This is a genomic window from Actinomadura sp. KC345 (genome assembly GCF_004348515.1).
Classification (GTDB): Bacteria; Actinomycetota; Actinomycetes; order Streptosporangiales; family Streptosporangiaceae; genus Spirillospora.
The window spans coordinates 1-47,888 of the sequence record NZ_SMKH01000020.1 but is presented as its reverse complement, the minus strand read 5'-3'; the positions used below and the strand labels follow the sequence as shown (position 1 = coordinate 47,888).

Here is a 47,888-nt window from a genome sequence, read left to right as displayed (position 1 = left end):
ACCCTCACGGCCTTGGTAGTGATCACACTGCGTCCTCAACAGCGCACATGATCACGCCAAGGCCGTCCCTCTGTCAGGCGAACCACCGATCCCACCAGCCAAGAACCCAACCAGGTTAAAGAACAAGCTTAGCCGTGCCTCTGTGCTCCACTGTCGGAGAACGTCGATGGACGGCAATCCTCGGTGGCCCAGTCGAGACCGACATCACAGCACGATCGAGGCCCCGGACAAAGATCCGGAACAAGTGCGGCGGGCCCCCGCCCTGGGGACACTTTCGTGGCCGATGCGGTTACAGCCGGTCGGGGCGGGCTTGGCGTATGGCGGCCGCCTCTTTTCCAGGAGCACTAGCCTCTCGGTATGAGAGTTTCGCGAGTCCAGTCGTTCATCGCCGGGGTGCTGGTCGCCAATGTCGCACCGCATCTCGCCACCGCGGTCACCGGGCGGCGGCATCTGACGCCGCTGGCCGGGCGGGATTCCGGGCCGGCCGTCAACGCGGTGTGGGCGGGGGTGAACCTGGTGGCGGGCGTGGCGCTGCTGCGCCGGGCGAAGGGCTCCGGGGACGTCCCTGCGGACTCCCGGTGGAACGCCGATCTCGTCGCGTTCGAAACGGGGGCGCTTGTGCTCGCCGCCTGGATGGCGGGGACGGAGCGCTTCTTCCCCATGAACAGTGACCCGAATCGATCCTCCCGCCATGCGTCGGCAATGGCGTGAACGGGCGGTCGCGGCTGGGTCATGGGGCAGGGAAACGGGTTCGGCGGATCGACTGTGGCGGGGCTATGCCGTGGACGGTTATCGCCGGGTTGATCAGGTAAAGGCGGTACACGAGGTCGCGGAAATCGTCGCTGACGATTCCGGAGGAGCGGCTCCTGCGGCGTTTCCGGCGTGAGTCGGGGATGTAGGTCATCGACTGCCAGATGCGGAAGCCCTCATTGCCCCAGCGCACTTGAGCGAGGCCGAAGCCGGCGTGGGCGACCATGGAGGCGCGGATCTCGGTGAGGTGGCGCATGTCGATGTCGATGCGCTGGCCGAGGCCGGTGACCTTCAGGCGGCCGTCGCCGGAGAGGACCATGTCCCGTACCAGGAAGACGTTCGCGACCAGGATGCTGGTGACGATCACGGCCAGGTTGGCCACCGAGGTCGGTACGCCCAGGTCGCGTACGGCGAGCAGATGCAGCGGGATCAACGCGATCGCCATGAGGACCGCGATCGACACGGCGATCCCCGTCGGCAGGTGCGCCCGGTAGTGGAGGGAAGCCGTCGACACCTCGTCGCTCTGGGGCATCAGCCATCACTCCGCATGGTCCGGCCTCGCCCTCACCCTGACACCCGGCGACGAGGTCGGCAAGGGGCGCCTGGGCCGGGGTCAGCGGGAGCGCCGGAGGGCGATCAGGGCCACGTCGTCTTCCCGGTGGCCGAACTCGGCGATCAGGCGGTCGCTGTACCGTTCCAGGTCGTCGTCGACGGGAATGGCGATGGTGCGCAGGCGTTCGAGGTTCTCCGACAGGGGAATGCCGCGGTCCTCGATCAGTCCGTCGGTGATCAGGACGACCGTGCCGCCGGGCGGGACCTCGGCCTCCTCGATCGCCACGCGGTCCGTCGGGAAGCCGAGCAGGACGCCGCCGCCCGTGCCGTAGTGGGCCTCGCCGCCGGCGACGTACAGCGGGGCGAGGTGGCCGGCGTTGGCGACCTGGAGGGACCCGGTGCGAGGGTCCAGGGTCATCAGGCACATCGTGACGGTCTGGTCGTCGTGGTAGCGGAGCATGACGCCGTTCAGGAGCCGGAGGATCATGACGGCGTCGTGGCCCTCTTCGGCGAATGCGCGCAGCGCGTGCCGGATCTCCGCCATCACCGTGGCGGCGTGCAGGGAGTGGCCCTGCACGTCGCCGATCGCGACCAGCACGTGGTCGCCGCGGTCGATGACCTCGTAGAAGTCGCCGCCCACCTCCGCCTGCTCGCTGGCGGGCTCGTAGCGGACCGAGAACGTCCAGCCGGGGACGGACGGGTGCTCCGAGGGAAGCAGGCTGCGCTGCAGGGTCAGCGAGATCAGGCGCTGCTCGGTGAAGGACCGCAGGGCTCCCATCGCCAGGGCGAGCGCCTGCCCGAGCTGGCGGAGGACGTTGAGGTCCACGTCGTCCGGCTCTCCGACGGCCTCGATGCCGATGCAGACCGGCGGGCCCTCCCGTTTGGATCGTGACATCACCACGGCCACGTCGCCGTGGGCGACCGCGTCGGGCAGCACCGACCTCCACCGGTCCGCCGCCACGAAGGCGGTGTCCGTCCCGGCCTCGTCGCCGAGTCTCAGCAGGGCTGGGAGCCGGTCGAACACCCCGGCAGGGCTCGTGCGCTGCTCGGGGGTGCCGTCCAGTGTGACCGCGCGCCGGGGACGCCCGTCCGGAGGCAGGACGAGAACGGAGGCGGGCTCGCCGAAGATCTCGAAGGCGCCGCGCGCCGCGACCATCGTCAACTCCTCGAAGGTCTCGGCCGCGTTGATGGCGAGGGACGTGCGGGTGAACGCGGCCATCCGCTCGGCCATCCGCTCGGCCCGTACCCGGGCCCGGGAGTAGCGCAGGACCGACTCGACCGTCGCGAGGAACTCGTCCGGGTCGATCGGGTCGGTGAGGTAGGCGTCGGCGCCTTGCCGGAGCCCGCGCGTGCGGTCGGTGGACTCCACGGCCCAGGCCGAGATCTGGATGACGGGCACGGAGGCGGTCTCCGGGTCGGCCTTGAGCTGCGCGCTCACCTCGATGCCGCTCACGTCGGGCAGCTTGACGTCCAGAACGATCAGGTTCACGTCGTGTTCGGCGAGCCGCTGCCAGGCTTCGGTGGCGTTCGTGGCGTCCACGACGGTGTGGCCGGCCCGCTGCAGCCAGTTGGCGATGATGTACCGCTTGGTGTCGTTGTCGTCGACTACCAGCGCGGTGCAATGCTCGCGATCCGTCATCGCTCCTCCCGGGTCTGCGGTCCTCCGGTGGCGCCCCGATTCTCGGGCGGCCGGGTCTTGCGGTGTTCGTCGGGCGTGGCGGCGTGTTCGTCGGGCGGGGGCGGCCGCTTCGGCAGCCACAGCGTGGCCGTCGTGCCCTCGCCGACGGCGCTGTCCAGGGTGAGGTCGCCGCCGAGCAGCCGCGCGAGGTGCCGGGCGTAGGGGAGGCCGAGCCCGGTCCCCTCCGTCTTGACGTCGGGCACCTGGTAGAACTCCTCGAAGACCCGTTCCAGGTCGTCGGGCGGGATGCCGCGGCCGGTGTCGCGGACGGTGAACTCCACGCGATCCCCTACGGATCGGGCGGTCAGCCGCACCTCGCCGTCATCGGTGAACTTCAGCCCGTTGACCAGAAGGTTGCGCAGCACCCGTGTCAGCATCACCTCGTCGGTGACCAGGACGGGCGGCGTGCCGGCGGCGTCCACCACCAGTTCCGGGCCGCTCCGTTTCGCCATGGGCGCCAGGAGCGCCGACAGTTGCCTCATCAGCGCACCCGTGTCCGCCGCGGCCGGCTGCGGTTCCAGGTGGCCCCGTTCGGCCTTGGCCATGTCCAGCAGCTCGTTCACCAGGGACAGCAAGGTCATGCCGGTGTCGTTGATCAGCGAGATCTGCCGCCGCTGCTCGTCGTGGAGTGGGTCCGCGCCGGGATCGAGCAGCAGCCGGGCCAGGCCGATGATCGAGTTGACGGGGGTGCGCAGTTCGTGGCTGATGGAGGCCCAGAAGCGGTTCTTGGCCTCGCCGGCCTCACGGAGCTGGTCGGTCTTCTCATCCAGTTCCGCGTACAGCGCCACGACGCCCCGGTTGGTCTTCTCCAGCTCGTCGGAAAGCTCCGTGTAAAGCGCCATCACGCCGTGGTTGGTCTCTTCCAGCTCGGCGTTGAGGAGCCGGAGTTCCTCGCGCTTGCGCCGCGCCTCCTCCAGTGCGTCGATCAGCTCGGCGTTCTGCGTGCGCAGCTCCTCCAGCGCCGAGACGGGATACAGGCCCCGCAGCCTCGTGCGCAGTCGGGCCAGTTCGACGGCCGTGACCTGGGCCGCGGCGGCCGGGAGGTTCTTGCGGACCCGGATGAGAGGGCGGTCCCCGGTTCCGTCCTCCTCGACGTGGTCCACCAGCCGTGTGGCGGCTTGGATGCCCTCCCGGGGGACCTCCGCCCCGGGACGTTTCTTGCTGTCGAACTCGATCACCAGCGCGGGCTCCCCGTCCCGGTCCAGCATGAAGGCGGCCGTGGCCCCACCGGAATGGGAGAACAACTCCCGCCCGATCTCGCTGAGCGCGGTGGCCACCCTGACCTGGTCGTGGACGGTGAGGTGCAGCGCGGCGGCGGCCTGCCGCCCGGTCTGCCGGACGGCGAACACGCCCGCCGCCTCACTGATCTCGATCCTCACCAGATCGTCGCGCATGCCCGTCACAGCCCTCCGGGAGCGGTCACCACGAGCACGGAACGGTCATCGTGCCGTAGTCCGGCGTCGCGCAGCAGGATCGCCGCGATCAGCAGCGGGTCGCCGCCGGACGGTGGCGGCCGGCGGGCGGGGTCCCAGCGGTCGGTCAGGCCGTCGGAGTGCATCACCACGGCCCCTCCGGGCGGCAGGTCGTAGTCGTGTTCACGCAGGCGCGCCCGCGTGCCGGCGATGCCGGGGACCGAGATCATCCCGGTCCGGCCGCCCGGGTGGAGGATCCAGCCGGCGATGTTGCCGAGCCCGGCGTAGCGCACCCGTCCGGCGTCCGGGTCGATCGCCGCGACGGCGACCGCGCCGCCCCGGGTGGGGCGCAGCCGCAGGTGGATCCGCTCCAGGATCTCGGCGGGCCGCGCCGGCAGCGGGGTGTTCCGCGTCGCCCGGACGGCCTCCTGCGAGGCGGTCGCCGCCAGCGCGCCGTGCCCGAGACCGTCGCAGAGCATCGCGTACACCGTGCCGTCCGCGGCGATCGCCGTGTAGGCGTCGCCGGACTCCCGCTCGCCGTCGATCGGCCGGGTCAGCCCGGCGAACGGTGGTTCGGGCGCGGCCTGCCCGGGCTCCTCGCCCGGCTGCCGGAAACGGGCGAACAGGGTCGTGCCGGCCCGGGGGAGGGAATGCAGCCCGCTCTGGTCGGCGAGCCGCTCGATCGCGCCGAGCCCGAGGCCCAGCGTGCCGCTGGTCGAGTACCCGCCCAGGCGCGAGCGGGGCACGTCGGCGATGCCGGGACCGCGGTCGAGGCAGACGATCTCCAGGGAGGCGGTGCGGCCGTTGCGGACGATCCGCACCAGCATCTCGCCACGCTCGGCGTGCTTGACGAGGTTGGTGGCGGCCTCCGTGGCCACGAGCTGGACCTGGCCGAGCCGTTGCCCGGCGAATCCGAGCCGTTCGGCGAGCGCGGTGGCCTCGCGCCGCGCACCGGCGGCGGAGCTGGGCTCCTCGGCCCGCAACCATCTCGACTCGTCCGCGAGCGGGCTGGCCGTCCACTCGGGTGCGGTCAGTGGATCCACTTGACCACCGCCACCCGGGTGCCCTTGCCGGGGCCGCTCTCCAGCTCGAACTCGTCGGTGAGGCGGCGGGCGCCGGACAGGCCGAGGCCGAGGCCGTCGCCGGTGGTCCATCCGTCGGCCATGGCCTGCTCGATGTCGGGGATGCCGGGCCCGTCGTCGGTGAAGACGATGCGGAGACCCGTCCGGCCGCGGGCGTCCACGGTCCGCTCGACCTGGACGGAGCCGCCCCCGCCGTGCACCAGCGTGTTGCGGGCCAGCTCGCTGGCCGCGGTGATGACCTTGGTCTGGTCGACGAGCGACAGCCCGGCCTCGGACGCGGCGTTCCGCACGAGCTGCCGCGCGCGGACGACGTCCTCGTTGGAGGCGATGCGGACCTCGCCGGCGGCCGGCGTGGTCATCGGCCGTCCAGCGTCGCCTCTAGCAGGCTCATCCCCTGCTCCAGGTCCAGTGCCGTGCGGACGCCGTCCAGTGACAGCCCGAGTTCGACCAGCGTGATCGCGACGGCGGGGCGCATCCCGACGACCACGGTCGCCGCGTCCATCAGCCGCGACATCGAGGCGATGGTGGAGAACGTCCGGCCGATGAACGAGTCGACGATGTCGATCGCCGAGATGTCGATGATCACACCGCGGGCACCGCTTCTGACGATCTCCTCGGCCAGCTCCTCCTGGAGCCTGAGGACGGTCTGATCCTCAAGGTCGATCTGTATCGACACCAGGAGGAACCGCCCGATTCTGAGGATCGGCACCCGTTCGTTCACGCGTCCGTCCCCCTCACGACCCGCAGGTCGAGGCCCCGCATCGCGTGGGCCAGCGCGTCGGCCAGCGACGCCTTGGTGACGATGTCGCCGAACTCGATGCCGAGGGCCGCGATCGTGTGCGCGATCTGCGGCCGGATGCCCGAGATTATGCATTCGGCGCCCATCAGCCGTGCCGCCATCGCCGTCTTCAGCAGGTGCTGCGCGACCTGGGTGTCGACCGCCGCCACCCCGGTGATGTCGATCACGGCGAACCGCGAACCCGTGTCGGCGAGCATCTGCAGCATCGTCTCCATCACGACCTGGGTGCGGGCCGAGTCCAGGGTGCCGACGAGGGGGACGCCGAGGATGCCCTCCCACATCTTCACGACCGGCGTGGAGAGCTCCAGCAGTTGCGCGGCCTGGTCGGAGATGACCTGCTCGCGGGTGGCCACGTACGCCTCGAAGGTCGTAAGCCCGAGGTCGTCGATGTAGGCGGAGAACTCGCTGAACCCGGCGTTCGCCCCGTCCCCGCCGGAGGCCCGAAGCCGTTCGTGTACGGCCCGCTTGAGCGAGAACACGCCGATCGCGGTCTCGCTGGGGCTGAAGCCCTGGCGGGCGCGGCTCCGGGAGACCTCCGCCAGCGCCGCCCGCAGTTCGCCGGACGCGGTGCCGTCGCCGGTGATGGCGCGCTCGACAAGGCCGTACAGCTCGGTCAGCTCCGTTCGCACCTCGCGCTCGGTGATGCGGCCGCGGACTCCTTCGGTGACCAGTTCCACCCAGCGGTCGAGCACGGCGTCGCGCCGCGAGCGCAGCAGGTCGGCGACCCGTTCCTCCCCTGTGTCACCGCTCATCGTCAATGCTCCCGTCTATGCCTTGTCCGCCCGGAAAGCAGCCGCGAGTGCGTCTTTCCGGCGAGGGGTGAATATTTGCCATGGTGCAACATTAGACCGGCCGTCTCGTCAGAGACGTCGCATTCCGCACCCAAGCCGGGCATGTCGGACCCTGCCGTGGCCCGTGCGGCGCCTCACTCTTCCTTCCCCCGCCGCGCGTTCCGATGTGGACCGAAGGTGAGGTTTTGTTCTACCGGTCACCGGCGGGGCGGTTCAGGGGGTAGACCTGCCTCCGTGCAGGTGAGTTATGTGAGTGAGGCGACTCCCGGCCGGGAGAACGAGGACTTCGTGGCGGCGGGCCCCGGATGGGTCGTGCTGCTGGACGGCGCCACGGCCCCGGCGGGGGTGGACAGCGGGTGCCGGCACGATCCGGCGTGGCTGGTGCGCAGGCTCGGCGGCCGGATCGCGGCGCTGCTGGCGCTGGAGGACGGCCAGCCGCTCCCCGACCTGGTGGCGGAGGCGATCAAGGTGACCGGGGAGGGGCACACGGGGACGTGCGATCTGGAGAACCCGGACAGCCCGTCGGCGACGGTCTCGCTGCTCCGGCGGCGCGGCGCGGCGGTGGAGTGGTTCGTCCTGGCCGATTCACCGATCGTGATGGACGTCGGCGAGGTCAGGGTCTTCCGCGACGACCGTGTCGACCACCTGCCGAGCTACACGCTGGAGGGCGTGCGGAGTTCGCGCAACGCCCCGGGCGGCTTCTGGGTGGCGAGCACGAAACCGGAGGCCGCCTACGAAGGGCTGACCGGTGAGGTGCCGGTCGAGGGGCTGAGGCGGGCGGCGGTGCTGAGCGACGGCGCGTCCAGGCTGGTGGAGCGGTTCGGGCGGATGGGCTGGGACGACCTGCTCCGGCTGCTGGACGAGGAGGGGCCGCGGGAACTCGTGAGGCGCACCCGGCAGGCGGAGGCGTCCGCGACCGCGGCGCGGGGGAAGCGGTACGACGACGCCACCGCCGTCCTCGTCCGGTTCTAGCGCCGGTTTCACTCCCTTCATCCTGGAATCTGATTCTAGAATGAGGCCATGGAGCCTCAGGATTTCGCCGACGTGCTCAAGGCCGTCCGCAGCTTCGTCCGCGACCAGGTGATCCCCCGCGAGGAGGAGATCGAGGAGACCGACGCGATCCCGGAGCCGCTGCGGCGCACGTCCCGGGACATGGGCCTGTTCGGGTACGCGCTGCCCGAACAGTACGGCGGCCTCGGGCTCTCGCTCAGCGAGGAGGTGCGGCTGGTCTTCGAGATCGGCTACGCCAGCCCCGCGTTCCGCTCCATGTTCGGGACCAGCAACGGCATCGCCGGGCAGGTCCTCGTCAACGCCGGGACCGGCGCGCAGAAGGACGCGTGGCTGCCCAAGCTCGCGTCCGGCGAGGCCGTCGGGGCGTTCGCGCTCACCGAGGCCGAGGCGGGCTCCGACCCGAGCACGCTCACCACGTCCGCCGTCCGCGACGGCGGCGACTACGTGATCAGCGGCTCGAAGCGGTTCATCACCAACGCCCCCGAGGCCGACGTCTTCATGGTCTTCGCCAGGACGGGCGGCGAAGGCTCCCGCGGAATCTCCACGTTCCTCGTCGAGAAGGGCGCCGCCGGCCTGGAGATCGGCCCGTCCGACGAGAAGATGGGCCAGCGCGGAGCCCACACCGCCGAGGTCTTCTTCGACGGCGTGCGCGTCCCCGCGGGGAACCTGGTCGGGACAGAGGGGACGGGCTTCCGCACCGCCATGGCGTCCCTCGCCCACGGACGGGTCAGCATCTCCGCCGTCTGCGTGGGTCTCGCCCAGAGAATCCTGGACGAGACCGTCGCCTACGCGAAGGAGCGCCACCAGGGCGGCAGCGTGATCGGGGAATACCAGCTCGTCCAAGGGCTCATCGCCGACTCGCAGGCGGAGTTGTACGCGGGGCGCTCGATGGTCATCGAAGCGGCACGGGCCTACGACGCGGGCGAGGACACCAAGATCGGACCGTCCTCCGCCAAGTACTTCTGCTCCGAGATGGTCGGACGCGTCGCCGACCGCGCCGTGCAGGTCTTCGGCGGCATGGGCTACATGCGCGGCGTCAGCGTCGAGCGCTTCTACCGCGACGCCAGGCTGTTCCGCATCTACGAGGGGACGAGCCAGATCCAGCAACTCGTCATCGCCCGGACGCTATTGCGCTGACCAGCGAAAACGTCGGCCGCCCGGCCGGGGTCGCGGCCTGCCGGGGGGCCGCCTCCTCCGGCCTCGCGCACGACCGTTCAACCAGTTCGCACGTGGTCCCGAGTCCGTGTATGGTTTCACTGCGCGAACGACGCAGGCCCCTTTAGCTCAGTCGGCAGAGCGTCTCCATGGTAAGGAGAAGGTCTACGGTTCGATTCCGTAAAGGGGCTCATCAGCGCAGAGGCCGTCCCGTCATCGGGGCGGCCTTCGGCGTCTCCGACGCCGGTCCGGTGGCGGGCGCCCTCGGCGGCCACCGGATTCGCTCCATACATGGCGCTGTGGTAGCGTCCCACCGGTTCCAGTAGGACGTTTCGCAGGTCGTCGGCGCACCCGTTGACCTGGGGGAGCCGTCCGGGAACCCTCGAAGCCGATTCCCCGATCACGGTCCGGGATTTCGTGTTTCCAGGGTTCGGTGAGCATCCGGTATCCTTGCATTCCGGTCCACACCAGACCATCACGGCGGGGTAGCTCAGTCAGGCAGAGCAAGCGGCTCATAATCGCTGTGTCGCCGGTTCAAGTCCGGCCCTCGCTACTACCCATGTCTCTCATCCCCGTCCCGGGGGTGAGCAGGCTGGGTCGAACCACCGGTCACCCTCCGCGGGCGGCCGGGGTTCGCAGTCCCATGTCACCAGCTCAGAAAGGCACTCCATCGTGGCTGCCACCGACGTCCGGCCGAAGATCACGCTGGCCTGCCAGGAGTGCAAGCACCGCAACTACATCACGCGGAAGAACCGGCGCAACGACCCGGACCGCCTGGAGATGAAGAAGTACTGCCCCAACTGCCGTACGCACCGCCTCCACCGCGAGCACCGCTGACCCGGCGCTGCGGGCGGAACCTGTCGTCCGCCGTGGAAGAACCGGTAGTTGAGCGCGCAGGCGCGCCCCGTGCAGCGGCTGCTTCTTCGCACGCTTGCCCCAACGTCATCAGCCCGTCCTCGCCATCGAGACCCGCGAGGACGGGCTGAACGTCGTTCTGTTACCGTCCGTTCGAAACGGCACCGACGCGTGCCCTGGGCGGGCACCGAGGCCCTGTCGGACCTGGAGGGACGGGATTGCATGGCACTCAACCGTGATTTCATCGGGCGGAGCTTCCCGCCCAGCGAGCCGTACGAGGTCAGCCGGGTGAAGATCCGCGAGTTCGCCGACGCGATCGGCGACCGCAACCCGGTCTACCGGGACCAGGAGGCCGCCAAGGCGGCCGGGCATCCCGACGTCATCGCACCACCGACCTTCCCGATCGTCGTCTCGCTCGGCAACCCGGGCCTCGCCGACCCCGACCTCGGGCTGAACTACGCGATGGTCGTGCACGGTGAGCAGCGGTTCGAGTACACCCGCCCGGTCCGCGCCGGGGACGTCGTGACCTGCACCTCGACGATCACCGAGATCAAGTCGATCGGCAACAACGAGAAGATGGTCGTCGAGACCGACGTCACGACCGTCGAGGGCGAGCTGATCTGCAAGACCTACAACACGATCGTGGAGCGGGGGGCCTGATGACCGCCAAGGTGAACTACGCCGACGTCGAGGTCGGCACGGAGATCCCCGCGCAGACGTACGCGGTCGACCGCGCGAACCTCGTCATGTACGCGGGCGCGTCCGGCGACTTCAACCCCATCCACTGGCGCGAGTCCACCGCGAAGGCCGTGGGCCTGCCGGACGTCATCGCCCACGGCATGTACACGATGGCGCAGGGCGGCCGCTTCGTCACCGACTGGGCAGGCGACCCGGGTGCCGTGGTGGACTACGGGGTACGGTTCTCCTCACCGGTCGTCGTGCCCGACGAGGGCGGCGCGACGCTGGAGATCAGCGGCCAGGTGGAGGAGAAGCTCGACGGCAACAAGGTCGTCGTCGCGCTCACCGCCAAGTCGAACGACCAGAAGGTCCTCACGCGCGCGAAGGCGGTCGTCAAGCTCGCCTGAACCGCACCAAGGCGGCGCACCGGCCGGGACGCTCCGGCCGGTGCGGGCGCGGGCGGAGGCCGCGCGGCGGGTGACCGGGCACGTACGGGAGGGGAACACGACGTGGCGGTGTTCGCTGAAGAGGTGAACCTGGCCGGATACACCACGCTGCGGCTCGGCGGCCCCGCCCGGCGCTTCGTCGAGGCGACGACCGAGGCGGAACTGGTCGCCGCGATCCGCAAGGCCGACGAGCAGGGCGAACCCGTCCTCGTGCTCGGCGGCGGCAGCAACCTGGTGGTCTCCGACGACGGGTTCCCCGGCACCGTCGTCCACGTCTCCACCCGGGGCACCGAACGCGTCGCCTCCGGAGGCGACGCCGTCCACGTCCGGGTCCAGGCCGGCGAGGACTGGGACCCGTTCGTCGCGCGCTGCGTGGCCGAGAACCTCGCCGGCGTCGAGTGCCTGTCGGGCATCCCCGGACGGGTCGGCGCGACCCCGATCCAGAACGTCGGAGCCTACGGCCAGGACGTCAGCGAGACGATCGTCGAGGTCCGCGCCTACGACCGCCGCACCCGCGCCGTCGTCACGCTCGACCGGGACGCCTGCCGCTTCACCTACCGGCACAGCGTGTTCAAGGGCGACGACCGGTACGTCGTCCTGGACGTGACGTACGCGCTGCACGAGGCCGAGGAGTCGCAGCCCGTCGCCTACGCCGAACTGGCGAAGAGGCTCGGCGTCCGGCCGGGGGACAGGGTGACGCTGAAGGAGGCGCGCGACGCCGTCCTCGAACTGCGGCGCGGCAAGGGCATGGTCCTGGACGCCGCCGACCCCGACACCCGCAGCGCCGGATCGTTCTTCACCAACCCGATCCTCGGACCGGACCAGCTCACCGAGCTCGAGCGCCGCGTCGCCGACCGGCTCGGCCCGGACGCGGCGTTCCCGCGCTACCCGGAGATCGGCGACCGGGTGAAGACGTCCGCCGCGTGGCTGATCGACCGCGCCGGCTTCACCAAGGGCCACACCGTCGGCCCGGCACGCATCTCCACCAAGCACACCCTGGCGCTGACCAACCCCGGCGGAGCCAGCACCGCCGACCTGCTGGCGCTCGCCCGCGAGGTTCGCGGCGGCGTCCGCGACGCGTTCGGCGTGGAGCTGGTCAACGAGCCCGTCCTCGTCGGCGTGACCCTCTGACGCTCGCCGAACCGGGCGTCACCGTCTGAACGGCTGAAACGGGCATCGAGCGGGAAGCATGAAGTCAGGGCTCTGTGCGACCGCCGCCCCCGCTGCGGAAGGGCCCCGGATGGGAGCACGACATTGGCCCTACCCGCACCCGCCACCCGGCAGACGCTCGGCGTGCGCCTCCAGTTGAGCGACGAGGCCGCCGCCCGCATCCGAGAGCTGATCATGGACGGACGCGTCCGTCCCGGCGACTACCTGCGGCTCGAACGGCTGGCCATGGACTTCGGCATCAGCGTCACCCCGGTCCGGGAGGCGCTCAAGTCGCTGCGCAGCGAGGGGTTCGTCGTCCTGGAACCGAGACGCGGGTTCGTCGTCGCGCCGCTGTCCAAACGCGACATCCAGGACCTCTTCTGGGTGCAGGCGGGCATCGCCGCCGAACTGGCCACGCGGGCCACCCCGCGGATCGGCCCCGAGACCCTCCGCGCCATGAACGCGCTCCAGCACGATTTGGAACGTGCCGACGCCGCCGGGAGACCCGACCTGGTGGAGGAGCACAACCACCACTTCCACCGGGAGATCAACCTCGCCGCCGACTCCGCGAAACTGGCCTGGTCGCTCGCGACCGCCGCGCGTTACGTCCCGCGCGGACTGTACGCGAGGCTCCCCGACTGGCCCGGCCTCGCCGTCCGCGACCACGAGCGCATCCTGACCGCCCTGCGGGACGGGGACGCACCGGCCGCGGGCGCCGAGATGCGCGACCACATCGTCCGGGCCGGTGAGCTCCTCGTGGCCCACCTGGAACGCCGCGGGCTCTGGCCGTCCGCCGCCGGCGGGGCGTCAGCCTGACAGCCAGGCGTCGATGCCCGCCAGCAGCCGTGCGCGCACGTCGTCCGGCGCCGCGGACGCCCCGATCGACTGGCGCGCCAGTTCGGCGAGTTCGGCGTCGGAGAAGCCGTGCTCGGTCCGGGCGAGCTCGTACTGGACGGCAAGCCGCGAACCGAAAAGCAGCGGGTCGTCGGCGCCCAGGGCGATGGACGCGCCCGCCTCGTACAGGCGCCGTACGGGGACGTCCGCCGCGGTCGCCGCCACGCCGAGCCCCACGTTCGACGCCGGGCAGACCTCCAGCGTCACGCCCCGGTCGATGATCTGCGCCAGGAGCCGCGGATCCTCCACGGCGCGGACCCCGTGCCCGATCCGGTCGGCGTCCAGCGTCTCCAGGCACTCCCGGACGCTCGCCGGCCCGAGCAGCTCACCGCCGTGCGGGCTCGACAGCAGCCCGCCGCGCTTGGCGATGCGGAACGCGCCCTCGAAGTCGTAGGCCCGGCCCCGCCGCTCGTCGTTGGACAGCCCGAACCCGACGACGCCGTCGCCGTTGTACCGGACGGCGAGCCGCGCGAGGGTCTTGGCGTCCAGCGGGTGGCGCGTCCGGTTCGCCGCGATCACCACGCCGATGCCGATGCCGGCCGCCCGCGCCGCCTCCTTCGCCGCGTCCAGGATCAGCTCGACCGTCGGGGTCAGCCCGCCGAACGTGGACGCGTACCCGCTCGGGTCGACCTGGATCTCCAGCCAGCCCGACCCCTCCGCGGCCTCGTCCTCGGCCGTCTCGCGCAGCAGGCGGCGCAGGTCGTCCGGGGTTCGCAGCACCGAGCGGGCGATGTCGTAGAGCCGCTGGAACCGGAACCATCCCCGCTCGTCGGTCGCGTGCAGCTTGGGCGGCCAATCCTCGGCGAGGGCGTCGGGCAGGTGCACGCCGTGCTCGCCGGCCAGCTCGACGAGCGTGGAATGCCGCATCGACCCGGTGAAGTGCAGGTGCAGATGCGCCTTGGGGAGCAGGGCCACGTCCGGGCGGGCGGGGCCGCGCGCGACGGCGGGCCTCGGGTGGTCCGGCACCGAAGGATCTCGTATGGAACGTTCCTGGGGCGGACGGGGTGAAACGGTACGGGCCTCCATGAGCCAATGCTGCCGGATCATCGTCCTCGTCGTACCCCTTGCGGCGAGGATCACCACACCGGACTACCTCCTATGACACGGCACGGCCATCCCCGCTCATGGGCATCCGAAAAAACTTTGGGATCGCGTGCAACCCCGGCCCTGCACCGTGCGTATACGAGGGGCGCCAGAGAGAGACCAGGCATACCCCGCAGAAGGATGACGGGCAGAAGGGATACATGATGATCACGCTGAAGGCCGCCTTGATCGCGGCGTCCGCCATCGGCACCGTCGCCGTGGGCGGCGGAGCGACGTGGGCGATGACCGGCACCCATGAGGAGGCGGGCCTCCAGTCCCACGGCGCGAAGGCTCCCGCGGCGGAGCGCAAGGTCCAGGACGCCGTGCCCAGCAGCGCCCCGACCTGCCTTCCGGCCAAGCCCGGCCTGCCCGACGCCAAGGTCCCGGAGACCGGCGCGAAGAAGCAGGTCGAGAAGCAGCTGGAGCAGAACGGGGTCAAGAAGGACCTGCCGGACGTGGACGTCCCCTCCAAGGACCTCCCGAAGCCCGACCTGCCCGACACGGGCCTGCCCGACACGGAAGTCCCGGGCGTGAAGGCGCCGGACGCCGGGAAGCAGCTCCCGACGTGCGCGCCGTCCACCGGGGACCTGCCGAAGGGCGGCCCCGTGGACAAGCCGGCCCCCCGCGTCCCCGCCAGGCCCGGCCTGCCGTCCGTCCCCAAGCTCGACTGCAGCAAGCTGGCCCCCGCGGTGAAGGTCGGCGGCCCCGTCGAGAAGACCCTCATGCTGACCAAGGGCCTGCGGCACGTCTCGACCGCCCCCGGCTCGACCGACCTGCGCAAGAAGAACGTCTGCGCCGTCACGCAGAAGTGGGCCGCCAAGGCCGGGGCGGTCGGCGGCAACGCCCGGTGGATCACCGTCGAAACGCTGAAGACGCCCGCCGGCATGACGCAGAATCAGCTGCGCCAGGCGATGGACCTCCCTGAGGGCGGCACCCCGATCACCGTGCACGGGGCGGCCGGCTGGATGGGGCCGGGCGGCGACGGAGTACTGGTGTTCGAGCCGAACGGCCACTCGCTCTACATCAACGGCAGCCCTGTGCTGGCGGGCGGCGGCCTGAAGGAGATCGCGGCCACCCTGCACCAGGCCCGGTAGGCCGGAGCCCGGCACGCCGGTCCCAGCAAGAACGGGTGGGCGGCTCGGCGCGGAGCCGCCCACCCCCCGACAAAGACGAGCCGGATTTGCTCTAGCCCGGGATGGAGCACAGTGGGGCGTCGAGACGACGAGTCGTTCGTGGAGTTCGTGGCGGCACGCGGCGATGCCCTGCTGCGTACCGCCGCGCTGATGTGCGGTGCCCGGCAGGACGCGGAGGACATCCTGCAGACCGCGCTGGAGAAGGCCTACAGGCACTGGGGACGGCTGGAGGCCGGAACCGACCCGGAGCCCTACGTCCGCCGGATCCTGGTCAACCTCGTGATCAGCCGGTCCCGGCGGTGGAAGGTGCTGCGGGAGATCCAGATGGCGCGGCTGCCGGAGAAACCGGCGGTCTCGTCCGACCACGCCGTCGAGCTCAGGGGGACGCTCATGGACGAGTTGCGCAAGCTCGGCCCGCGCCAGCGGGCGGTACTGGTCCTGCGCTTCTGGGAGGACCTCTCGGAGGCGGAGACGGCGCAGGCGCTCGGCTGTTCGGTCGGAACCGTCAAGAGCCAGGCGTCCCGGGGGCTCGCCAGGCTCCGGGAGCGCCTCGACAAGAACCTGGCGCCACTGGGGAGATGAACGATGGATCTGGAGAGTGAGCTGCGCAGGGCGATGGCCGAGCGGGCCGCGGGGACGGCCGCGCCGCCGTCGCTTGCCGTGGACGTCAAGCGCCGCCACCGGCGCAGGAAGGCCCGGATCCACGCCGCCATGGGAGTCGCCGCGGCCTCGGTCGTGGCGCTCGCCCTCGTCCCCGCCTACCAGTCGTTCCGGGCCGCACCCGCCGGTGACGAGACCGTCGGCCCCGCAGACGGCGGCTCGACGCTCCGGCGGCCGGAACGGCCTCCCGCCCCGGGCCCCTCCGTGTCCCCGTCAGGCATGGAGGCGCCCGGGGCGGGAACCTCACGGAAGCCGGAGGCCCGCCCGTCCTCGGGCGGGCCCGGGAGCGAGCCGCGCGAGCCCGGCACAGGCGGGGCCCCCGATGACCTGCCTCGCTGGATCGGCTACATCCCGGACGGTCTCACCGCCACCGGACCGTGCGCCGTGACAGGCGATGCGAAGCGCAAGACGACGACGTGCAAATGGCGTGGGAGCGCCGGGTGGGTCGAGATCGGCATGGTGAAGGGAAGCGGCCTTACCGGTCCGCAGGACCTGATGAAGACGCCCGGCCTCTCCAGTCGCACCACGTCCGTGCGGGGCATGCCGGCGCTCATCGGCGACCGTCCCGGCTCCGGACGCCAGATCTCGTGGCTGGCCCGGCCGGGCGTCGGAGCGACGGTGTCGGCCGGTGGCCAGGCCGAGGAGCAGCTCATGCGCATGGCCGAGGGCGTACGCCCGTGAACCCCGCTCCAGGCGGAACGTGACCTGTTCCGGTCGGGTGTCCCGCGGCGGAGAGGGGCCGCGGCGGGACACCCGGCCGGGACCTCCTGGGGACGGGCAGGCGTGGGGCGGCTGTCCACCCGTGAAAGAACCGGCCCCGGGCACGTATGCGCCCGGGGCCGGTTCGTCGCGGCGGGAGAGTGTCAGCTCGCCTCGGAGAGCAACTTCGCGACGCGCGAGACGCCCTCGACGAGGTCGTCGTCGCCCAGCGCGTACGACAGCCGGAAGTAACCCGGCGTGCCGAACGCCTCCCCCGGCACCAGCGCGACCTCCGCCTCCTCCAGGATCAGCGACGCCAGCTCCACCGACGTCTCCGGGCGCTTGCCGCGGATCTCCTTGCCCAGCAGTTCCTTGACCGACGGGTAGGCGTAGAACGCGCCCTCCGGCTCGGGGCACACCACGCCCGGGATCTCGTTCAGCATCCGCACGATCGTCTTGCGGCGCCGGTCGAACGACGCGCGCATCTCCGCCACCGCGGACAGGTCACCGGTCACCGCGGCGAGCGCGGCCGCCTGCGACACGTTCGCCACGTTGGACGTCGCGTGCGACTGGAGGTTGGCCGCGGCCTTCACCACGTCCGCCGGGCCGACCAGCCAGCCCACCCGCCAGCCCGTCATCGCGTACGTCTTGGCGACGCCGTTCAGGACGAGCGTCCGGCCGGCGAGCTCCGGCACCACGACCGGCATCGAGTGGAACTCGGCGCCGCCGTACACGAGGTGCTCGTAGATCTCGTCCGTGACGACCCACAGCCCGTGCTCGTCGGCCCAGCGGCCGATCGCCTCGATCTCGGCGCGGGAGTACACGGCGCCGGTCGGGTTGGACGGCGAGACGAACAGCAGCACCTTCGTCCGGTCGGTGCGGGCCGCCTCCAGCTGCTCGACGCTCACCTTGTAGCCGGTGGTCTCGTCGGCGACCACGTCCACGGGCACGCCGCCGGCCAGCTTGATCGACTCGGGGTAGGTCGTCCAGTACGGCGTGGGCACGAGCACCTCGTCGCCCGGGTCGAGCAGCGCGGCGAACGCCTCGTACACCGCCTGCTTGCCGCCGTTGGTCACCAGGACCTGGGACGCCTCCACCTTGTAGCCGGAGTCGCGCTCGGTCTTCTCGGCGATGGCGGTGCGCAGCTCGGGCAGCCCGCCCGCGGGCGTGTACTTGTGGAAGCGCGGCACCCTGCACGCGGTCACCGCGGCCTCGACGATGTAGTCGGGCGTGGGAAAGTCGGGCTCGCCCGCGCCGAACCCGATGACCGGGCGGCCCGCCGCCTTCAGCGCCTTGGCCTTGGCGTCGACGGCCAGCGTGGCGGATTCGGATATCGCGGCGATGCGCTTGGAGATGCGAGGACGATCGATGCTCATCTCCCCATCGTTACAGATGACAGGTGGTAGGGCGGGGGCTGGAGGACGGTGTGGCCATCCGGTTCGACGCGGGGGGCTCCGCGACGTAGACTCCATTGCCTAGTGGCGTGATCCCGGTATACGAGCCTGTCCGCACGCGGACGTCATCAGAGGCCGTAAGCTGGGATCCGGCACCATCCCGGTCCCACGACCGGGGGTTCTCCGCGACCCGGGGAATGAAGGGCAGTGGCTCAATTGGCAGAGCACCGGTCTCCAAAACCGGCGGTTGGGGGTTCGAGTCCCTCCTGCCCTGCGAGGTGCGGTGCGCACACCCGTCACGACGGTGCGATCGCACCGCGCGGCACGGGACCGTGCGGCAACCACGCGGTGGTTGGATCACGACCTATGAGGTGAACGGCGGCAAATGGCGACTGAGACCGACGAGCGCGACGAGCCTGAGGCCAAGGGCGAAGGCAAGCGCAAGAAGGAGAAGTCCCCCAAGCGGACGACTCCGCCTCTCTTCGTGCGCCAGATCGCCGCTGAGCTGCGCAAGGTCATCTGGCCCACACGGCGGGAACTGATCACCTACACGGTGGCCGCGCTCGTCTTCGTGATCATCATGGTCGGCATCGTGTCCGGCGTCGACTACGGGCTGCAGCAGGGCGTCTACGCCGTCTTCGGCTGACGTCGCCGCCGCGGTGCCGCGGCGCCCGGACGAGCCGCCGCCGTACCATCGCAAGTTCATCACCGCTGACCGAGAGAAAGAGACACCGTGTCCGAGTCCTCACAGCCCTACGACGAGGCCGTTGAAGAGGCCCAGTCCGCTGCGGCTGCTGCGGCAGATCAGGCGGCCGAGCCCGTCGACGAGGCGGCCGAGGCGGCCGTCAGCGCCGGTGAGGGCGAGCCTGCGGACACCAAGCTCGAGGGCGAGGCCCCCGAGCAGGACCCCGCCGCGGACGCCGGCGACCTCGCCGAAGCGGTCGAAGGCGAGCCGGAGGACGAGGCGCCCGCCGGGCCGCCGGTCGACCCGTACGCCGAGTTCAAGATGCAGCTCCGGCTCCAGCCGGGCGACTGGTACGTCGTGCACTCCTACGCGGGATACGAGAACCGGGTCAAGACCAACATCGAGACCCGGACGCAGACCCTCAACATGGAGGACTACATCTTCCAGATCGAGGTCCCGCAGCACGAGGTGACCGAGATCAAGCAGGGCAAGCGGCAGAAGGTCAACGAGAAGGTCCTGCCGGGCTACATCCTCGTCCGCATGGAGCTGACCGACGAGTCGTGGGCCGCGGTCCGCAACACGCCGGGCGTGACCGGGTTCGTCGGCCTGCTGAACAAGCCGTCCCCGCTCAGCCTGGACGAGGTCGCCAACCTGCTGGCCCCCGAGCCGGAGGAGGGCGCCGTCAAGGCCAAGGAGCAGGCGAAGGCACCCGCCACCGTCGACTACGAGGTCGGCGAGTCGGTCACCGTCATGGACGGCCCGTTCGCCACCCTCCCCGCGACCGTCAACGAGATCAACGCCGAACAGCAGAAGCTCAAGGTGCTGGTCTCCATCTTCGGCCGCGAGACGCCGGTCGAGTTGTCTTTCAACCAGGTCTCCAAGATCTGACCGACCCACCTCGACCAGGCCGTATCCTGGACGGGTTGTCTCCCCGCGCATGCGGGGATGACCCCCCAAGGTCGCTGCGCTTGTCAATGTGCAGCATTGCTCCCCGCGCACGCGGGGCTGGGGTTGATAGGGGTCCCAACACAGCGGTTACGTTCCGCCCGCCGTGTTGCCCGGTATCCGGGAGTCGGGACCACAGCAAACGGAACACTGAGGGAGAGGCATGCCTCCCAAAAAGAAGATCGCCGCCTTGGTGAAGGTCCAGCTGCAGGCTGGGGCCGCCACGCCCGCGCCGCCGGTCGGTACCGCGCTCGGTCCGCACGGCGTCAACATCATGGACTTCTGCAAGCAGTACAACGCCGCGACGGAGTCCCAGCGCGGCAACGTCATCCCCGTAGAGATCACCATCTACGAGGACCGGTCGTTCAGCTTCGTCACCAAGACCCCGCCGGCCGCGCAGCTCATCCTGAAGGCCGCGGGCGTCGAGAAGGGCAGCGGCGAGCCGCACAAGACCAAGGTCGGCTCGGTCACCGCCGACCAGGTCCGCGAGATCGCCACGACCAAGATGCCCGACCTCAACGCCAAGGACATCGAGGCCGCCGAGAAGATCGTCGCCGGCACCGCGCGGTCCATGGGCATCGAGGTCAAGTAAGCACCACCCAGTGGAAGGGCCTGCGCCGGCCCGTACCACGAGTTCCAGTGGAGGAACCAGAATGCAGCGCAGCAAGAGCTACCGCTCCGCCTCGGAGAAGATCGACCGCGACCGGCTGTACAGCCCGGCCGAGGCCGTGAAGCTCGCCAAGGACACCACGGTCGTCAAGTTCGACCCGACGGTGGAGGTCGCCCTGCGGCTGGGCGTCGACCCCCGCAAGGCCGACCAGATGGTCCGCGGCACCGTCAACCTGCCGCACGGCACCGGTAAGACGGCCCGGGTGCTGGTCTTCGCCGTCGGCGCCAAGGCGCAGGAGGCCGAGGCGGCGGGTGCCGACCTGGTCGGCTCCGACGACATGATCGAGCGGATCCAGGGCGGCTTCCTGGACTTCGACGCGGTCGTGGCGACGCCGGACCAGATGGGCAAGGTCGGGCGGCTGGGCCGGGTGCTCGGCCCGCGCGGACTCATGCCGAACCCGAAGACCGGCACGGTCACGATGGACGTGGACAAGGCCGTCTCCGACATCAAGGGCGGAAAGATCGAGTTCCGGGTCGACCGGCACGCGAACCTGCACTTCATCATCGGCAAGGCGTCCTTCGACCAGCGCCAGCTGGTGGAGAACTACGCCGCGGCCGTCGAGGAGATCCAGCGGCTCAAGCCGTCCGCCGCGAAGGGCCGCTACGTCAAGAAGGCGTCGATGACGACCTCGATGGGCCCGAGCATCCCGGTGGACCCGAACGCGGTCCGCAACCTGACCGCGGAGCTCGAAGACGCCTGACCGAGCACGATCGCGTCACCCGAACAGGGCGCCCCCGGCACACCGGGGGCGCCCTGTTCGCTTCCCACCGGGCCCTTGCCCGCGTCCTCTAGCACCGAACGCGGTGGATACATAGATCGTCGTCCGGAAACGGACAAATCGGTGACCGGATTGCTTTGTTACCGGTGGGGAATCTGGTGTTGAATCTTGCCCGTGAAGCGTCGAACCGACCGGGCCATCGCCATCTCCGCCGTCACCGCCGTCGCCGTCGTGCCCACGGCGGTCCTGATGGTGGTCAAGGTGGGAGGCGGCTCCACCGAGGACGGATCGGTCCCGGCGTCCGCGGCCATGGCGCAGCAGGATCCGGCCAACCCGAACGGCACCGCGACCGGCATCGTCACGCCGGGCGCGACCACGGCGCCGGGTGCGGGCGGCGGCGGCACCGGCGGGACGGCCGACGGCTCCGGTGCCCCGGGCAACCGGGCGGCGGGAGGAAGCGGGCTGGAAAGCCTGCCCACCGCGCCGCCCCGGCCAGGCCCGAGCCTGCACGCCTTCACCCGCAAGACGGACGTGAAGGTGACGCTCGGATCGGACGGCGACTACCGGCACGCCACCGAGACGGCCACGTTCACGCTGTGGCCGGAGTTCTCACTGAACGCGACCGGCGTCACGAGCACCATGCAGGACGGCGAACTCAGCAAGGTCACGGAGAAGGTGATCATCAGCGGCGGTACGCTCAAGGGCTTCGACGGCGAGAAGTGGACCCGGTCCAAGCTCTCCGCGAAGCAGCTCGCCACGCTGCAGAACGGCTCCGACCCCCGGCAGTTCACGTTCCTGATCGGGACCCTGCCCGGCGTGACCGCGAGCGAGCCGGACGCGAACGGCAGGACGCGGTTCACCGCGCGGGCGAGCATGGGAAACCTGTTCCCGCTGCTGCCCCAGGATGTCGCCGCGGCGATCCGCACGTGGATCCCCGCCGAAACCGGCTGCGGTCTCGACCTGTGGGCCGACAGCAAGGCCCGTCCGACCTGGATCGGCCTGAACGCGCAGGCCGCGGGTACGGTCGTCAAGGGCTCGATGACCTTCGACGCCTACCGCTGACCCGTGTAACCCCTAAGTCGTACTGCTTTCCGGGCCGTTCGTACCACCGGGGGATGTGGCGTCGCCGGCGTCCCGGGACACTGGAAACCACCAGCAGGCGACAAGGGAGGCTCGACCCTGATGAACCGACGACTCGTGGTGGCGGCCGGCGGCACCGCCGTGAGCGCCGCGCTTCTCCTGACGGGATGCGGCGGTGGTGGCACCGAGAGCACGGAGAACATGAAGCTCAGCGCCAGTGAGGCGCTGCTGAAGACGTCGAAGAAGACCGATCAGGCCGACACGTTCAAGGCCGACCTCACGGTGACCGGCACCGACGCGGGCGGCAACGGCGAGCTTCGCGCCGACGGGCAGTTCCAGCTGAGCCCGGAGCTGAAGTTCAGCGCGAAGCTGGACGAGATCAGCCGCGGCGGGAAGACCGTCCCCGGCGCCAAGGGGCAGGCGCTCTTCACCGGCAACACGCTGTACGCGAAGGTCCCGCAGCTCGCCCAGTTCGTCAGCGGCGGCAAGCCGTGGGTGAAGGTCGATGTCAACGAGGCGTCGCAGCGCACCGGGTTCGACGTCCAGGGCCTCATCGACCAGGTGCAGAAGGTCGACCCGGCCGAGCAGACGAAGATGTTCACCGGTTCCAAGGACGCGCGCCGGGTCGGCACCGAGTCGATCGACGGGGTCCAGACGACGCACTACACCGGGACGGTGACGGTCCAGGACGCGCTGAACCGCCTCGACGCGGAGGCGCGCGAGGACGTCGGCAAGTGGCTGCCGAAGGACAAGGCCAACAGCAAGATCAACTTCGACCTGTGGACGGACGGGGAGAACCTGCCCCGCAAGCTCGTGTCGAAGACGAGCGGCTCGCAGGGCGAGTCCGGCACGGTGACCGTCCTGTACAGCGACTACGGCGAGTCCTTCACCGTGAACCCGCCGCCGTCCGACCAGGTCGGAACGCTGTCCCTCGGCTCGTTCCTCGGCGGGAACTGACCGTCCGCGACGGACGCACCCGCTCCGTCGTCAGCGGATGCCGCGCTGGCCACCGGCCTCGCCGTCCCGCTCACCGGCTGCCTCGGGGGAGGCCGGGGGCGAGATGGGCGAGGCCGGTGCGGGTCCTGGGCCCGCGGCCGCGCGTTCCCGCTGATTTGTTAAGTCGGGGAGCATTCACATACTCTGGTCGGTGCCGAAGACCGCCGGTCGTCGCCTCATACCGAGGTGACCGAAGGACCCGATTCGCTCGGGCGGCCTGCGCAGGTGAGACGAGAGCTTCCGCATGGCCTCCGCGCCTTGCCTGGAACGCCCCGTGCGCCTGCGCCGGGGCGTTTTTTGGTACCCACCCAGGTAATCGGAAGGAGGCCGGATGGCCAGGGCCGACAAGGACGCGGCGATCGCCGAGCTCAAGAACGAGTTCGAGAGCTCCAACGGCGCCGTGCTGACCGAGTACCGCGGGCTGTCGGTCGCGCAGGTGCAGGAGCTGCGCGGCAACCTCGGCGAGACCGCACGGTTTCGCGTGGTGAAGAACACGCTGACCAAGCGCGCCGCGAACGAGGCCGGTGTCGACGAGCAGTTCCACGACCTGCTCGTGGGCCCGTCCGCCATCACGTTCGTCCGGGGCGACGTGGTCGAGGCCGCCAAGGGCCTGCGTGATTTCGCCAAGGCCAACCCGCCGCTGGTGATCAAGGGCGGGTTCATCGACGGCCGGGCGATGACCGCGGCCGAGGTCACCAAGCTCGCGGACCTGGAGTCGCGCGAGGTGCTGCTCGCGAAGCTCGCGGGTGCGATGAAGGGCTCGCTGTCCAACGCGGCCGCGCTCTTCAACGCGCTGCCGACGCAGGCGGCGCAGCTCGCCGAGGCGCTGCGCGCCAAGCGCGAGGCGGGCGGCGAGACGGCCGAGGCACCTGCCGCCGAGGCCGAGGCCGCAGCAGAGGCGTCCGCCGAGTAGGCACCGCGGTTCCGTAATCCCCAGTTTTTCAAGCCATAGCGGAGGAAAGATCATGGCGAAGCTCAGCACCGACGACCTGCTCGACGCCTTCAAGGAGATGACCCTCCTCGAGCTCTCGGACTTCGTGAAGCAGTTCGAGGAGGTCTTCGACGTCAAGGCCGCCGCGCCCGTCGCGGCCGTGGCCGCGCCCACGGGCGGGGGCGCCCCCGTCGAGGAGGAGGCCGCCGCGCAGGACGAGTTCGACGTCGTCCTGGAGAGCGCCGGCGACAAGAAGATCCAGGTCATCAAGGAGGTGCGCGCCCTGACGAGCCTCGGCCTCAAGGAGGCCAAGGACCTGGTCGACGGCGCGCCGAAGCCGCTGCTGGAGAAGGTCAACAAGGAAGCGGCCGACAAGGCCAAGGAGGCCCTGGAGAAGGCCGGCGCGACGGTCACCGTCAAGTAGGGCTCTTCAGAGCCGGGGAGCCGGTACGGCTCCGCAGGCTTCTCAGGAGGCGGTCGTCCCACCATCGGGTGGGGCGGCCGCCTTCTGCGTTTCCAGGGGCTCGCAGTGGGCCGCTCCAGGGGTGTGCACATCGGGTCTGCCGCCCGCCTGCGGGCGGTTGTCGCCAAGGGTGAAGGGTCCGGTATGAGGCCGCCGATTTCCTGTGCGGGAGTGATAAACGTCTGCGGGAAACCGTGTGCCCGTGCGGGTTGTGCGGTTCTCGGGACGCCGCGTAGCGTCCCGTCCCGACGCTGTGGCCACAGGAGGCCGCCTTGTCACGGTGGCCGCGACGATGCCGTCCGGTCTCCGTTGAACAGCCTGACTCCGCTTGAGGCGCTGGTTCTTGGACCACTAGTCTCATAGGCGCCGTAAGTAACGATTGTCTTACGACGTCGCATTTAGCCGCTGATCTGGGGCGGAACCCCTTCCATTCGGACGGGAGGCCGCTACGGTGGTGGCACCCGTCACGGCTACCGGACGGTAGTAAGAGGGCGGACACGCGGTGTGACGAGAGAAAGTGCCTGAGCTAACTCGCTCATTGGTTCGGGATTTCCCCCCGGCCTGGACGAAAGGTGACGAGTGGGCGTCGAGATCAGAGTCGAGGGCCTGACCAAGTCCTTCGGCCGTCAGACCATCTGGCAGGACGTGTCGCTGACGGTCCCCGCAGGAGAGATCTCCGTTCTCCTCGGCCCGTCCGGAACCGGCAAGTCGGTGTTCCTCAAGTCCCTGGTCGGCCTCCTCAAGCCGGACCGCGGCCACATCTGGATCGGAGACCGGGACCTCCCGCGCCTGCCGGAGTCGCAGCTCTACGAGACCCGCAAGCTGTTCGGCGTCCTGTTCCAGGACGGCGCCCTCTTCGGGTCGATGAACGTCTACGACAACGTCGCCTTCCCGCTGCGCGAGCACACCAAGAAGTCCGAGTCCGAAGTCCGGCAGATCGTGATGAAGAACCTCGACCTGGTCGGGCTTCTCGGTGCGGAGAAGAAGCTCCCGGGCGAGATCTCCGGAGGCATGAAGAAGCGCGCCGGCCTGGCCCGCGCGCTCGTGCTGGACCCCGAGATCCTTCTGGTGGACGAGCCGGACTCCGGTCTCGACCCGGTCCGCACGTCCTACCTGAACCAGACGTTCGTCGACCTGATCTCCGAGATCAACGCGACGCTCCTGATCGTCACCCACGACATCAACACCGCTCGGACCGTCCCGGACAACATCGGCCTGCTGTTCCGCCGCGAGCTGGTGATGTTCGGCCCGCGCGAGATGCTGCTGTCCAGCGAGGAGCCGGTCGTCCGGCAGTTCCTCAACGCCCGCAAGGTCGGCCCGATCGGGATGTCGGAGGAGAAGGACGTCTCCGAGCTGGAGGCCGAGGCCAAGCAGGGCGACGACCCGGGCAAGCTGCCGCCGATCCCGCCGCAGCTCATGACGAGCAACGGCCGGGTCCGCGCGGGGCAGCACGCCCCCGGCGCCTGGTGCGCCGCGCACGGCGTCACCCCGCCGCCCGGCTCGTTCATCGACGACCTGGGCCGCAACTGGGTCGAGGAGTGGCCGCGGTACGTGGCGTCGATGGCGCACGCGGGCGGCCCGCCGCCCGCCGTCCCGGGCGGGATGCCGCCCGGCGGTCCCGGCGGTCCCGGCGGGCACTTCCCGGGGAACCCGCCGCCTGGCCGGTACGGAGCGGGTGCCGGGTACTGATGTCCACTCCTGGTATCGGCGCGGACCAGCGAGGGGACGGGAAGGGCGGGGGCTCTTCCACAGCGCTCCGCAAGTTCGGGGACGGCGCCGCCAATGTCGCGATCCGGGAACCGGGCCGGTTCTTCGCCCTGTGCCTGGACACGTTCCGCGCGCTGTTCAAGTGGCCGTTCCAATGGCGCGAGTTCATCCAGCAGTCGTGGTTCATCGTCAGCGTCACCGCGATCCCCACCATGCTGGTCGCCATCCCCTTCGGCGGCATCCTGTCGTTGCAGGTCGGCGGGCTCATCCGGCAGCTCGGCGCGCAGTCCTACACCGGCGCGACCGCGGTCGTGGCGATCGTCCGGGAGGCCAGCCCGCTGGTCACCTCGCTGCTGGTGGCGGGCGCCGCCGGATCGGCGATCTGCGCCGACATCGGCTCCCGCAAGATCCGCGAGGAGATCGACGCGATGGAGGTGCTGGGGATCAATCCCCTGCACCGCCTCGTCGTGCCGCGGATGCTCGCCTGCGCCTTCGTCGCGCTCTTCCTGAACGGGCTCGTCTCGGTGGTCGGCCTGATGGGCGGCTACTTCTTCAACGTGATGCTGCAGGACGGCACCCCCGGCGCCTACCTGGCCTCCTTCAACGCGATCGCGCAGCTGCCCGACCTGCTGCAGGCCGAGTTCAAGGCGTTCGTCTTCGGAATCACGGCGGGACTGGTCGCCTCGTACAAGGGGCTGAACGCCAAGGGCGGTCCGAAGGGAGTCGGTGACGCGGTCAACCAGACCGTCGTCATCACCTTCATGCTCCTTTTCCTGGAGAACTTCCTGATCTCCGCGCTGTACTTCCAGTTCGTGCCGTCGAAGGGCATGTGATGGCGGCCCCAGGAAAGACGGGAAAGGCCGTCGGCCGGGCGGTGAACGCACCCCTGCAGCGGCTGGACGACTTCGGGCACCAGATGTCGTTCTACGCCCGCGCGTTCGCGTGGACGTTCCGGGTGCTGCGCCGCTACCGCACCGAGGTCCTGCGGCTGCTGGCCGAGGTCAGCCTGGGCACCGGCGGTCTCGCCGTGATCGGCGGCTCGGTGGTGATCGTCGGCTTCATGACGTTCTTCACCGGCAGCCAGGTCGGCCTGCAGGGCTACGAGTCGCTGAACCAGATCGGCACGGCCGCGTTCACCGGGTTCATCGCGTCCTACTTCAACACCCGCGAGATCGCGCCGCTGGTGTCGGCGCTGGCGCTGTCGGCGACGGTCGGATGCGGGTTCACCGCCCAGCTCGGCGCGATGCGGATCTCCGACGAGATCGACGCGCTGGAGGTCATGGCCGTTCCGTCGATGCCGTTCCTGGTCACGACCCGGATGCTGGCCGGGATGATCGCGGTCATCCCGCTGTACATCGTGGGCCTGCTGGCCTCCTACGGCGCGACGCGACTGATCGTGACCGTGTTCTACGGGCAGTCGACCGGCACCTACGACCACTATTTCCATTTGTTCCTACCGCCGAACGACATCTTGTGGTCGTTCGGCAAAGTGATCATATTCTCGGTGCTGGTGATGCTGATCCACTGCTACTACGGCTACCACGCGAGCGGCGGCCCGGCGGGCGTCGGCGTCGCGGTGGGCCGCGCGGTGCGCACCAGCATCGTCGTGATCAACGTGACGGACCTGCTGCTCGGGATGGCGATCTGGGGGACCGATACCAGCGTCCGGATCGCGGGGTGATGGCGCGATGAGCGAGCGCGTTCGGTTCCGGGTGCTCGGCCTCTCGATGATCTTGGTGATCATCCTGCTGCTGGCCCTCACCGTGGCCCTGTTCAACAAGACGTTCACCCGGTCGACCGACGTGACGGTGGAGGCGGAGCGCGCCGGCCTGCAGCTGCTGTCGCACTCGGACGTCAAGGTCCGCGGCCTGATCGTCGGGGAGGTTCGCGACATCGACGCGACCGCGGAGGGCGCGACGCTGCACCTGGCGCTGGAGCCGGAGAAGGCGAAGCTGATCCCGCGGAACGTGCAGGCGCGGCTGCTGCCGAAGACGCTGTTCGGCGAGAAGTACGTGGAGCTGCACGTCCCGGAGCAGGCCGGGCCGCTGGGGGTCGCCGAGGGCGCCGTGATCCAGCAGGACCGCTCGCGGGTGGCCGTCGAGATCGACAAGCTGCTGAACGACCTGCTGCCGCTGCTGCAGGCGGTGAAGCCGGCGGAGCTGAACGCCACGCTGAACGCGCTGGCGACGGCACTGCAGGGCCGCGGCGAGCAGATCGGGCAGAACCTGGAGCAGGCGGACGCGCTGCTGCGGAAGATCAACCCGGAGCTCGGGACGCTGGTCCACGACCTGCACGGCCTCGCGGACGTGTCCGACATCTACCACGCCGCGGCGCCGGACCTGCTGCAGACGCTCCGCAACCTCAACGTGACGAGCCGGACGGTCACCGACAAGACCGCGACGATCGAGGCGCTGATCCCGGCGACGACCGCGCTCGCGCAGGACGGCGACGCGTTCATGCGGCAGAACGCGCCGAAGATCATCGGTGTCAACATCGCGAACCGGGACGTGCTGAGCCTGGTCGCGAAGTACTCGCCGTCGCTGCCGTGCGTGCTCGCCGGGCTGATGAAGATCAGGCCGGAGGCCGAGCGGGTGGCGGGCGGCAACGGCTCCAAGACGTTCAACCTGACCGTGGAGATCGTCAAGCCGCGGCCGGGCTACAAGAACCCGCTGGACCTGCCGGAGGTGAAGGACCAGCGCAACCCGCGCTGCTACAACCTGCCGAACCCGAAGGTCCCGTTCCCCGACTACCTGGCCCTGGACGGCACCGAGGACGACCTGTGGTGGAAGGACCCCGACCCGCCGAACGCCCCCGCCGGGGGACGCGGCCGGGCGATGTCGAACGTCTTCGTCGACCCGGGCTCCCTGAGCGAGAAGGAAAAGATCAAGAATGTCGTCGGGCCGATGACGCGGACCCCCGCCGACCAGGTCTCCGATGTGTCGGCGCTGATGTTCGGGCCGCTGCTCGCTGACGGATCGGTGGTGACGATCAAGTGAAGACGACGAGCGCGCTGGTCAAGCTGACCCTCTTCGTCGTGGTCACCAGCGTCGCGACCGGCATTCTGGCGATGACGATCTCCAACGTGCGCTTCCGGCCCACCAACAGCTACAAGGCGATCTTCTCGGACGTCACCGGGCTGCTGGAGAACGACGACGTCCGCGTCGCCGGCGTCCGCGTCGGCCAGATCGAGGACATCGAACTTTACAAGGGCCACCAGGCCGAGGTGACGTTCAGCGTCCAGGACGACGGCGCCTTCGAGGCGGGGCTGCCGACGTCCACCCAGGCGCACATCCGCTACCGGAACCTGATGGGACAGCGGTACCTCGCGCTGGCCGACGGCGCCGGGCAGAGCAACAGCTACCTGGACCCGGGCGACACGATCCCGATCGCGCAGACCAAGCCGGCGCTGGACCTGACGACGCTGTTCAACGGCTTCCGGCCGCTGTTCCGCGCGCTGGAGCCCAAGGACGTCAACACGCTCGCCATGCAGATCATCACGGTGCTGCAGGGCGAGGGCGGGACGATCAACAGCCTGCTCGCGCACGTCGCGTCGCTGACCAACACGCTCGCCGACCGCGACCGGGTCATCGGCCGGGTGGTCGACAACCTGAACACCGTCCTCGGCACCATCGACGAGCGGCACGAGGAGGTCAACCAGCTGATCCTCGACCTGCGCGGGTTCGTCAGCGGGGTGTCGGGCGACCGCCAGGCGATCTTCGACTCGGTCGCGGCGATCAACGACCTGACCGGCACCACGCAGGACCTGCTCGCCGACGCCCGTCCCGACATCAGGGACGACATCGCCGGGCTGCGCAAGCTCACCGGGACGTTCAAGGACAACCGGCGCGACATCGACGAGGGCCTGCAGCGGACGCCGAAGCGGCTGGAGGGGCTGATCAACATCTCCTCCTACGGGTCCTGGTTCAACATGTACATCTGCGGTTTCGACGCCCGGGTGCGGCTGCCGGGCGGACCGGTCTACCAGACGCCCGCGATCGTGAACGAGAACGCGAGGTGCAAGTAGATGAGGGTCTCGTTCCGAGAGCGCAACCCGGTCCCCATCGGCCTCGTCGGGTTCGCGGTCATCATCGTGCTGGTGGTGCTGGCGATGAACCTGGAGAAGATCCCGTTCGTCGCCGGCGGCAAGACCCGCACCGCCGCGTTCAAGGAGGCGGCGGGCCTGAAGGCCGACGAGGAGGTCCGCATCGCGGGCGTCAAGGTCGGCGAGGTCAAGGAGCTTGAGCTGGACGGCGACCGCGTCAAGGTCACCTTCCGGGTGGACGACGGCGTGAAGCTCGGCGACCGCACCGAGGCCAGCATCAAGATCAAGACGGTGCTCGGCGCGCACTACCTGGAGCTCATCCCGCGCGGGAAGGGCGAGCTCGGCAGCAACATCCCGATCGAGCGGACGCACGTCCCGTTCGAGGTCGTCCCGGCGATCAGCGAGCTGAGCCAGCGGGTCGGCGCGATCGACCACCAGCAGGTCGCCAAGTCGTTCGACGTGCTGTCGGACACGTTCAGGAACTCCCCCGAGGAGGTCCGGGCGTCGCTTCAGGGCCTGCGGCGGCTGTCGGACACGATCGCGTCCCGCGACGACGAGCTGCACGAGCTGACCGGCAAGGCCAAGGACGTGTCGAAGCTGCTCGCGGACCGCAACCAGGACTTCGCGGCCCTCGTCCAGGACGGCGACAAGGTGCTGCGGGCCGTGCAGGCCCGGCGTGACGTCATCCACCAGCTGCTGATCCGGACCGTGACCCTGTCCCAGCAGGTGAACGCGCTGATCAAGGAGAACGAGAAGCAGCTCCGGCCGATGCTGGACAACCTGTCGGCGGTCAACGAGGTCCTGCTGAAGAACCAGAAGAACCTGGACCGGGTCCTCCAGCTGTTCGCGCCGTTCGCCCGGCAGTTCGCCGACGTGACCGGCACCGGACGCTGGTTCGACTCCTGGATCCAGAACCTCATCCCGATCCCCGCCTCGATCGGGGACGCCCCGGCCGCCGGCGGGAATACGACCCCCCGGCAAGGCGGCCAGAACGGCAACGGACATGGCAACGGCAACGGCCAGACCGGTGTCACCGGCGACAACCCGTTGCCGTTCCTCCCCTGAGCAGGCAGGTTCACGTGCGCAATTCAGCTACCATCCTTCGCCTCGGCGGCGCGATACTCGCCGTCGCAGTGCTGGCTGCCGCGCTCCTGCTGGTGTTCCAGAAGGAGGAGCAGCGCCACATGACGGCGTACTTCACCAAGACCGTCGGCCTGTACCCGGGCGCGGACGTCCGCATCCTCGGCATCCCGGTCGGCGAGGTCACCAGCGTCGACCCGGTCGGCGACTCGGTGAAGGTCGGGCTGAAGTACGACGCGAAGTACAAGGTGCCCGCCAACGCGCAGGCGATCATCATCAACCAGACGCTCGTCGCCGACCGCTACATCCAGCTCACGCCGGTCTACAAGAACGGCCCGGTGATGGCGGACGGCGCGACGCTGACCGTCAGCCGCACCGCGGTCCCGGTCGAGATCGACGACATCGGCGGCAGCCTCAACGACCTCAGCAAGGCCCTCGGACCGGAGGGCGCCAACAAGCCGGACGAGGACGGCACGGGGTCGCTGTCGGAGCTGCTGAAGGTCGGAGCCGACAACCTGGAGGGCCAGGGCGACGACATCCGCGCGACGATCGAGGACACCTCCAAGGCGCTCAGCACGCTCAGCACCAACCGCGGTGACATCGCCGAGACGATCAAGAACCTGCGGGTCATCACCGACGCGATGAAGGCGAACGACCAGCAGATCAAGTCGTTCGGCGGGCACCTCAACGAGGTGTCGGGGCAGCTCGCGGGGGAGAAGGAGGAGCTGAGCGCGGCGCTCAACACCCTCGCCCCGACGCTGCGCAACGTGCAGCGGTTCGTCAAGGGCAACCGCACCGAGCTGGCCTCCAACGTCCGGCAGCTCGCCCAGATCACCGGCGTGCTGGTGAAGGAGCGCGAGTCGCTCGCCGAGATCCTCACGGCCGGCCCGCTGGCCGTCAACAACCTGGCCCGCGCGTACGACCCGATCAGCGGCACGATCCACACCCGCAACAACTTCCGCCAGTTCCACGACCTGGCCGACTGGGTGTGCTCGCTGGCCTACTCGGTCGGCACGCCCGCCAAGGAGTGCCTCGACTTCGTCGAGCCCTACAACGGCATCGGCAAGGCGCTGACGGGCCTGCACCTGGACCTGTCCTGGATCACCGCGCTGACCACGCACTACGACCCGGTGCCGATCCCGCCGGACGCCTACGGCCCGCAGGGCCCGCCCAAGTCGGCCAACGGCGGCGGTGGCGGCGCCCGCACCGACGCCGCCGCGCCGCAGAGCCGGACCAACGACCTCACCGCGCTGATGCCTGGAGGTGGCCGATGAGCACGACAGGGCGCGTGCGCCGGGCGGGACGCCTGGTCGGCCATCGGGCCGGCCGCCGCGCGCGGCTGCTCGGCGTCGCCGCGGTCGCGGGGGCGGCGGCCCTGTCGGGCTGCTCGTTCAACGGCGTGTCGTCGCTGCCGCTGCCCGGCGGCGCCGACCTCGGCTCGAACCCGACGACCGTGAAGATCGAGTTCGCGAACGTGCTGGACCTCGTCCCGCAGTCGGCGGTCAAGGTCAACGACGTCTCGGTCGGGCAGGTCGAGGAGATCGACCTCGCCGGCGGTCCGAGCGGCCAGGGCGGGCGGCGCGGCTGGTACGCGCTGGTCACCGTGAAGGTGCGCGGGGACGTCAGGCTGCCCGACAACGCCGTCGCGACGATCGGCCAGACCAGCCTCCTCGGCGAGAAGTTCGTGCGGCTCGACCCGCCGGAGAACGAGGCCCCGTCCGGGGCGCTCGGCGAGGGCGACCTGATCCCGCTGAACCGCACGACGCGCGGCACCGAGATCGAAGAGGTGCTGTCGGCGATGTCGCTGCTGCTGAACGGCGGCGGGCTGGAGCAGGTCTCCACGATCAGCCACGAGCTCCAGGCCGCGATGGGCGGCCGCGAGTCCACGATCAAGTCGGTGCTGCACCGGGTCGACACCTTCGCCGGGACGCTGGACCGCAACCGGGCCGCGATCACCAGGGCGCTGGACAGCATCGACCGGCTCAGCGGCAAGCTGGCGGCCGAGCGCAAGACGATCCAGGACACCATCGACGAGACGGGGCCTGCGATCGCCGTCCTCAACCGGAACCGCGCCGACCTCACCAAGATGCTCGTCGCGCTGAACAAGCTCAGCCGCACCACCACCAACGTGATCGACCGGTCCAAGGCCGACCTGCTCGCCAACCTGAAGGATCTCGACAAGATCCTGCGGAACCTCAACAAGGCCGGCTCGGACCTGCCGAAGTCACTGGAGACGCTGATCACCTTCCCGTTCCCCGCCACCTTCGAGAACGTCATCGAGGGCGACTACGGCAACGTCCACCTGACCGTCGACCTGGACTTCGAGTCCCTGGGCCGGAACCTGCTCGGCGGCACCGACCTGGAGGGCCTGCTGGGCAGCGGCACGGAGATGCGCGGCATGCTGGAGGTGCCGAACGTGACGCTGCCCGAGACCCCGCTGGGCGTGCTGCCGCAGTCCTCCGGCGGCGGTGGTTCCGGGGGCCTGCCCGGCCTGCCCGGTACGAACCAGCCGGGGAGCCGGCCCGGAAACCAGCCCGGAAACCAACCCGGAAACCAACCCGGAAACCAACCCGGAAACCAACAGGGCCGCCCAGGCGCGCTCGGTCCGCAGTCCGACGACGGCGGCCTGGGGAGCCTGGTGACGGGGGGCCTCTCGTGATCCTCAAACGCGGCATCATCCTCCAGCTGCTCGCCTTCGCGGTGATCACGGTCGTCGGCGTGACGATCGTGCTGGTGAACTACATCGGGGTCGGCCGCGACCTGCTCGGCCGGGAGTACGTCACCTACGTCGACCTCACCGACTCCGGCGGCGTGTTCACCAACGCCGAGGTCACCTACCGGGGCGTCCCGGTCGGACGGGTCGGGCCGATCGAGCTCACCGACGACGGCATCCGCGTCAAGCTGGAACTCGAACGCGGCGAGCGGATCCCGCGCGACGGCACGAAGGCCGTCGTGGCGAACCGGTCGGCCGTCGGCGAGCAGTACGTCGACCTGGTGCCCGCCAAGAAGGGCGGCCCGTACCTGGACGAGGGCGACCCGTACACGATCCCGCGCGAGCGCACGACGCTGCCGGTGTCGACCGCCGAGCTGCTGCAGAACGTCGACTCGCTCGTCGGGTCGGTGAACACCCAGGACCTCGGCATCATCGTGGACGAGCTGAACAAGGCGTTCTCCGGGTCCGCCGAGGACCTCCAGTCGATCCTGGACGACACCGACCGGATCCTGCAGACGATGGACCAGTCGTACCCCGACACCAAGCGCCTTTTGGACAACAGCGTGACCGTTCTCGGCACCCAGCGCGAGCAGGGCGCCAACATCAGGGGCTTCGCGCGGAACCTGAACGAGCTGACCACCTCGCTCCGCGACGACGACCCGGCCCTGCGCAGGACCGTCGACGCCGTGCCGGGCGCGGTGGACGAGACGCACAAGGCGATCAACCAGCTCGCGCCGACGCTGCCCGTCTTCCTGGCCAACCTCACCACCACCGGCCAGGTCATCTCGTCGCGCAAGGCGGGACTGCGCTCGCTGTTCATCCTCTACCCGGTGACGGTCGCGGGCGCGCAGACCGTCACGCCCGGCGACGGGACGCAGCACCTCGGCCTCGCCCTGAACATCGACTCGCCGCCCCCGTGCACCGAGGGCTACGAGAAGGTGGAGCGCCGCTGGCCGCAGGAGACCTCGAAGAAGAAGCCGCGCCTGGACACCGGCTGCAAGGCGCCGAAGGACTCGGACACCGCCGTCCGCGGCCCGCGCAACATCCCGAGCGACGCCATCGCCCCGTACCCGCAGGTCCCGCCCGGGGCCACCGCGGGCGCCGGTTTCCCCGACGGCGGCGCGACCGCGAAGGACGACGAGGACGGTGCCGAGCCGGAGGCCAAGGCCAAGGGCAACGGCCAGGCTCCGGTCGCTCCGACCGCGCAGCTGACGAACGACCGGCTGTACCTGTCGTATCCGGCCAACTCAGTCGAATTCGCTGGATACGATCCAACGACCGGTGCGGTCTACGGACCTGACGGCAAGCGCTATGCGATGCCCCGCAGCGCCGGTACCCGTGAGTTGGGAGAGGAAAACTCGTGGAAGTGGCTCCTGCTCGGCCCGCTGAGCCAGTGAATCCCGGAGGGCGGATCTGATGCGGCGCCGGCTGCCCCTGATCGTGCTGGGCGTCATCGTGACCGGCCTGGCCGTCGCGGCCGGCTGGCTCGGTGTGATCACCCTCCAGAACAAGGGCGAGGCCGACCAGAAGGCGAAGGCGATCCAGTCGGGGCGGCAGATGGGCGTCAACCTGATGTCGCTCAACGCCGACACCGCCCAGAAGGACCTGGACCGCATCGTCGCCGGCACCACCGGTGAGCTGAAGAACAAGCTGGCGTCCCAGTCGAAGGCGTTCATGGACCAGGTCACCAAGGCCAAGGCCAAGTCGACGGTCAACGACGTCGAGGCCGCGCTGGTCTCCATGGACGACGACTCCGCCGAGGTGATGGTGTCGCTGACCGGCACGGTCACCAACGACAAGGTGAAGAACGGGACGCCGCAGTCGTACCGCTATCAGATGGACCTCACGCGGGTCGACGACCGCTGGCTCGTGTCCGGACTGGAGGTTGTCCCGTGACGATGCTCGGCCGGGGCAGGCGCTCCGCCAAGGACAAGAAGAAGTCGGAGACCAAGGGGGATCCGAAGACCAAGGGGGATCCGAAGACCAGGGGGGACTCGGAGACCAAGGCGGGCAAGGCCGCAAAGGAGGCCGCCGAGGCCGCCGATCGCGCGGCGACGGCCGAGGAGCGTGCCGCGAAGGCCGAGGAGGCCGCCGAGGCGGCCCGGCTGGCGGAGGAGGCCGCCGCCAAGGCCAGGGAGGCCGCCCGCCTGGCCCAGATCGCCGCGGACGAGGCCGCCGCCGAAGCCGAAGCCGAGGCAGAGGCCGAAGAGGACGAGGACGAGCCGGACGAGGCCCCCAAATCCCTGGAGAAGTCCGAGAAGGCCCGGAAGGACTCCGAAGTCGCGTCCGACACCGATGACGCGGCAGAGGGAGACTCAGAAGCCCCAGAGGCGACCTCGACCGACATCGAGCCCGAGGCCGAGGAGTCCGGCAAGGACAAGGGCAAGGACGACGACGAGGACAAGGACGACGACGAGGACGACGAGCCGGCGAAGCCGGCCCGCCCGAAGCTCGCAAAGGCCAAGGCGTCGAAGGCGAGCGACGACGAGCACGACGAGCACGACGATGAGGACGAGGACGACGAGGACGCCAAGCCCCGCCGGTCGGTCCGTGCGGGTGGCCTCTCGACGGTTGTCGGCGTCCTGGTCGTCCTGGCGATCGCGCTGGGGGTCGGCACGACGATGCTCGCCCTGAAGGTCCAGGAGCAGAAGGCGACCGACGCGGCGTCCAAGGAGGCCTCGATGGCCTCGTCCCGCGCGGCCCAGAAGCTGTCGTCGTACGACTACCAGACCCTCGACTCCGACCTGAAGGCCGCGTCCGCCACGACGACCGGCGAGCTGCGCGGCCAATACGACAAGCTCGCCGCGCAGCTCAAGACCGCCGCCGTCCAGCAGCAGGCCGTCTCCACCACGACGGTGATGAAGGTCGGCGTCATCAACGCGACCCCGGACAAGGTCGAGACCCTCGTCTACGCCAACCGCTCGTCGGCCACCAAGGACGACAAGCAGCAGCGCCTCCCCGAGCCGCTGCGCATCAAGATGACGATGGTCAAGGACGGCGACAAGTGGCTCGCCTCCGAACTGACCGTCCTCTCCTGACCCGCTTTCCGGCGCACGCGCTCGCCGTGCTCTCCGGCGCTCCAGGCGCCCGGGGGCGCGGCGAAACGCCGCGGGCCCGGGACGGCCGCCGCAGCCGATAAACTATGGCCTTCCTCACTGCAGGTCAGGGCCCGAAAAGTCCAAGTCCGCTCTTGACTGAGAGGCGCTGAGGGGCGATGCTCCATGACAACGTGATGCATACTGCGGCGCTAGAGTTGCGAGCGGTGTACCAGTCGGCTACACTGCCCCTTTGCGCTGCCCTCTGACTATCCGCGTGTGAGAGCACCCCTGCTTTGGCCCTTCTCGGGCCTGTCTGTGCAGGTCTCGGACGTGGATCGTCTGGCGTGCGTGTCACCAGTTACGCCGCGAGCCCTCGGAAGGACCACTCTTGGCAGCCTCGCGCAACGCCTCGAATACCGCAACCGGTCCGAACCGCGTCTCCTTCGCGCGCATCAAGGAGCCGCTCGAAGTCCCGGACCTCCTTGCTCTGCAGACCAACTCCGTTGACTGGCTGCTGGGCAATGAGAGGTGGAAGGCCCGGGTCGAGGCGGCCCAGAAGGCCGGAAGTAAGAGCGTCCCGACCCAGTCGGGGCTGGAGGAGATCTTCGAAGAGATCAGTCCGATCGAGGACTTCTCCGGGACCATGTCCCTCTCGTTCCGCGATCACCGGTTCGAGCCGCCCAAGTACTCCGTCGAGGAGTGCAAGGACAAGGACATGACCTACTCCGCCCCGCTGTTCGTCACGGCGGAGTTCATCAACAACACCACCGGTGAGATCAAGAGCCAGACGGTGTTCATGGGCGATTTCCCGCTCATGACCCCGAAGGGCACCTTCATCATCAACGGCACCGAACGCGTCGTCGTCTCGCAGCTGACACGCTCGCCCGGTGTCTACTTCGACCGCGCCCTCGACAAGGCGTCCGACAAGGACATCTACGGCTGCCGGGTCATCCCCAGCCGTGGCGCCTGGCTCGAGTTCGAGATCGACAAGCGCGACAACGTCGGCGTGCGCATCGACCGCAAGCGCAAGCAGCCCGTCACCGTGCTGCTCAAGGCGCTCGGCTGGGACGAGGCGCGCATCCGTGAGCGCTTCGGCTCCTACGAGTCGATCAACGTCACCCTGGAGAAGGACCACACGTCCGGCCAGGACGACGCGCTGCTCGACATCTACCGCAAGCTGCGCCCGGGTGAGCCGCCGACGCGCGAGTCCGCGCAGACGCTGCTGGAGAACCTGTACTTCAACCCGAAGCGCTACGACGTCGCCAAGGTCGGCCGCTACAAGATCAACAAGAAGCTCGGCCTCGATCTGGACATGCGCCAGGGCACCCTCACCGAGGACGACATCGTCGGCACGATCGAGTACCTCGTCCGGCTGCACGCCGGCGAGGAGGAGGCCACCCTCGGGGCGGTCGCCGTGCCGATCGAGGTCGACGACATCGACCACTTCGGCAACCGGCGCCTGCGCACGGTGGGCGAACTGATCCAGAACCAGGTCCGCCTGGGCCTGGCGCGCATGGAGCGCGTCGTCCGCGAGCGGATGACCACCCAGGACGTCGAGGCGATCACGCCGCAGACCCTGATCAACATCCGGCCGGTCGTGGCCTCCATCAAGGAGTTCTTCGGCACCAGCCAGCTCTCGCAGTTCATGGACCAGACCAACCCGCTGGCCGGCCTGACGCACAAGCGGCGCCTGAACGCCCTGGGTCCCGGTGGTCTGTCGCGCGAGCGGGCGGGCATGGAGGTCCGCGACGTCCACCCGTCCCACTACGGCCGCATGTGCCCGATCGAGACGCCGGAAGGCCCGAACATCGGTCTGATCGGCTCGCTCGCCGCGTACGGCCGCGTCAACCCGTTCGGGTTCGTCGAGACCCCGTACCGCCGGGTCACCGACGGTGTCGTCACCGACGAGATCGACTACCTGACGGCCGATGAGGAAGACCGCTTCATCATCGCCCAGGCCAACTCGCTGATCAACGACGACGGCACGTTCGTCGACGACCGCGTGCTGATCCGCAAGAAGGGCGCCGAGGTCGAACTCGTCCCGCCGCGCGCGGTCCAGTACATGGACGTCTCGGCGCGGCAGATGACCTCCGTCGCCACCGCGATGATCCCGTTCCTGGAGCACGACGACGCCAACCGCGCCCTGATGGGCTCCAACATGCAGCGCCAGTCCGTCCCGCTGCTGCGCAGCGAGGCGCCGCTGGTCGGCACCGGCATGGAGTACCGCGCCGCGACCGACGCCGGCGACGTCATCACCGCCGAGAAGGCGGGCGTCGTCGAGGAGGTCTCCGCCGACTACGTGACCGTCATGAACGACGACGGCACGCGGACGACCTACCGCGTCGCCAAGTTCAAGCGGTCGAACCAGGGCACCTGCTTCAACCAGAAGCCGATCGTCGAGGAGGGCCACCGGGTCGAGGTCGGGCAGGTCGTCGCCGACGGCCCCTGCACCGACAACGGCGAGATGGCGCTCGGCAAGAACCTCCTCGTGGCGTTCATGCCGTGGGAGGGCCACAACTACGAGGACGCCATCATCCTCAGCCAGCGCCTCGTGCAGGACGACGTCCTGTCCTCGATCCACATCGAGGAGCACGAGGTCGACGCCCGCGACACCAAGCTGGGCCCCGAGGAGATCACCCGGGACATCCCGAACGTCTCCGAGGAGGTCCTGGCCGACCTCGACGAGCGCGGCATCATCCGCATCGGCGCCGATGTCGTCCCCGGCGACATCCTGGTCGGCAAGGTCACGCCCAAGGGCGAGACCGAGCTGACCCCGGAGGAGCGGCTGCTGCGTGCGATCTTCGGTGAGAAGGCCCGCGAAGTCCGCGACACCTCGCTGAAGGTGCCGCACGGCGAGCAGGGCAAGGTCATCGGCGTCCGGGTGTTCTCCCGGGACGAGGGCGACGAGCTCCCGCCCGGCGTGAACGAGCTGGTCCGGGTGTACGTCGCGCAGAAGCGCAAGATCACCGACGGCGACAAGCTCGCCGGCCGGCACGGCAACAAGGGCGTCATCTCCAAGGTGCTCCCCGTCGAGGACATGCCGTTCCTGGAGGACGGCACGCCGGTCGACATCGTCCTGAACCCGCTGGGCGTCCCCGGGCGCATGAACGTGGGCCAGGTCCTGGAGACCCACCTCGGCTGGGTCGCCTCCCGCGGCTGGAAGGTCGAGGGCGACGACCAGGACTGGAAGAAGGCCCTCAAGGCGATCGGCGCCGACGAGGCCGAGCCGTGGACGAACACCGCCACGCCGGTGTTCGACGGCGCCCGCGAGGACGACGTCACCGGCCTGATCGAGAGCACGCTGCCCAACCGCGACGGCGACCGGCTGGTCGGACCGGGCGGCAAGGCGAGGCTGTTCGACGGCCGCACCGGCGAGCCCTACAAGGAGCCGGTCTCGGTCGGCTACATCTACATCCTCAAGCTGCTCCACCTGGTCGACGACAAGATCCACGCGCGGTCGACCGGCCCGTACTCCATGATCACCCAGCAGCCGCTCGGCGGTAAGGCCCAGTTCGGCGGCCAGCGCTTCGGTGAGATGGAGGTCTGGGCCCTGGAGGCGTACGGCGCCGCCTACGCGCTCCAGGAGCTGCTGACCATCAAGTCCGACGACGTCCTCGGCCGCGTGAAGGTGTACGAGGCGATCGTCAAGGGCGAGAACATCCCCGAGCCCGGCATTCCCGAGTCCTTCAAGGTGCTCATCAAGGAGATGCAGTCGCTGTGCCTGAACGTCGAGGTGCTCTCCAGCGACGGCATGTCCATCGAGATGCGCGACACCGACGAGGACGTCTTCCGTGCGGCGGAGGAGCTCGGCATCGACCTGTCCCGGCGTGAGCCGAGCAGTGTCGAAGAGGTCTGATCAACTCAAGGGGAAATCTGTTGCTTGACGTCAACTTCTTCGACGAACTACGCATCGGCCTGGCGACCGCTGACGACATCCGCCAGTGGTCGCACGGCGAGGTGAAGAAGCCGGAGACGATCAACTACCGGACCCTCAAGCCGGAGAAGGACGGGCTCTTCTGCGAGAAGATCTTCGGTCCGACCCGGGACTGGGAGTGCTACTGCGGCAAGTACAAGCGCGTCCGGTTCAAGGGCATCATCTGCGAGCGCTGCGGCGTCGAGGTGACCCGGGCCAAGGTGCGCCGTGAGCGGATGGGCCACATCGAGCTGGCCGCGCCGGTCACGCACATCTGGTACTTCAAGGGCGTCCCGTCCCGGCTCGGCTACCTGCTGGATCTGGCCCCGAAGGATCTCGAAAAGATCATCTACTTCGCGGCCTACATGATCACCAGCGTGGACGCCGAGCGGCGCGACCGCGACCTGCCCACGCTGGAGGCCCACATCTCGGTGGAGCGCCAGCAGATCGAGCAGGCCCGCGACGCGCAGGTCGAGGCCCGCCAGCAGAAGCTGGAGGGCGACCTGGCGGAGCTGGAGGAGGCCGGCGCGAAGGCCGACCAGAAGCGCAAGGTGCGCGACGGCGCCGAGCGGGAGATGAAGCAGCTGCGCGACCGCGCGCAGCGCGAGATCGACCGCCTCGACGAGGTCTGGAGCCGCTTCAAGAACCTCAAGGTCCAGGACCTGGAGGGCGACGAGCTGCTCTACCGCGAGATGCGCGACCGGTTCGGCAAGTACTTCGAGGGCGGCATGGGCGCCGCGGCCATCCAGGCCCGGCTGCAGAACTTCGACCTCGACGCCGAGGCCGAGAAGCTGCGCGACGTCATCCGCACCGGCAAGGGCCAGAAGAAGGCCCGCGCCCTCAAGCGGCTGAAGGTCGTCTCGGCGTTCCTCAACACCCGCAACAGCCCGCTCGGCATGGTGCTGGACTGCATCCCGGTGATCCCGCCGGACCTGCGTCCGATGGTGCAGCTGGACGGCGGCCGCTTCGCGACCTCCGACCTGAACGACCTGTACCGCCGTGTCATCAACCGCAACAACCGGCTCAAGCGCCTGCTCGACCTGGGCGCGCCCGAGATCATCGTCAACAACGAGAAGCGGATGCTGCAGGAGGCCGTCGACGCGCTGTTCGACAACGGCCGCCGCGGCCGCCCGGTCACCGGGCCGGGCAACCGTCCGCTGAAGTCGCTGTCCGACATGCTCAAGGGCAAGCAGGGCCGGTTCCGGCAGAACCTGCTGGGCAAGCGCGTCGACTACTCCGGCCGTTCGGTCATCGTCGTCGGCCCGCAGCTGAAGCTGCACCAGTGCGGCCTGCCCAAGCAGATGGCGCTGGAGCTGTTCAAGCCGTTCGTCATGAAGCGGCTCGTCGACCTCAACCACGCGCAGAACATCAAGTCCGCCAAGCGGATGGTCGAGCGGGCCCGCCCGGTCGTGTGGGACGTGCTGGAAGAGGTCATCACCGAGCACCCGGTGCTGCTGAACCGGGCGCCGACCCTGCACCGCCTCGGCATCCAGGCGTTCGAGCCGCAGCTGGTCGAGGGCAAGGCCATCCAGATCCACCCGCTCGTCTGCACCGCGTTCAACGCGGACTTCGACGGCGACCAGATGGCCGTGCACCTGCCGCTGTCGGCCGAGGCCCAGGCCGAGGCGCGCATCCTGATGCTCTCGACCAACAACATCCTGAAGCCGTCGGACGGCAAGCCCGTCACCATGCCCACCCAGGACATGGTCATCGGCCTGTACTGGCTGACGACGCAGAAGGACGCGGCCGAGGGCGAGGGCCGCGCGTTCGGGTCGATCGCCGAGGCGATCATGGCCTACGACCGGGGCGAGCTGGACCTCCAGGCGAAGATCAGCCTGCGGCTCAAGGACGTCCCGCCGCCGCGCGAGTGGATCGCGCCCGAGGGCTACGACCCCGGCCAGCCGTACCGGCTGGAGACGACGCTCGGCCGCGCGATGTTCAACGAGACGCTGCCGGAGGACTACCCGTTCGTCGACGACGAGATCGGCAAGAAGCAGCTCTCGGCGATCGTCAACGAGCTGGCGGAGACGTACCCGAAGGTCGACGTCGCCACGGCCCTGGACGCGCTGAAGAGCACCGGGTTCCACTGGGCGACCAGGTCCGGTGTCACGATCGCGATCGACGACGTCATCACGCCGCCGAACAAGCAGGACATCCTGGCCGGCTACGAGCAGCGCGACGAGAAGGTGCAGCGGGAGTTCAACCGCGGCCTGATCACCGACGATGAGCGCAAGCAGGAGCTCATCGAGATCTGGAACAAGGCCACCGCGGACGTCGCGGTGGACATGGAGGACGCGTTCCCGAAGGACAACCCGATCTGGATGATGATCCAGTCGGGTGCCCGCGGCAACCCGCTCCAGCTCCGCCAGATCGCCGGCATGCGCGGCCTGGTCTCCAACCCCAAGGGCGAGACCATCCCGCGTCCGATCAAGTCGTCGTTCCGCGAGGGCCTGTCGGTCGTCGAGTACTTCATCTCGACGCACGGCGCCCGCAAGGGCCTGGCCGACACCGCGCTGCGCACCGCCGACTCGGGTTACCTGACCCGGCGCCTGGTGGACGTCGCGCAGGACGTCATCGTCCGCGAGATCGACTGCGGCACCGACCGCACGATCCCGTTCGAGGTCGCCGACAAGCTGGCCGACGGCACGCTGGTCAAGCTGGCCACGTCGGAGACCAGCCTGGTCGGCCGCACGATCGCCGAGGACGTCGTCGTCGACGGGACGGTCATCTTCCCGGCCGACACCGACCTGTCCGACTCGGTCGTGTCGCGCCTGGTCGAGGCGGGCGTGGACAAGGTCCGCACCCGCTCCGCCCTGGTCTGCGAGGCCAAGATCGGTGTCTGCGCCGCCTGCTATGGCCGTTCGCTGGCCACCGGCAAGCGGGTGGACGTCGGCGAGGCCGTCGGCATCATCGCCGCGCAGTCCATCGGCGAGCCCGGCACGCAGCTGACGATGCGCACCTTCCACACCGGTGGTGTGGCCGGCGGCGACATCACGCACGGTCTGCCGCGTGTCCAGGAGCTGTTCGAGGCCCGCACGCCCAAGGGCGTGGCCCCGATCAGCGAGGTCGCCGGCAGCGTCAAGATCGACGAGACCGAGAAGTCGCGGAAGGTCGTCGTCGTCCCCGACGACGGCTCCGACGAGATCGCCTACCAGGTGCCGATGCGGTCGCGCCTCCTGGTCAAGGAGGGCGAGCGGGTCGGTGTCGGCCAGCAGCTCATCGCGGGCGCCATCAACCCGCACGAGGTGCTGCGCATCCTCGGCCCCCGCGCCGTGCAGCTCCACCTGGTCCAGGAGGTCCAGGAGGTCTACCGGTCGCAGGGTGTGTCGATCCACGACAAGCACATCGAGATCATCGTCCGCCAGATGCTGAAGCGGGTGAACATCCTCGAGTCGGGTGACACCGAGCTGCTGCCGGGCGACCTGGTCGAGCGTCCGATCTTCGAGGAGCGCAACCGGAACGTCGTGGCCGAGGGCGGGGTCCCCGCCGCCGGCCGCCCGGTCCTGATGGGCATCACCAAGGCCTCGCTCGCGACCGAGTCGTGGCTGTCGGCGGCGTCCTTCCAGGAGACGACCCGGGTGCTCACCGAGGCCGCGATGCACGCCAAGAGCGACCCGCTGCTGGGCCTCAAGGAGAACGTCATCATCGGTAAGCTCATCCCGGCCGGTACCGGCATGCCGCAGTACCGCAATGTCCGGGTCGAGCCGACCGAGGAGGCCAAGGCGGCGGTGTACTCCGTCGGCTCCTACGACGACGGCGCCGAGTACGCCTTCGGCCAGGGCTCCGGCGAGGCCGTCCCGCTGGAGGAGTACGACTTCGGCCAGTACAACCGGTAAGACCCGCACGGTTTGTGATCGGAGGGCCGCCACCCGCATGACGCGGGCGGCGGCCCTTCGCCTGTCCGGAGACCGTTTCGGGACCTGACCGTCGAGGTTCAGCCGGCGACGCCGGGCCGCGTCACCTTTCCACCCCGCCCCGTGGTGGCGGCTCGCTTGTGGGGGAGTGCCGGGGGGTGTGAGTGGCGCGTACCAGGCGGCACAGGGTGGTGGCGGCTCCGGCGGCGGCCGCGGCGCTCGCGGCGATGAGGACGTCGGGTGTCCAGGTCGTGAGCACGTCCATGCCCATCCAGGTGGTCAGCACCACCCAGGCCGCCACGGGCAGCGCGCCTGTCAGGCTCCAGGCGGCGGTGACGACGCGGCTGGGCCGTCCGGCGGGGGCGGGGCGGCGCAGGAGCAGTGCCGAACGACCGGCGGCCAGGAGGAACGCGAGGGCCAGCGCGGTCGTGCCCCAGACGGCCAGGAGGTACCCGGACGCGGAGGGGCCGTCGCCAGGCGTGCCACCCGCGAGCAACGCGGCGGCGCCGAAGCCGGCCTGCATGACGGCGGGGTCCTGGAGGAGGCCGTAGATGTTCTGGTGCAGGACCAGGGCGACGTTCCGCCGTGGTAGCAGGAACATCATCGCCGAGTAGCCGGGGCTCCCGCCCGTGTGCCAGATCGCGTCGTCCAGGGGCGCGTCCAGCCCGCCGACCCGCCAGCCCAGCCCGTAGCCCTGCTGGATTCGGCCGTCCTGGCGCATGAGCCGCACCGAGTCGGCGGTGAGGACGGTGCCGCCGTCGGCGGTCTTCCCCGAACGGAGCTGGAGGGACGCGAACGCGGAGAGGTCGCCGAGGTCGCCGCCCAGGTAGCCGTAGCCGGCGCCGTGGTCGTCGAAGGCGCCGGTCGCGGACGGGAACCCCCAGAGGAGCCGGTGCCCCGGCGGCAGGTTCCGCTTCCTGGCCGAGGCCGAGTCGATGACGGCACCGTCCATTCCCGCCGGGTCGAGGACGGAGCGCCGGACGTGCTCGGCGAACGGGCGCCCGGTGACCGACTCGACCACCGCCGTGAGGACGAGGTAGTTGGCGCTGCTGTAGGCGTACTCGGTGCCGGGGGGCCCGAGCGGTGTCACGTCGTCGAGCGCGCCGAGGCGTTCGGCCGGGCGCGGGCAGTCGGAGTCCAGGCAGTCGGTGACCTTGGGCGTGGCGGACCCGGGGATCCCCGCGGTCTGTTCCAGCAGGTGCCGGACGGTGATCTCGGCGGCGTGCGCCGGACCGCCGAACCGGAATCCGGGGAGGTGCTCGACGACCCGGTCGTCCAGGTAAAGCCGTCCGGACTGGACGAGCGTCATGACGGCGGTCGCCGTGACGGGTTTGGCGAGCGAACCCCACAGGAACGGGGTCTCGGCCGTGACGCGCTCGCCGTTCCCGTCCGTCCCCCAGGCCCGCTGGTGGAGCGGGCCGTCCGGACCGACCACGGCGTAGGCGAGCCCGGGTGCGCGCGTGGCCTCCATCCGTTCGCGGACGTAGTCGTCGATCGCGGTGTACGGGTCGGGCCGCGCCGACGCCGGAGCGACCGGGACGCAGAGAAGGGCCGCCAGCAGGGCCGCGGCGAGCCGCCACGAATGTCGGATGCGCATCGAGTCGTCCTCCGGGGAGCGAATAACCATATCGTCATACGGTTTTACCGTACGACGATATGGTTATCAAGTGCCGAGAACCGCCGATCACGACCAGCGCCGCCGCCAGATCGCCGTGGCGGTCTGCGACCTCATAGCCGAGGACGGGTTCGACACCGTCACCGTCGCCCGCACCGCCGCCGCCGCGGGTATCTCGGTCGGGCTGGTGCAGCACTACTTCCGCACCAAGGACGACATGCTCCTGCACGCGTTCAACCACGTCAGCGCGTCCATCCGCGGCAGGATCGACGAACGGATCCAGGCGGGGATCGAGCACCGGCGGCCCATTGCCGGGGTGCTGGCCGAGGCGCTGGCGGAGTTCCTGCCCCTGGACGGCGAACGTCGCGCGGAGTTTCGCGTCGCCAAGGCGTTCCAGGGCCGAGCCCTGGACGTACCTGCCCTGGCCGAGGTCGACATCGCGACCGCCCGCGCGCTGATCGACGACCTCGCACGGGCGGTTCACAACGGCAAGGAATGCGGGGAGGTCGAGCCGGACCTGGACCCTCGCCCCGCGGCCATCCGCCTCGCCGCCGTGACCGACGGCCTGGCGACGCACGCCTACCGCGACCCCGCGGAACTCGCCGAGATCGCCCCTGCGATCATTGAGACCGAACTCGCCGCCGTCTTCACCGGTGAATGCCGTCAGTACTCCGGCGCGGGTCGCACGTGACGGCGCGATGACCTGGGCATTCACCCGTTTTATTTACCCTGACGGGTGGTTTTGTCGCGATATGCCCCGGGCATGGTGACCGCCGTTGGCTGATGTGCACGACGGGGGAAAAGCATGATGAAGAGGGCAATGACGGGGGTCCTGATCGCCGCGGCCGTCGGGTTCACCGGAGTGGGCGGCGCCACCGCCGCGCAACCGTCCAACGAGCCCGCGCGGCAGGACTGCCGCACCTATTCGAGCGTCAAGGAGTGCGGCCAGCCGAAGCTGAACGAGAAGCAGCGGCAATGCGTGACCGCCGCGACCCAGCAGGGCATGACCGAACGCCGCGCCACGGTGGAGTGCCGCACCTTCGCCTGAACCCGCCGCACGGCCTCTGCCGCGGACCGGGTGACCCCATGATCACGACGATTCGCGTACCGCCTCCACCGCTTCCCTGACGTCGGGGTGCGGGTCGTCGGCGAGAACGTCCAGCAGCTCGGCGACCCCGGGGGTGGTCCAGCGGGCGACCGCCCACACCAGATCCTCC

Annotated in this window: 44 protein-coding genes and 3 tRNA genes; 37 read left to right on the top strand and 10 right to left on the bottom strand. The window is 69.8% G+C overall.

From position 1 onward, the window contains the following. The first annotated feature begins 357 nt into the window (after nt 1–357). Nucleotides 358–711, top strand: coding sequence for a hypothetical protein (locus E1281_RS05720; protein WP_131876078.1), 354 nt, complete (start codon nt 358–360; stop codon nt 709–711). Nucleotides 712–730: 19 nt separating this feature from the next. Here the strand turns inward: E1281_RS05720 and E1281_RS05715 are convergent, their stop codons facing one another. From E1281_RS05715 to E1281_RS05685, 7 genes are all read right to left on the bottom strand, one after another. After that, the gene (locus E1281_RS05715; protein WP_131876077.1) at nt 731–1,213 is read right to left on the bottom strand and encodes a hypothetical protein; all 483 of its coding nucleotides are present in this window, start codon (nt 1,211–1,213) and stop codon (nt 731–733) included. A 150-nt stretch (nt 1,214–1,363) separates the two neighbouring features. After that, nucleotides 1,364–2,941 (bottom strand): fused response regulator/phosphatase, encoded by a 1,578-nt coding sequence (locus E1281_RS05710; RefSeq protein ID WP_131876076.1) that lies wholly within the window; start codon nt 2,939–2,941, stop codon nt 1,364–1,366. Beyond that, nucleotides 2,938–4,374, bottom strand: a complete 1,437-nt coding sequence (locus E1281_RS05705) for a sensor histidine kinase (RefSeq protein WP_131876075.1) — start codon at nt 4,372–4,374, stop codon at nt 2,938–2,940. The genes E1281_RS05710 and E1281_RS05705 overlap by 4 nt, the downstream gene beginning before the upstream one ends. 5 nt (nt 4,375–4,379) lie before the next feature. Beyond that, nucleotides 4,380–5,435, bottom strand: coding sequence for an ATP-binding SpoIIE family protein phosphatase (locus tag E1281_RS05700; RefSeq protein ID WP_131876074.1), 1,056 nt, complete (start codon nt 5,433–5,435; stop codon nt 4,380–4,382). After that, nucleotides 5,423–5,833 (bottom strand): anti-sigma regulatory factor, encoded by a 411-nt coding sequence (locus tag E1281_RS05695; RefSeq protein ID WP_131876073.1) that lies wholly within the window; start codon nt 5,831–5,833, stop codon nt 5,423–5,425. Before E1281_RS05695 ends, E1281_RS05700 begins: the two co-directional genes overlap by 13 nt. After that, entirely contained in the window at nt 5,830–6,195 is a 366-nt protein-coding gene (locus E1281_RS05690) for an STAS domain-containing protein (RefSeq protein WP_131876072.1), read from the bottom strand. The genes E1281_RS05695 and E1281_RS05690 overlap by 4 nt, the downstream gene beginning before the upstream one ends. Continuing rightward, nucleotides 6,192–7,025: an STAS domain-containing protein gene (locus E1281_RS05685; RefSeq protein WP_207943118.1), complete on the bottom strand. Its 834-nt coding sequence runs from the start codon at nt 7,023–7,025 to the stop codon at nt 6,192–6,194. The genes E1281_RS05690 and E1281_RS05685 overlap by 4 nt, the downstream gene beginning before the upstream one ends. A 288-nt stretch (nt 7,026–7,313) precedes the next feature. Here E1281_RS05685 and E1281_RS05680 point away from each other — a divergent pair, with 288 nt between their 5' ends. The 9 genes from E1281_RS05680 to E1281_RS05640 all read left to right on the top strand — a co-directional run bounded on the left by E1281_RS05680 (nt 7,314) and on the right by E1281_RS05640 (nt 13,174). Continuing rightward, complete coding sequence (locus E1281_RS05680) at nt 7,314–8,036, top strand: protein phosphatase 2C domain-containing protein (protein ID WP_243716626.1); 723 nt, start codon at nt 7,314–7,316, stop codon at nt 8,034–8,036. A 48-nt stretch (nt 8,037–8,084) separates the two neighbouring features. Beyond that, nucleotides 8,085–9,212, top strand: coding sequence for an acyl-CoA dehydrogenase family protein (locus E1281_RS05675; RefSeq protein ID WP_131876069.1), 1,128 nt, complete (start codon nt 8,085–8,087; stop codon nt 9,210–9,212). A 136-nt stretch (nt 9,213–9,348) separates the two neighbouring features. After that, nucleotides 9,349–9,421: transfer RNA gene (locus E1281_RS05670), tRNA-Thr, on the top strand. A 288-nt stretch (nt 9,422–9,709) separates the two neighbouring features. Beyond that, nucleotides 9,710–9,783: transfer RNA gene (locus tag E1281_RS05665), tRNA-Met, on the top strand. Nucleotides 9,784–9,902: 119 nt separating this feature from the next. Then, nucleotides 9,903–10,067 carry a 50S ribosomal protein L33 gene (gene rpmG, locus E1281_RS05660; protein WP_131876068.1) on the top strand — a complete coding sequence of 55 codons (165 nt, stop codon included), beginning with the start codon at nt 9,903–9,905 and terminating at the stop codon, nt 10,065–10,067. Nucleotides 10,068–10,307: 240 nt separating this feature from the next. Continuing rightward, a complete protein-coding gene (locus E1281_RS05655; protein ID WP_131876067.1) occupies nt 10,308–10,745 on the top strand; it encodes a MaoC family dehydratase N-terminal domain-containing protein in 438 nt (145 codons plus the stop codon). Further along, a complete protein-coding gene (locus tag E1281_RS05650) occupies nt 10,745–11,170 on the top strand; it encodes a MaoC family dehydratase (protein WP_131876066.1) in 426 nt (141 codons plus the stop codon). Before E1281_RS05655 ends, E1281_RS05650 begins: the two co-directional genes overlap by 1 nt. Nucleotides 11,171–11,272: 102 nt before the next feature. Beyond that, complete coding sequence (locus tag E1281_RS05645) at nt 11,273–12,340, top strand: UDP-N-acetylmuramate dehydrogenase (protein WP_131876065.1); 1,068 nt, start codon at nt 11,273–11,275, stop codon at nt 12,338–12,340. A gap of 123 nt (nt 12,341–12,463) precedes the next feature. Next, nucleotides 12,464–13,174 (top strand): GntR family transcriptional regulator, encoded by a 711-nt coding sequence (locus E1281_RS05640; protein WP_207943117.1) that lies wholly within the window; start codon nt 12,464–12,466, stop codon nt 13,172–13,174. Here E1281_RS05640 and E1281_RS05635 read toward each other — a convergent pair. Next, complete coding sequence (locus E1281_RS05635; RefSeq protein ID WP_279433595.1) at nt 13,166–14,218, bottom strand: adenosine deaminase; 1,053 nt, start codon at nt 14,216–14,218, stop codon at nt 13,166–13,168. The genes E1281_RS05640 and E1281_RS05635 overlap by 9 nt on opposite strands. A gap of 278 nt (nt 14,219–14,496) precedes the next feature. Here E1281_RS05635 and E1281_RS05630 point away from each other — a divergent pair, with 278 nt between their 5' ends. The 3 genes from E1281_RS05630 (at nt 14,497) to E1281_RS05620 (ending at nt 16,809) form a co-directional block, all read left to right on the top strand. Then, nucleotides 14,497–15,429, top strand: coding sequence for a hypothetical protein (locus tag E1281_RS05630; protein WP_131876064.1), 933 nt, complete (start codon nt 14,497–14,499; stop codon nt 15,427–15,429). Between the two features lie 111 nt (nt 15,430–15,540). Continuing rightward, nucleotides 15,541–16,050 (top strand): SigE family RNA polymerase sigma factor, encoded by a 510-nt coding sequence (locus E1281_RS05625; RefSeq protein WP_131876063.1) that lies wholly within the window; start codon nt 15,541–15,543, stop codon nt 16,048–16,050. A gap of 3 nt (nt 16,051–16,053) precedes the next feature. Then, nucleotides 16,054–16,809: a hypothetical protein gene (locus E1281_RS05620; protein ID WP_131876062.1), complete on the top strand. Its 756-nt coding sequence runs from the start codon at nt 16,054–16,056 to the stop codon at nt 16,807–16,809. Nucleotides 16,810–16,991: 182 nt separating this feature from the next. Here E1281_RS05620 and E1281_RS05615 read toward each other — a convergent pair whose 3' ends face one another. Next, nucleotides 16,992–18,203 (bottom strand): pyridoxal phosphate-dependent aminotransferase, encoded by a 1,212-nt coding sequence (locus E1281_RS05615; protein WP_131876061.1) that lies wholly within the window; start codon nt 18,201–18,203, stop codon nt 16,992–16,994. Between the two features lie 219 nt (nt 18,204–18,422). On the opposite strand from E1281_RS05615, the gene E1281_RS05610 reads away from it, so the two are divergent. The 22 genes from E1281_RS05610 (at nt 18,423) to E1281_RS05505 (ending at nt 45,038) form a co-directional block, all read left to right on the top strand. Further along, nucleotides 18,423–18,495: transfer RNA gene (locus tag E1281_RS05610), tRNA-Trp, on the top strand. 111 nt (nt 18,496–18,606) lie between these two features. Next, nucleotides 18,607–18,867: a preprotein translocase subunit SecE gene (gene secE / locus E1281_RS05605; protein WP_131876060.1), complete on the top strand. Its 261-nt coding sequence runs from the start codon at nt 18,607–18,609 to the stop codon at nt 18,865–18,867. Nucleotides 18,868–18,954: 87 nt separating this feature from the next. Further along, on the top strand, nt 18,955–19,794 hold the full coding sequence (gene nusG / locus E1281_RS05600; protein WP_131876059.1) for a transcription termination/antitermination protein NusG: 840 nt from the start codon (nt 18,955–18,957) through the stop codon (nt 19,792–19,794). Between the two features lie 220 nt (nt 19,795–20,014). Next, nucleotides 20,015–20,443, top strand: coding sequence for a 50S ribosomal protein L11 (rplK, locus tag E1281_RS05595; RefSeq protein WP_131876058.1), 429 nt, complete (start codon nt 20,015–20,017; stop codon nt 20,441–20,443). A 61-nt stretch (nt 20,444–20,504) separates the two neighbouring features. Further along, nucleotides 20,505–21,221, top strand: coding sequence for a 50S ribosomal protein L1 (rplA, locus tag E1281_RS05590; RefSeq protein ID WP_131876057.1), 717 nt, complete (start codon nt 20,505–20,507; stop codon nt 21,219–21,221). A 192-nt stretch (nt 21,222–21,413) separates the two neighbouring features. Further along, complete coding sequence (locus tag E1281_RS05585) at nt 21,414–22,301, top strand: hypothetical protein (RefSeq protein WP_131876056.1); 888 nt, start codon at nt 21,414–21,416, stop codon at nt 22,299–22,301. 120 nt (nt 22,302–22,421) lie between these two features. Next, nucleotides 22,422–23,276 carry a hypothetical protein gene (locus E1281_RS05580; RefSeq protein WP_243716624.1) on the top strand — a complete coding sequence of 285 codons (855 nt, stop codon included), beginning with the start codon at nt 22,422–22,424 and terminating at the stop codon, nt 23,274–23,276. A 370-nt stretch (nt 23,277–23,646) separates the two neighbouring features. Next, nucleotides 23,647–24,228 carry a 50S ribosomal protein L10 gene (rplJ, locus tag E1281_RS05575; RefSeq protein ID WP_131876055.1) on the top strand — a complete coding sequence of 194 codons (582 nt, stop codon included), beginning with the start codon at nt 23,647–23,649 and terminating at the stop codon, nt 24,226–24,228. Nucleotides 24,229–24,280: 52 nt separating this feature from the next. Then, the gene (gene rplL, locus E1281_RS05570) at nt 24,281–24,670 is read left to right on the top strand and encodes a 50S ribosomal protein L7/L12 (protein ID WP_131876054.1); all 390 of its coding nucleotides are present in this window, start codon (nt 24,281–24,283) and stop codon (nt 24,668–24,670) included. Between the two features lie 618 nt (nt 24,671–25,288). Then, nucleotides 25,289–26,398 (top strand): ABC transporter ATP-binding protein, encoded by a 1,110-nt coding sequence (locus E1281_RS05565; RefSeq protein WP_131876053.1) that lies wholly within the window; start codon nt 25,289–25,291, stop codon nt 26,396–26,398. Beyond that, the gene (locus E1281_RS05560; protein WP_131876052.1) at nt 26,398–27,249 is read left to right on the top strand and encodes an ABC transporter permease; all 852 of its coding nucleotides are present in this window, start codon (nt 26,398–26,400) and stop codon (nt 27,247–27,249) included. The genes E1281_RS05565 and E1281_RS05560 overlap by 1 nt, the downstream gene beginning before the upstream one ends. Before the next feature lie 83 nt (nt 27,250–27,332). After that, entirely contained in the window at nt 27,333–28,097 is a 765-nt protein-coding gene (locus E1281_RS05555; protein WP_347813268.1) for an ABC transporter permease, read from the top strand. 7 nt (nt 28,098–28,104) lie between these two features. Next, nucleotides 28,105–29,412: an MCE family protein gene (locus E1281_RS05550; RefSeq protein WP_131876050.1), complete on the top strand. Its 1,308-nt coding sequence runs from the start codon at nt 28,105–28,107 to the stop codon at nt 29,410–29,412. Then, on the top strand, nt 29,409–30,440 hold the full coding sequence (locus E1281_RS05545) for an MCE family protein (RefSeq protein WP_131876049.1): 1,032 nt from the start codon (nt 29,409–29,411) through the stop codon (nt 30,438–30,440). Before E1281_RS05550 ends, E1281_RS05545 begins: the two co-directional genes overlap by 4 nt. Then, nucleotides 30,441–31,523: an MlaD family protein gene (locus tag E1281_RS05540; RefSeq protein ID WP_131876048.1), complete on the top strand. Its 1,083-nt coding sequence runs from the start codon at nt 30,441–30,443 to the stop codon at nt 31,521–31,523. It abuts the gene before it with no gap. Between the two features lie 14 nt (nt 31,524–31,537). After that, the gene (locus E1281_RS05535) at nt 31,538–32,812 is read left to right on the top strand and encodes an MCE family protein (protein WP_243716622.1); all 1,275 of its coding nucleotides are present in this window, start codon (nt 31,538–31,540) and stop codon (nt 32,810–32,812) included. Next, the gene (locus tag E1281_RS05530; RefSeq protein ID WP_131876047.1) at nt 32,809–34,197 is read left to right on the top strand and encodes an MCE family protein; all 1,389 of its coding nucleotides are present in this window, start codon (nt 32,809–32,811) and stop codon (nt 34,195–34,197) included. Before E1281_RS05535 ends, E1281_RS05530 begins: the two co-directional genes overlap by 4 nt. Further along, a complete protein-coding gene (locus E1281_RS05525; protein WP_131876046.1) occupies nt 34,194–35,648 on the top strand; it encodes an MCE family protein in 1,455 nt (484 codons plus the stop codon). Before E1281_RS05530 ends, E1281_RS05525 begins: the two co-directional genes overlap by 4 nt. Before the next feature lie 19 nt (nt 35,649–35,667). Continuing rightward, complete coding sequence (locus tag E1281_RS05520) at nt 35,668–36,147, top strand: hypothetical protein (RefSeq protein ID WP_243716620.1); 480 nt, start codon at nt 35,668–35,670, stop codon at nt 36,145–36,147. After that, the gene (locus tag E1281_RS05515; protein ID WP_131876044.1) at nt 36,144–37,289 is read left to right on the top strand and encodes a hypothetical protein; all 1,146 of its coding nucleotides are present in this window, start codon (nt 36,144–36,146) and stop codon (nt 37,287–37,289) included. Before E1281_RS05520 ends, E1281_RS05515 begins: the two co-directional genes overlap by 4 nt. 388 nt (nt 37,290–37,677) lie before the next feature. Next, nucleotides 37,678–41,145, top strand: coding sequence for a DNA-directed RNA polymerase subunit beta (rpoB, locus tag E1281_RS05510; RefSeq protein WP_131876043.1), 3,468 nt, complete (start codon nt 37,678–37,680; stop codon nt 41,143–41,145). Nucleotides 41,146–41,165: 20 nt separating this feature from the next. After that, nucleotides 41,166–45,038 carry a DNA-directed RNA polymerase subunit beta' gene (locus E1281_RS05505; RefSeq protein ID WP_131876042.1) on the top strand — a complete coding sequence of 1,291 codons (3,873 nt, stop codon included), beginning with the start codon at nt 41,166–41,168 and terminating at the stop codon, nt 45,036–45,038. A gap of 121 nt (nt 45,039–45,159) precedes the next feature. Here E1281_RS05505 and E1281_RS05500 read toward each other — a convergent pair whose 3' ends face one another. After that, nucleotides 45,160–46,653, bottom strand: a complete 1,494-nt coding sequence (locus E1281_RS05500) for a serine hydrolase domain-containing protein (RefSeq protein WP_131876041.1) — start codon at nt 46,651–46,653, stop codon at nt 45,160–45,162. Between the two features lie 70 nt (nt 46,654–46,723). Here E1281_RS05500 and E1281_RS05495 point away from each other — a divergent pair, with 70 nt between their 5' ends. Both E1281_RS05495 and E1281_RS05490 read left to right on the top strand, forming a co-directional pair. Further along, a complete protein-coding gene (locus tag E1281_RS05495; RefSeq protein ID WP_131876040.1) occupies nt 46,724–47,362 on the top strand; it encodes a TetR family transcriptional regulator C-terminal domain-containing protein in 639 nt (212 codons plus the stop codon). Between the two features lie 129 nt (nt 47,363–47,491). Beyond that, nucleotides 47,492–47,719: a hypothetical protein gene (locus tag E1281_RS05490; RefSeq protein ID WP_131876039.1), complete on the top strand. Its 228-nt coding sequence runs from the start codon at nt 47,492–47,494 to the stop codon at nt 47,717–47,719. Nucleotides 47,720–47,888: the final 169 nt, after the last annotated feature.

What these genes read in the sequence shown, in the direction of transcription:
- E1281_RS05540 (WP_131876048.1), top strand. Translation starts at nt 30,441, where the DNA reads ATGAGGGTCTCGTTCCGAGAGCGCAACCCGGTCCCCATCGGCCTCGTC.
- E1281_RS05500 (WP_131876041.1), bottom strand. Translation starts at nt 46,653, where the DNA reads ATGCGCATCCGACATTCGTGGCGGCTCGCCGCGGCCCTGCTGGCGGCC.
- rplL (WP_131876054.1), top strand. Translation starts at nt 24,281, where the DNA reads ATGGCGAAGCTCAGCACCGACGACCTGCTCGACGCCTTCAAGGAGATG.
- E1281_RS05695 (WP_131876073.1), bottom strand. Translation starts at nt 5,833, where the DNA reads ATGACCACGCCGGCCGCCGGCGAGGTCCGCATCGCCTCCAACGAGGAC.
- E1281_RS05530 (WP_131876047.1), top strand. Translation starts at nt 32,809, where the DNA reads ATGAGCACGACAGGGCGCGTGCGCCGGGCGGGACGCCTGGTCGGCCAT.
- E1281_RS05655 (WP_131876067.1), top strand. Translation starts at nt 10,308, where the DNA reads ATGGCACTCAACCGTGATTTCATCGGGCGGAGCTTCCCGCCCAGCGAG.
- E1281_RS05615 (WP_131876061.1), bottom strand. Translation starts at nt 18,203, where the DNA reads ATGAGCATCGATCGTCCTCGCATCTCCAAGCGCATCGCCGCGATATCC.
- E1281_RS05580 (WP_243716624.1), top strand. Translation starts at nt 22,422, where the DNA reads ATGAACCGACGACTCGTGGTGGCGGCCGGCGGCACCGCCGTGAGCGCC.
- rplJ (WP_131876055.1), top strand. Translation starts at nt 23,647, where the DNA reads ATGGCCAGGGCCGACAAGGACGCGGCGATCGCCGAGCTCAAGAACGAG.
- E1281_RS05685 (WP_207943118.1), bottom strand. Translation starts at nt 7,025, where the DNA reads ATGAGCGGTGACACAGGGGAGGAACGGGTCGCCGACCTGCTGCGCTCG.
- E1281_RS05550 (WP_131876050.1), top strand. Translation starts at nt 28,105, where the DNA reads ATGAGCGAGCGCGTTCGGTTCCGGGTGCTCGGCCTCTCGATGATCTTG.
- E1281_RS05520 (WP_243716620.1), top strand. Translation starts at nt 35,668, where the DNA reads ATGCGGCGCCGGCTGCCCCTGATCGTGCTGGGCGTCATCGTGACCGGC.
- E1281_RS05620 (WP_131876062.1), top strand. Translation starts at nt 16,054, where the DNA reads ATGGATCTGGAGAGTGAGCTGCGCAGGGCGATGGCCGAGCGGGCCGCG.
- E1281_RS05560 (WP_131876052.1), top strand. Translation starts at nt 26,398, where the DNA reads ATGTCCACTCCTGGTATCGGCGCGGACCAGCGAGGGGACGGGAAGGGC.
- secE (WP_131876060.1), top strand. Translation starts at nt 18,607, where the DNA reads ATGGCGACTGAGACCGACGAGCGCGACGAGCCTGAGGCCAAGGGCGAA.
- E1281_RS05675 (WP_131876069.1), top strand. Translation starts at nt 8,085, where the DNA reads ATGGAGCCTCAGGATTTCGCCGACGTGCTCAAGGCCGTCCGCAGCTTC.
- rplK (WP_131876058.1), top strand. Translation starts at nt 20,015, where the DNA reads ATGCCTCCCAAAAAGAAGATCGCCGCCTTGGTGAAGGTCCAGCTGCAG.
- E1281_RS05650 (WP_131876066.1), top strand. Translation starts at nt 10,745, where the DNA reads ATGACCGCCAAGGTGAACTACGCCGACGTCGAGGTCGGCACGGAGATC.
- E1281_RS05490 (WP_131876039.1), top strand. Translation starts at nt 47,492, where the DNA reads ATGACGGGGGTCCTGATCGCCGCGGCCGTCGGGTTCACCGGAGTGGGC.
- E1281_RS05555 (WP_347813268.1), top strand. Translation starts at nt 27,333, where the DNA reads ATGTCGTTCTACGCCCGCGCGTTCGCGTGGACGTTCCGGGTGCTGCGC.
- E1281_RS05720 (WP_131876078.1), top strand. Translation starts at nt 358, where the DNA reads ATGAGAGTTTCGCGAGTCCAGTCGTTCATCGCCGGGGTGCTGGTCGCC.
- E1281_RS05710 (WP_131876076.1), bottom strand. Translation starts at nt 2,941, where the DNA reads ATGACGGATCGCGAGCATTGCACCGCGCTGGTAGTCGACGACAACGAC.
- rplA (WP_131876057.1), top strand. Translation starts at nt 20,505, where the DNA reads ATGCAGCGCAGCAAGAGCTACCGCTCCGCCTCGGAGAAGATCGACCGC.
- E1281_RS05705 (WP_131876075.1), bottom strand. Translation starts at nt 4,374, where the DNA reads ATGCGCGACGATCTGGTGAGGATCGAGATCAGTGAGGCGGCGGGCGTG.
- E1281_RS05630 (WP_131876064.1), top strand. Translation starts at nt 14,497, where the DNA reads ATGATGATCACGCTGAAGGCCGCCTTGATCGCGGCGTCCGCCATCGGC.